Annotated in this window: 46 protein-coding genes (2 of these 46 cut by a window edge); 17 read left to right on the top strand and 29 right to left on the bottom strand. The window is 56.7% G+C overall.

The window, feature by feature from the left end:
- A protein-coding gene (gene yccS / locus LGL98_RS16350; RefSeq protein ID WP_136032087.1) for a YccS family putative transporter crosses the window boundary here: on the top strand, positions 1-2025 show its 3' portion. 111 nt of this gene lie to the left of the window's left edge; the window shows 2025 of its 2136 coding nt (coding positions 112-2136); its start codon lies beyond the left edge, outside the window; the stop codon is at positions 2023-2025.
- Positions 2026-2038: 13 nt separating this feature from the next.
- On the opposite strand, the gene LGL98_RS16355 is transcribed toward yccS, so the two are convergent.
- Positions 2039-2635 (bottom strand): TfoX/Sxy family DNA transformation protein, encoded by a 597-nt coding sequence (locus LGL98_RS16355; RefSeq protein ID WP_136032085.1) that lies wholly within the window; start codon positions 2633-2635, stop codon positions 2039-2041.
- 356 nt (positions 2636-2991) lie between these two features.
- Between LGL98_RS16355 and sulA the strand changes: the two genes are divergently transcribed.
- Both sulA and ompA read left to right on the top strand, forming a co-directional pair.
- Positions 2992-3501: an SOS-induced cell division inhibitor SulA gene (sulA, locus tag LGL98_RS16360; protein ID WP_136032083.1), complete on the top strand. Its 510-nt coding sequence runs from the start codon at positions 2992-2994 to the stop codon at positions 3499-3501.
- A 352-nt stretch (positions 3502-3853) separates the two neighbouring features.
- Positions 3854-4906 carry a porin OmpA gene (gene ompA / locus LGL98_RS16365; RefSeq protein WP_136032081.1) on the top strand — a complete coding sequence of 351 codons (1053 nt, stop codon included), beginning with the start codon at positions 3854-3856 and terminating at the stop codon, positions 4904-4906.
- 108 nt (positions 4907-5014) lie between these two features.
- Here the strand turns inward: ompA and matP are convergent, their stop codons facing one another.
- On the bottom strand, positions 5015-5467 hold the full coding sequence (gene matP, locus LGL98_RS16370) for a macrodomain Ter protein MatP (protein WP_002898404.1): 453 nt from the start codon (positions 5465-5467) through the stop codon (positions 5015-5017).
- 185 nt (positions 5468-5652) lie between these two features.
- Here matP and LGL98_RS16375 point away from each other — a divergent pair, with 185 nt between their 5' ends.
- Together LGL98_RS16375 and fabA are read left to right on the top strand one after the other, a co-directional pair.
- Positions 5653-7410: an AAA family ATPase gene (locus LGL98_RS16375; RefSeq protein ID WP_136032080.1), complete on the top strand. Its 1758-nt coding sequence runs from the start codon at positions 5653-5655 to the stop codon at positions 7408-7410.
- Positions 7411-7479: 69 nt separating this feature from the next.
- Entirely contained in the window at positions 7480-7998 is a 519-nt protein-coding gene (fabA, locus tag LGL98_RS16380) for a bifunctional 3-hydroxydecanoyl-ACP dehydratase/trans-2-decenoyl-ACP isomerase (protein WP_136032078.1), read from the top strand.
- 68 nt (positions 7999-8066) lie between these two features.
- Here the strand turns inward: fabA and rmf are convergent, their stop codons facing one another.
- The 6 genes from rmf to rlmKL form a co-directional block, all read right to left on the bottom strand.
- Positions 8067-8234 (bottom strand): ribosome modulation factor, encoded by a 168-nt coding sequence (rmf, locus tag LGL98_RS16385; protein WP_002898396.1) that lies wholly within the window; start codon positions 8232-8234, stop codon positions 8067-8069.
- A gap of 253 nt (positions 8235-8487) precedes the next feature.
- Complete coding sequence (gene pqiC / locus LGL98_RS16390) at positions 8488-9051, bottom strand: membrane integrity-associated transporter subunit PqiC (protein ID WP_136032076.1); 564 nt, start codon at positions 9049-9051, stop codon at positions 8488-8490.
- Positions 9051-10688: an intermembrane transport protein PqiB gene (gene pqiB, locus LGL98_RS16395; protein ID WP_136032074.1), complete on the bottom strand. Its 1638-nt coding sequence runs from the start codon at positions 10686-10688 to the stop codon at positions 9051-9053. Before pqiB ends, pqiC begins: the two co-directional genes overlap by 1 nt.
- Positions 10678-11946, bottom strand: coding sequence for a membrane integrity-associated transporter subunit PqiA (gene pqiA, locus LGL98_RS16400; protein ID WP_136032072.1), 1269 nt, complete (start codon positions 11944-11946; stop codon positions 10678-10680). The genes pqiB and pqiA overlap by 11 nt, the downstream gene beginning before the upstream one ends.
- A gap of 14 nt (positions 11947-11960) precedes the next feature.
- Positions 11961-13868, bottom strand: coding sequence for an ABC transporter ATP-binding protein (locus LGL98_RS16405; RefSeq protein WP_136032070.1), 1908 nt, complete (start codon positions 13866-13868; stop codon positions 11961-11963).
- 12 nt (positions 13869-13880) lie between these two features.
- A complete protein-coding gene (rlmKL, locus tag LGL98_RS16410; protein ID WP_136032068.1) occupies positions 13881-15986 on the bottom strand; it encodes a bifunctional 23S rRNA (guanine(2069)-N(7))-methyltransferase RlmK/23S rRNA (guanine(2445)-N(2))-methyltransferase RlmL in 2106 nt (701 codons plus the stop codon).
- Between the two features lie 99 nt (positions 15987-16085).
- On the opposite strand from rlmKL, the gene LGL98_RS16415 reads away from it, so the two are divergent.
- The gene (locus tag LGL98_RS16415; protein ID WP_094310266.1) at positions 16086-17195 is read left to right on the top strand and encodes a YcbX family protein; all 1110 of its coding nucleotides are present in this window, start codon (positions 16086-16088) and stop codon (positions 17193-17195) included.
- Here the strand turns inward: LGL98_RS16415 and zapC are convergent.
- Together zapC and pyrD are read right to left on the bottom strand one after the other, a co-directional pair.
- Positions 17192-17734: a cell division protein ZapC gene (gene zapC / locus LGL98_RS16420; protein ID WP_094310265.1), complete on the bottom strand. Its 543-nt coding sequence runs from the start codon at positions 17732-17734 to the stop codon at positions 17192-17194. The two genes, LGL98_RS16415 and zapC, sit on opposite strands and share 4 nt — an antisense overlap.
- Positions 17735-17904: 170 nt before the next feature.
- On the bottom strand, positions 17905-18915 hold the full coding sequence (gene pyrD, locus LGL98_RS16425) for a quinone-dependent dihydroorotate dehydrogenase (protein WP_094310264.1): 1011 nt from the start codon (positions 18913-18915) through the stop codon (positions 17905-17907).
- Between the two features lie 248 nt (positions 18916-19163).
- Here pyrD and ssuE point away from each other — a divergent pair, with 248 nt between their 5' ends.
- From ssuE to ssuB, 5 genes are read left to right on the top strand one after another with little or no spacing between them, the layout of a single operon-like run.
- A complete protein-coding gene (ssuE, locus tag LGL98_RS16430; protein ID WP_094310263.1) occupies positions 19164-19739 on the top strand; it encodes an NADPH-dependent FMN reductase in 576 nt (191 codons plus the stop codon).
- Positions 19732-20694, top strand: coding sequence for a sulfonate ABC transporter substrate-binding protein (locus LGL98_RS16435; protein WP_094310262.1), 963 nt, complete (start codon positions 19732-19734; stop codon positions 20692-20694). The genes ssuE and LGL98_RS16435 overlap by 8 nt, the downstream gene beginning before the upstream one ends.
- A complete protein-coding gene (ssuD, locus tag LGL98_RS16440) occupies positions 20691-21836 on the top strand; it encodes an FMNH2-dependent alkanesulfonate monooxygenase (RefSeq protein ID WP_094310261.1) in 1146 nt (381 codons plus the stop codon). The genes LGL98_RS16435 and ssuD overlap by 4 nt, the downstream gene beginning before the upstream one ends.
- 10 nt (positions 21837-21846) lie before the next feature.
- On the top strand, positions 21847-22638 hold the full coding sequence (gene ssuC / locus LGL98_RS16445; RefSeq protein WP_136032067.1) for an aliphatic sulfonate ABC transporter permease SsuC: 792 nt from the start codon (positions 21847-21849) through the stop codon (positions 22636-22638).
- Complete coding sequence (ssuB, locus tag LGL98_RS16450; RefSeq protein ID WP_136032065.1) at positions 22635-23408, top strand: aliphatic sulfonates ABC transporter ATP-binding protein; 774 nt, start codon at positions 22635-22637, stop codon at positions 23406-23408. The genes ssuC and ssuB overlap by 4 nt, the downstream gene beginning before the upstream one ends.
- 97 nt (positions 23409-23505) lie before the next feature.
- Here ssuB and pepN read toward each other — a convergent pair whose 3' ends face one another.
- Positions 23506-26121: an aminopeptidase N gene (pepN, locus tag LGL98_RS16455; RefSeq protein ID WP_136032063.1), complete on the bottom strand. Its 2616-nt coding sequence runs from the start codon at positions 26119-26121 to the stop codon at positions 23506-23508.
- 326 nt (positions 26122-26447) lie between these two features.
- Between pepN and pncB the strand changes: the two genes are divergently transcribed.
- Complete coding sequence (pncB, locus tag LGL98_RS16460) at positions 26448-27650, top strand: nicotinate phosphoribosyltransferase (RefSeq protein WP_136032061.1); 1203 nt, start codon at positions 26448-26450, stop codon at positions 27648-27650.
- Positions 27651-27692: 42 nt separating this feature from the next.
- Here pncB and LGL98_RS16465 read toward each other — a convergent pair whose 3' ends face one another.
- The 4 genes from LGL98_RS16465 to dpaL all read right to left on the bottom strand — a co-directional run bounded on the left by LGL98_RS16465 (position 27693) and on the right by dpaL (position 32704).
- Positions 27693-28859: a M20 aminoacylase family protein gene (locus LGL98_RS16465; RefSeq protein WP_004147828.1), complete on the bottom strand. Its 1167-nt coding sequence runs from the start codon at positions 28857-28859 to the stop codon at positions 27693-27695.
- 18 nt (positions 28860-28877) lie between these two features.
- Positions 28878-30116, bottom strand: a complete 1239-nt coding sequence (locus tag LGL98_RS16470; RefSeq protein WP_004141764.1) for a Zn-dependent hydrolase — start codon at positions 30114-30116, stop codon at positions 28878-28880.
- Between the two features lie 24 nt (positions 30117-30140).
- On the bottom strand, positions 30141-31430 hold the full coding sequence (locus LGL98_RS16475; protein ID WP_032411945.1) for an aromatic amino acid transport family protein: 1290 nt from the start codon (positions 31428-31430) through the stop codon (positions 30141-30143).
- A 122-nt stretch (positions 31431-31552) separates the two neighbouring features.
- Complete coding sequence (dpaL, locus tag LGL98_RS16480; RefSeq protein WP_244609885.1) at positions 31553-32704, bottom strand: diaminopropionate ammonia-lyase; 1152 nt, start codon at positions 32702-32704, stop codon at positions 31553-31555.
- A 371-nt stretch (positions 32705-33075) separates the two neighbouring features.
- Between dpaL and LGL98_RS16485 the strand changes: the two genes are divergently transcribed.
- From LGL98_RS16485 to LGL98_RS16500, 4 genes are all read left to right on the top strand, one after another.
- Positions 33076-33537: an Lrp/AsnC family transcriptional regulator gene (locus tag LGL98_RS16485; protein WP_002898209.1), complete on the top strand. Its 462-nt coding sequence runs from the start codon at positions 33076-33078 to the stop codon at positions 33535-33537.
- Positions 33538-33712: 175 nt separating this feature from the next.
- Positions 33713-35113 carry an asparagine--tRNA ligase gene (asnS, locus tag LGL98_RS16490; RefSeq protein WP_136032057.1) on the top strand — a complete coding sequence of 467 codons (1401 nt, stop codon included), beginning with the start codon at positions 33713-33715 and terminating at the stop codon, positions 35111-35113.
- Positions 35114-35704: 591 nt separating this feature from the next.
- Positions 35705-36787, top strand: a complete 1083-nt coding sequence (ompK35, locus tag LGL98_RS16495; RefSeq protein ID WP_136032055.1) for a porin OmpK35 — start codon at positions 35705-35707, stop codon at positions 36785-36787.
- A 187-nt stretch (positions 36788-36974) separates the two neighbouring features.
- Complete coding sequence (locus tag LGL98_RS16500; protein WP_136032053.1) at positions 36975-38165, top strand: amino acid aminotransferase; 1191 nt, start codon at positions 36975-36977, stop codon at positions 38163-38165.
- 60 nt (positions 38166-38225) lie between these two features.
- Here LGL98_RS16500 and LGL98_RS16505 read toward each other — a convergent pair whose 3' ends face one another.
- The 7 genes from LGL98_RS16505 to cmoM form a co-directional block, all read right to left on the bottom strand.
- A complete protein-coding gene (locus tag LGL98_RS16505) occupies positions 38226-38873 on the bottom strand; it encodes an MBL fold metallo-hydrolase (protein WP_025712948.1) in 648 nt (215 codons plus the stop codon).
- Between the two features lie 13 nt (positions 38874-38886).
- Positions 38887-39438, bottom strand: a complete 552-nt coding sequence (mepK, locus tag LGL98_RS16510) for a peptidoglycan L,D-endopeptidase MepK (protein ID WP_004201403.1) — start codon at positions 39436-39438, stop codon at positions 38887-38889.
- 302 nt (positions 39439-39740) lie between these two features.
- Positions 39741-41531: a L,D-transpeptidase gene (gene ldtD, locus LGL98_RS16515; RefSeq protein ID WP_136032051.1), complete on the bottom strand. Its 1791-nt coding sequence runs from the start codon at positions 41529-41531 to the stop codon at positions 39741-39743.
- Between the two features lie 199 nt (positions 41532-41730).
- Complete coding sequence (gene mukB, locus LGL98_RS16520; RefSeq protein ID WP_136032050.1) at positions 41731-46179, bottom strand: chromosome partition protein MukB; 4449 nt, start codon at positions 46177-46179, stop codon at positions 41731-41733.
- A complete protein-coding gene (mukE, locus tag LGL98_RS16525; RefSeq protein WP_025712951.1) occupies positions 46179-46883 on the bottom strand; it encodes a chromosome partition protein MukE in 705 nt (234 codons plus the stop codon). The genes mukB and mukE overlap by 1 nt, the downstream gene beginning before the upstream one ends.
- Positions 46864-48186, bottom strand: coding sequence for a chromosome partition protein MukF (gene mukF / locus LGL98_RS16530; protein WP_136032048.1), 1323 nt, complete (start codon positions 48184-48186; stop codon positions 46864-46866). Before mukF ends, mukE begins: the two co-directional genes overlap by 20 nt.
- Complete coding sequence (gene cmoM, locus LGL98_RS16535) at positions 48183-48983, bottom strand: tRNA uridine 5-oxyacetic acid(34) methyltransferase CmoM (RefSeq protein WP_136032046.1); 801 nt, start codon at positions 48981-48983, stop codon at positions 48183-48185. Before cmoM ends, mukF begins: the two co-directional genes overlap by 4 nt.
- A gap of 121 nt (positions 48984-49104) precedes the next feature.
- Here cmoM and elyC point away from each other — a divergent pair, with 121 nt between their 5' ends.
- Complete coding sequence (gene elyC, locus LGL98_RS16540) at positions 49105-49884, top strand: envelope biogenesis factor ElyC (RefSeq protein WP_136032045.1); 780 nt, start codon at positions 49105-49107, stop codon at positions 49882-49884.
- On the opposite strand, the gene LGL98_RS16545 is transcribed toward elyC, so the two are convergent.
- The 7 genes from LGL98_RS16545 to LGL98_RS16575 form a co-directional block, all read right to left on the bottom strand.
- Positions 49861-50754 carry a YcbJ family phosphotransferase gene (locus LGL98_RS16545; protein ID WP_136032043.1) on the bottom strand — a complete coding sequence of 298 codons (894 nt, stop codon included), beginning with the start codon at positions 50752-50754 and terminating at the stop codon, positions 49861-49863. The genes elyC and LGL98_RS16545 overlap by 24 nt on opposite strands.
- Positions 50755-50891: 137 nt before the next feature.
- On the bottom strand, positions 50892-51638 hold the full coding sequence (gene kdsB / locus LGL98_RS16550) for a 3-deoxy-manno-octulosonate cytidylyltransferase (RefSeq protein WP_136032041.1): 747 nt from the start codon (positions 51636-51638) through the stop codon (positions 50892-50894).
- Positions 51635-51817, bottom strand: coding sequence for a protein YcaR (gene ycaR / locus LGL98_RS16555; RefSeq protein ID WP_012542316.1), 183 nt, complete (start codon positions 51815-51817; stop codon positions 51635-51637). Before ycaR ends, kdsB begins: the two co-directional genes overlap by 4 nt.
- A gap of 63 nt (positions 51818-51880) precedes the next feature.
- Entirely contained in the window at positions 51881-53110 is a 1230-nt protein-coding gene (locus LGL98_RS16560) for a winged helix-turn-helix domain-containing protein (protein ID WP_136032040.1), read from the bottom strand.
- Between the two features lie 54 nt (positions 53111-53164).
- A complete protein-coding gene (lpxK, locus tag LGL98_RS16565; protein ID WP_136032038.1) occupies positions 53165-54145 on the bottom strand; it encodes a tetraacyldisaccharide 4'-kinase in 981 nt (326 codons plus the stop codon).
- Positions 54142-55890 (bottom strand): lipid A ABC transporter ATP-binding protein/permease MsbA, encoded by a 1749-nt coding sequence (gene msbA / locus LGL98_RS16570; RefSeq protein ID WP_136032035.1) that lies wholly within the window; start codon positions 55888-55890, stop codon positions 54142-54144. The genes lpxK and msbA overlap by 4 nt, the downstream gene beginning before the upstream one ends.
- Before the next feature lie 36 nt (positions 55891-55926).
- Positions 55927-57671, bottom strand: the 3' portion of a protein-coding gene (locus tag LGL98_RS16575; protein WP_136032034.1) for a ComEC family protein. Its footprint extends 520 nt past the window's final position; the window shows 1745 of its 2265 coding nt (coding positions 521-2265); the start codon falls outside the window, past its right edge; the stop codon is at positions 55927-55929.

Genomic DNA, 57671 nt, shown 5'->3' on the forward strand with positions numbered 1-57671 from the left:
GTCAAACTGACCATCCCTCTGACCCTTGGCGTTGTGGCCGCGGCCCTGACCGACCTTGACGACCGCCTGACCGGTCGCCTGCGTAACCTTGCCATTACCCTGGTCTGCTTTTTTATCGCCTCCGCTTCCGTGGAGCTGCTTTTTCCCTGGCCACCGCTGTTTGCCCTCGGCCTGACGGTCTCTACCATCGGCTTTATTTTGCTAGGCGGGCTTGGCCAGCGCTATGCGACTATCGCCTTCGGCGCGTTACTCATTGCCATCTATACCATGCTCGGCGTTACGCTGTACGACCACTGGTATCTGCAACCGCTGTTTCTGCTGGCGGGCGCCGTGTGGTACAACCTGCTGACGCTTTCCGGACACCTGATCTTTCCTATTCGCCCGTTGCAGGACAATCTGGCGCGCAGCTATGAGCAGCTGGCCCGCTATCTGGAACTCAAATCCCGGCTGTTTGACCCTGACCTGGAGGATGAGAGCCAGGCGCCGTTATACGACCTGGCCCTCGCCAACGGGCAACTGGTGGCTACGCTTAACCAGACCAAAGTATCACTTTTAACCAGACTGCGTGGCGACCGGGGCCAGCGCGGAACTCGCCGCACCCTGCAGTATTACTTTGTGGCCCAGGATATTCATGAACGCGCCAGCTCATCGCATATTCAGTATCAGACCCTGCGCGATCAGTTTCGCTACAGCGACGTGATGTTCCGTTTCCAGCGCATGCTGTCGATGCAGGCGCAGGCCTGCCAGAAACTCTCGCGGGCGATTCTGTTGCGCGAACCCTATCAGCATGACGCTCATTTTGAACGCGCTTTTATGCATCTCGATGCGGCACTCGAGCGCGTGCGCGCCAGCGGCGCATCCGACGAGCAGATCAATGCCCTGGGCTTTTTACTAAATAACCTGCGCGCCATCGATGCGCAACTGGCCACCATTGAATCGGTGCAAACCACCGCCCCTGTCAACAGTAATACCGAGACACTGCTGGCCGATGATCGGCTCGGCGGGTTGAACGATATCTGGCTGCGCCTGCGGCGGAACATGTCGCCAGAATCAGCCCTTTTTCGCCACGCAGTGCGTATGTCGCTGGTGCTCTGCGCCGGCTATGCCTTTATCCAGTTTACCGGGCTCCAGCATGGCTACTGGATCCTGCTGACCAGCCTGTTTGTCTGTCAACCGAACTATAACGCCACCCGCCATCGACTGGCGCTGAGGATTATCGGCACGCTGGTTGGCGTTGCGATCGGCCTGCCCGTCCTGTTGCTGGTTCCCTCTGTTGAGGGGCAACTACTGTTGATTGTCCTGACCGGCGTGCTGTTCTTTGCGTTTCGTAACGTACAGTATGCCCACGCCACCATGTTTATTACCCTGCTGGTACTGCTGTGCTTTAACCTGCTCGGGGAAGGCTTTGAAGTCGCGCTGCCGCGCATCATCGATACCCTTATCGGCTGCGCCATTGCCTGGGCGGCGGTAAGCTTCATCTGGCCGGACTGGAAATTCCGCAACCTGCCGCGGGTGCTGGACCGGGCGATGAACGCCAACTGCCGTTATCTGGACGCGATTCTGGAGCAGTATCATCAGGGACGCGACAACCGCCTGGCTTACCGCGTGGCCCGTCGCGATGCCTACAACCGGGATGCGGAACTGGCCTCCGTCGTCTCGAACTTATCGACGGAACCACGCGCAGACGCCACTCAGCGCGAGACCGCGTTTCGCCTGCTCTGTCTTAATCATACGTTCACCAGCTATATCTCCGCCCTGGGTGCGCATCGGGAAAAATTGTCCACGCCCGATATTCTCGCCCTGCTGGATGATGCGGTTTGCTATGTTGATGACGCCCTGCACCATACCCCCGCCGATGAACATCGGGTGCAAAAGTCTTTGACCAGCCTGCAAAGCCGGATCCAGCATCTGGAACCACGCGCGGACAGTAAAGAGCCGCTGGTATTACAGCAAATCGGCTTGTTGCTCGCGCTGCTGCCTGAAATCTGCCGCCTGCAACAGCGCGTGCATACTCAAGCTGAATAAAGACAGATATCCGCTAGCGATTCTCCGCCCATTCCATCAGCTCCTGACGCCGCGGCGTCGGGAGCGCGGCGACATGGATCCCGACAATCGCGGCTTCCAACCCCAGCAGTACGCTGGGTGACAAAGAAGCATTGTTTTCGCGTAGCTTCAGCCAGGCTTGCTGGGCGCCAATCTCCCGAAGCGTCCTGACATCCGGTATGCCCGCATGAATCAGCTGCAATTCCATATGAAAGCTGATGTTGGGTAAATCCTTCAAACGGCCAGAATCCCGGCGGTGATACTTTTCGCGCTGGGCACTCTGCCACGACAACAGCGACAGGCGAAAGAGCTGTTTCTCATCTCGCCATAAGGCGTCGTCAATCTGATAATATTTCAGCGGCACAATGCGCCCATGCCGACGCAACATCAATAAAGGATTATGGTGTTCAACCCGGTAGGCGGCGCTCTGCTCGCAGGCCTTCAGATAGATATTTCCCTCTGCCACCATCGCAAACACCGTATCATCAATGGCCAGACTGTATCCGCCAAAGAGCGGGCGGGTATGTAATTGACCCAGCGCTGAGACGCAGGCCTGAAATTGCGGAAGCCGCGGACATACGAGTTTTCTCATGATCATTCCTTTGTTAATCATGTAATTAAACTTAAGTTGTTAGCGGATCCACTATGGAAAACATAAGGGACTTCCCCGACAGCAGCAAGGTGATTCGTGTCGACTTTCCCACCAGAATGCGGTTTTGCGAGAAGCTTTCAGAAATTTTCTCGCGTTGCTGCAAGCGACACGGAGAAGAGAAACGATTAGCCCGCATTAAGGATACTTCGGGAAAGGGTGGCGCACGCAGTGGCAGAGTGAAGCGCTGGCGACAGGAAATGATTAAATTTCAGGCAGCAAAATGGCAAATTGCGGTTGATCTTTTCCCCTGGTGGATATACTGTATATGCATACAGTAACTACAGGCGGGATAGACTATGTTTACTTCAGCTCACGCAAATCGTTTAGCACAGGCTTCTGCCCCGGCAGGCCACTACGCTCATCGTTCCGGCGAACAGACCGCCAATGGGCTGATCAGTGAAATTGTCTATCGCGAAGATCAACCTATGATGACACAGTTATTACTGCTACCTTTATTACAGCAGCTGGGTCAACAGTCTCGCTGGCAGCTCTGGCTCACGCCACAACAAAAGCTAAGCCGCGAGTGGGTTCAATCCGCCGGTTTACCGCTGTCTAAAGTCATGCAAATTAGCCAGCTGTCTCCTTGCCATACCGTAGATTCAATGATCCGCGCCCTGCGTACAGGGAACTATAGTGTGGTTATCTGCTGGCTGGCGGAGGAGTTAACCGCTGAAGAACATGAACGTCTCGTTAACGCTGCCCAGGAAGGGTCCGCGATGGGATTCATCATGCGCCCGGTCAGACATCAGGGCACGCTCGGCAGACAACTCAGCGGGCTAAAAATTCACTCAAATTTGTATCATTGAGTGAAATTAGGATTATTCCTGGAATTTTTTTTACCGTTGGCTAAGGCGCGGCGATTTTGAGGGTCTTTTTCGCTGAATGCCTGCCACACGGGGATTTCTGCCTTTTTCCTGCGTACGAAAATCAACCATATTTGTTAAATATTGTGTATACAACCCTTTTTTTTCATATGCCTGACAGAGTTCACACTTGTAAGTTTCGAACTAAGTTGTAGACTTTACATCGCCAGGGGTGATCGGCTTACGCTGCATGTATCAGCATAGTTAACAACAAGTCACGCCCCCGGTGAAGGATTTAACCGTGAGGTCTTTTGTAACTTCATGGCGAATTTTGGATGATAATGAGGCGCAAAAAATGAAAAAGACAGCTATCGCGATTGCAGTGGCACTGGCTGGCTTCGCTACCGTAGCGCAGGCCGCTCCGAAAGATAACACCTGGTATGCAGGTGGTAAACTGGGTTGGTCCCAGTTCCATGACACCGGCTGGTACAACAGCAACCTGAACAACAACGGCCCGACCCACGAAAGCCAGCTGGGCGCTGGTGCGTTCGGTGGTTATCAGGTTAACCCGTACCTCGGTTTCGAAATGGGTTACGACTGGCTGGGCCGTATGCCTTACAAAGGCGACAAAGTTAACGGCGCATTCAAAGCTCAGGGCGTTCAGCTGACCGCTAAACTGGGTTACCCGATCACTGACGATCTGGACATCTACACCCGTCTGGGCGGCATGGTATGGCGCGCTGACTCCAGCAACAGCATCGCTGGCGACAACCACGACACCGGCGTTTCCCCAGTATTCGCTGGCGGCGTTGAGTGGGCTGTGACCCGTGACATCGCTACCCGTCTGGAATACCAGTGGGTTAACAACATCGGCGACGCAGGCACTGTAGGCGTTCGTCCTGACAACGGCATGCTGAGCGTGGGTGTTTCCTACCGTTTCGGTCAGGAAGATGCTGCACCGGTTGTAGCTCCGGCTCCGGCTCCGGCTCCGGAAGTGGCTACCAAGCACTTCACCCTGAAGTCTGACGTTCTGTTCAACTTCAACAAAGCTACCCTGAAACCGGAAGGTCAGCAGGCTCTGGATCAGCTGTACACCCAGCTGAGCAACATGGATCCGAAAGACGGTTCCGCTGTTGTTCTGGGCTACACCGACCGCATCGGTTCCGAAGCTTACAACCAGCAGCTGTCTGAGAAACGTGCTCAGTCCGTTGTTGACTACCTGGTTGCTAAAGGCATCCCTGCTGGCAAAATCTCCGCTCGCGGCATGGGTGAATCCAACCCGGTTACTGGCAACACCTGTGACAACGTGAAAGCTCGCGCTGCCCTGATCGATTGCCTGGCTCCGGATCGTCGTGTAGAGATCGAAGTTAAAGGCTACAAAGAAGTTGTAACTCAGCCAGCGGCTTAAGTTATAACTGATAAAAAAACCCGCTTCGGCGGGTTTTTTTGTGGCGTTAATTCGCCTTCGCGACTGGCGGAGAGTTACGCCTGGATGGCAACAGTCAGGTCGTAATGATTACTCTTTGCCTAACAGCACCTGCAGATCGTGCTTCAGACTCGACATTTTGCTGGCATACTTCTCTTTGTGCTCAGCATCCTCAATCAGCTGGACGATGGTTTCAGACAAGGTTTTACCCCGCCGCTGCGCCAGACCGGCAAGACGCTGCCAGACGACAAACTCAAGGTCGATAGACTTCTTACGCGTATGCTGATGCTCGGCGTTAAAATGGCGTTTTCGCCGCGCACGGATAGTCTGCTTCATGCGGTTCATTAACGCCGGATTCATATGCTGCTCAATCCAGGCATGCACCAGCACAGGTTCATTTTCGAGCGTCAGCAAGTCATCTACCGCAGCTTGCGCAGCGCTGGCCTCAATGTAGCGGGTAATCAGCTCACCTTCCCGGTGCTTCTTTACCAGATATTTCCATTTCCAGCCGCTTTCAAGATTTTCCAGTTGTTGATATTTCATTGCGATCTCAATGTGACCGTGTAACTCATTTCAGGATATCAGTTTTTTCCTGATGTGCTGAACATAAATCATTATTCGTGATGTATATGGCCGGGTAATCACCGGGGTAACCATAATCCTCCGTGTGCTCGGTCGCGGCATCAGGTATAATTGCGCGCTTTACATCTAACTAAAAAACAGCGACTTTGACCATTACGAAACTGACCCGAACTGACCTCGCGCCTGATACGGAACCTTATCAGACGCTGTTTGCACAAGCTGATCTTTCCCATCCGGCCCCTTCTCTTTCGGGCGATCTGCAGCCGCGTTTATTCTACGCGCTTGAGCAGCTGCTGTTCACGCCGGCGGTCTCCTCCTTCATGCTGGTGAAAGCCCCTGAAGAGCCGGAGTATCTGCAATGGCTGGCAACCGAAACCCGGACGCTGCATGAACCTGCCGCACCGCTCTACGGTGTTCGCTATGAGGTTGATGGCGCTCGCGTCACGCTTTCTCCTGCGCAACGTGCTGAGGATAATTTTGCCAGCATTGCGCCAGTCGTGGCAGCCGATTGGGTAGAGGCGGAACAGCTGTTTGGCTGTGTACGCCAGTTTAATGGCGAAATTAGCCTCCAGCCGGGCCTTGTCCACCAGGCCAACGGCGGTGTGCTGGTACTCTCGCTACGCGCACTACTGGCACAACCTCTGCTGTGGGTACGCCTGAAAAATATGGTGACTCGTCAGCGCTTTGACTGGCTTTCCGTCGATGAATCCCGCCCCTTGCCGGTCAGTATCCCCTCCATGCCGCTGAGCCTGAAAGTCATGCTGGTCGGCGAACGCGAATCGCTGGCTGATTTTCAGGAAATGGAGCCGGAGCTGGCGGCGCAGGCCATCTATAGCGAGTATGAAGATACTCTGCAGTTTGCTGACGCCGACACGCTAAAGGCCTGGTGCCAGTGGGTTTGGCAGAATGCGCAGCAGCTGGAACTGCCAGGCCCGGCGGCCGATGCCTGGCCTCTGCTGATCGATGAGGGGACACGCTACACCGGCGATCAGGAGACCCTGCCGCTCAGTCCGCTATGGATAACCCGCCAGCTGCGGGAGGCCGCCGCCTTCTGTGAGGGCGAGGAGATAACAGGTGAAGCGATGCAAACCATGCTGGCTCGCCGGGAGTGGCGTGAAGGCTATCTGGCCGAACGTATGCAAGATGAAATCCTGCAGGAACAGATCCTGATTGAGACTGAAGGTGAATGCATTGGGCAGATCAACGCTCTGTCGGTGATTGAATTCCCTGGTCATCCGCGCGCGTTCGGTGAGCCATCACGCATCAGTTGCGTCGTGCATATTGGTGATGGCGAATTTATCGACGTCGAACGCAAAGCCGAGCTGGGCGGTAACATTCATGCAAAAGGCATGATGATCATGCAGGCTTTTCTTATGTCCGAGCTGGAGCTGGAGCAGCAGCTCCCCTTCACGGCTTCGCTGACGTTCGAACAGTCCTACAGCGAAGTAGACGGTGACAGCGCCTCCATGGCCGAACTCTGCGCCTTAATCAGCGCCCTGGCCAATGTGCCAATTAATCAGAGCATTGCAATTACCGGCTCCGTCGACCAGTTTGGTCGCGTGCAACCGGTCGGCGGGCTGAACGAAAAAATTGAAGGCTTCTTCACAATTTGTCAGCAGCGCGGCTTAACCGGCAAACAAGGGGTCATCATCCCTTCCGCCAACGTTCGCCACCTCAGCCTGAGCCATGAGTTACGTCAAGCTGTTGCCGAGAATCAGTTTGCTATCTGGGCAATTGACGATATTACCGAAGCGCTGCCGATGTTGACCCAGCTAATGTGGGACGGAGAAGGACAGACGCTGCGACAAACCATTCAGGAGCGGATAGCGCAGGCGACCCAGCAAGAGACTCGCCATCGCTTTCCGTGGCCGCTACGCTGGTTAGGTGGGACAAGTTCTAACTGATCGGACTTGTTCAGCTTACACGTGTTAGCTATCCTGCGTCCCGAACTTAAAATAAGGCTTACTGAAAACATGGTAGATAAACGCGAATCCTATACAAAAGAAGATCTTCTTGCCTCTGGTCGTGGCGAACTGTTCGGCGCGAAAGGCCCGCAGTTGCCGGCACCAAACATGCTGATGATGGACCGCGTCATCAAAATGACCGAAGCCGGTGGTAACTATGACAAAGGTTATGTTGAGGCTGAACTCGACATCAACCCGGACCTGTGGTTCTTCGGTTGCCACTTCATTGGCGATCCGGTGATGCCGGGCTGCCTGGGCCTGGATGCGATGTGGCAGCTGGTCGGTTTTTACCTCGGCTGGCTCGGCGGCGAAGGCAAAGGCCGCGCCCTGGGCGTGGGCGAAGTGAAATTCACCGGTCAGGTTCGGCCAACCGCGAAAAAAGTCACCTACCGCATCCACTTCAAGCGCATCGTTAACCGTCGTCTGATTATGGGCCTGGCGGATGGTGAAGTGCTGGTTGACGATCGTCTGATCTATACCGCAAACGATCTGAAAGTGGGCCTGTTCCAGGATACTTCCGCTTTCTGATAAATATCAGTAGCGATTAAAAGGCGAAGCCCCCGCTATGCGGAGGCTTCTTTTTTAAAGAGACAGTGTCAGGCCGTTAGTACCCTGTCTTCCATGGCTTCTCGCCAGCCTCCCAGCCACCAAGAGCGTTGATTCAGGCTCTGGTATGGACACATTTCTTTCGATCTCCCCGCGATACCCGCTTGATATCCACGTTGATGTGCCCGTTCCAGGCGATCTCGTTTTTGTCTCTTCATGCCTCGTTTCCCTCATTCTTTGATCTGGTGGAAAAGAAAACAGTGGTCGCAAATTGTGCGGCCACGGGTTACGAATACCGCGAAATGAAGGCAACGTCAATGCGCAAAATTCACGCCAGTGTCATATTTGTGACCTATATAAGAGTTCATTTTTTGTTCATTCAGCGCCGCGATTGCTAACAAACTGACCTGGCAAAAAAAATGCCGCGCGGCTCAAATGAACCTCGCGGCATATCACTATTATGAATTTTACTTATGGCAGACGCTTAAGCTCGCCGGCAATGGCGACCGCCTCCTGGCTCCATGCCTGGGCCAGAGTCTTCACCATCGCGTCATAGCCATCCTCTTGCTGCTTGAGCACGATGTCGAAAGGACGCTTAATCAGCTGTCCCTGATGCTTAAGCAGCCACTCACCGCTGACGATAACCCGCCCGTCGTAGCGCCCGTGAAAGCCATTGACTGCCACATTGAGCGTATCCTGCTCACTCCCCAGAGGCTGAGATGAGACGACCCAGCCCGGTAGTTGCTGGCTGAGGTTTGCCACCAGCGTTGCACGCAGCTGCTGGTCCAGCGGGCTGGCCCACAGATTATTATTGGCTATCACATACTGCACGTCGGTGGTCTGATAGACCACTCCGTTGCCCGCCAGATAATCCGGGATACTGACCTGCTCAACCCACAGCAGACGCGCCCCCTGGCTGGCGGCGCTTTGCGCGCCGCCCTGCACCACCGGCAGCTGGTAATATGTTTTGCTCTCGCCGCCGCTACTGCACGCCGTCAGGGCGCATACGGCTGCCGCCAGTAACCATTTTTTCATTATTTCGCTCCCTTCGGCTGTGGGTCTTTTTTATCCTTGGCCTCAAATACCAGCGCATTGCTCTTATCATTGAGCGTTTTCAGAACCGGCTGCAGCTCGCGAAGCACCTGATCCAGACGCTGCATATCGGCCACCATCTTATTGTAAGCCGCGGAGCCTGGCTGGAAGCCCTGCATGCTGCGGTTCAGCTCGCGCAGCGTCGTCTGCATATCGGCAGGCAGCTGCTGCATCGACTGGCTGGAGGTAATCTTATTCAGATTATCCAGCGTGGTCTGCACGTGCTGCATAGTCTTCTCGCTCTGCGCCAGGGTGCTGGTCGCCTGCTCCAGCAGCGGATTGATCGGCAGGTTATTAATCTTATCCAGCGCATCCATCAGACGTTGCTGGATCTGCGCCAGGCCACCGCTGATGGTCGGAATGATTGGATAGCCGTTAAACTCCTGGATTTTGCCGCGCGGGGGCGCCTTCGGATAGAAGTCGAGATCGATATACAACGCGCCGGTCACCAGGTTACCGGTTTTCAGCGAGCCACGCAGTCCGCGGTTGATCAGATCGTCAATGTGGGCGCGAATATTCGGATCGCCGCCGAGCTGGTTAATCAGCCGTTGCGGTTCAACCCGCACTTCCACCGGAATGCGATAATCATCGTTCAAACGCTGCTTCAGCCCAGGAATAAAGAACGGCACTTTGCCGACGGTGCCCAGACGGATACCGCGGAACTCAACCGGCGCGCCAGGCTGCAGGCCGCGAACCGAGTCTTTGAAGAACATCACATAGTCAATATGCTCGGTAAAGACCGAATCCTGGATGCTCTTCTGATCGTCAAACAGGTGGTATTCCGTTTTGTTCGCCACTGGCTCACCGAGATCCAGTCCTTCCGGAATATCGAAGCTCACCCCACCACCAAAAAGTGTCGATAGCGAGCCCATCTCAACGCGCATCCCCGCCGCAGTCAAATCAACCGCGATACCGCTGTCTTTCCAGAAGCGAACGTTGGTGGTCACCAGGCGGTCGTTCGGCGCATTGATAAACAACTGATAAGAGATACGACGTTTCTGCGCATCAAAGGTGCTGGTTTCCACCGACCCCACGCGGTAGCCGCGGAACAACACCGGGTCGCCTGGCGAAAGCTGTCCCGCCTTGCTGCTTTCCAGCAGAATACGGATCCCCTTAGCATCCGGTGAGGCCAGCGGCGGAGAATCCAGCAGCGGATACTGCGCCGGCACCGAACCTTTAGTTCCCGGCTGCAGTTCAATATAGGCTCCGGATAATAAAGTCCCAAGGCCACTGATCCCCTCGCGCCCTACCTGCGGTTTCACCACCCAGAACACGGAATCGTTGTGCAGTAATTTCTGCATCCCGGAGTTGAGACGGGCTTTGATTTCGACATGGGTGAGATCGTCGGTCAACGTCGCGCTCTCCACCACCCCAACGTCCACACTGCGGCTCTTGATACGGGTTTTTCCCCCTTCAATCCCTTCCGCATTGGTGGTGATCAGCGTGACCTCAGGCCCCTGATGGCTGTAATGATAAAACAGGATCCACGCCCCGATCAGCGCAGTGACGATAGGGAAGATCCACACCGGTGACCAGTTCTTCACCTTCTGCACTTTCGCTTCTCCGCTCTTATTTTCCATGTTGTTGTATTTCCTCATGGCTTGAATCTGGCTCACGATCCCACAGCAAACGGGGATCAAACGTCATCGCTGAAAACATGGTCATCACTACCACCAGCGCAAACATGACTGCACCGATGGCGGGATAAATATTCATCAGCCCTCCCATGCGCACCAGCGCAGAGAGCACGGCGATGACAAAAACGTCAATCATTGACCAGCGGCCAACAAATTCCACCACTTCATAGATCAGATGCATGCGTTCCGAATCGCGTGCGCCGTTACCGTTGGCATTCCAGCACAGCCAGGCGATAGCAATCATCTTCAGCGTCGGGACCATAATACTGGCGATAAAGATCACCAACGCGACCGGATAGGAGCCTTCACTCCACAGCAAGACTACCCCAGCCATAATGGTTGACGGCATTTTATCGCCCAGCAGATCGGTAATCATGATCGGCATAATGTTGGCAGGGAGATAAAGGATAAATGAAGTTACCAGCAGCGCCAGCGTCCATTGCAGGCTATTTTTGCGCCGCGCCGTTCCTTTACTGTGACAGCGCGGGCAGACGGTCTGGTCGGCCGGCAACACCGCTGTACAGCAGGCACAGGAGCGCAGCCCCTGGCGGATCCCGGCCACGCCGACCTTCAGCGGCTGGGTAATGGCCGGCATGGGGGCAATATCATCCCACAGCCAGCGCCGATCGACGCACTGGAAAGTGCGTAACTGCAGCAGGCAAAACATGCACCAGGGAATAAAGCTCAGGCCAATACCGATATCGCCATAGGCCATCAATTTGACGAAGCTGACCAGCACGCCAGCAAGAAAGATCTCCGCCATCCCCCAGGTTTTCAGTTGAAAGAGAATTCGCGCGAGGAACGCCTTCAGGCCGGCAGGCATCCTGACCCGGTTAACCAGCAGCAGAATGGTGACCAGGCAAAACGCCGGCACTAATTGAACAAAGAGTAAAAAGAAAGTCCCGAGACTGGCGTAATCCTCGCTAAACAGCACATTGGGAATTTCCAGCAGCTCTATTTCGCTGCTGATGCCGCCCACTTTCATATAGATAAAAGGGAACAGGTTGGCCAGCAGCAGCATAAACAGCGCGACCAGCGCATACGCCGTGGGACGCTGGCGAGGCGCGTCCCACGTGGTAGTTAACGTTGTACCGCAGCGCGGGCAGGCGGCTTTCTGGCGATGCTCAAGCTGCGGCAAAGCCACCAGCAAATCACATTGGGGACATAAAATATGTCGCGCAGCATGATGATGATCGCACATGACAACTCCTCGGCTCAGGCGCCGTTCTTTAATCCTTCGAGATATTCCCAGCGTTCAAAGGCGGCTTCCAGCGCCTGCTCCGCTTCTGCCAGCTGCGCCAGCACCTGCTGCGTGCGATCGTGCGGTTGCCCGAAGAAATCAGGATCGGCAACCTGCTCCTGCAGCGTCTGCAGTTCAGCCTCGAGGGCTTCCAGCTTCTGCGGTAGCTGTTCCAGCTCGCGCTGCAGGTTATAGCTTAGTTTGTTCCCGCCGCGTTTGACAGTTTCTGCTTTTGGCTGAGCGACTTCCGTCGTTTTTTTAACGATCGTCTGCTTTTGCGCCAAAGACTGGGCCTGCTGGCCGCGGGCGTCGTGATAGCCGCCGATATACTGGCCAATACGACCGCCGCCTTCGAAGATCCAGCACTCGGTCACGGTGTTGTCAACGAACTGACGATCGTGGCTCACCAGCATCACGGTCCCCTGATAGCCATCTATCAGCTCTTCCAGCAGCTCCAGCGTTTCAACATCGAGGTCGTTTGTCGGTTCATCGAGGATCAGCAGGTTACTGGGTTTCAGGAACAATCGGGCCAGCAGCAGACGGTTACGTTCCCCACCGGAGAGCGCACGCACCGGGGTCATCGCCCGCTTCGGATGGAACAGGAAATCTTGCAGATAGCCCAGCACATGGCGCGGCTTACCGTTAACCATCACCTCCTGTTTGCCTTCCGCCAGGTTGTCCATCACCGTTTTATCCGGGTCCAGCTCGGCGCGGTGCTGGTCGAAGTAGGCGACTTCCAGCTTGGTGCCAACATGGATCCGCCCGCTGTCGGCCTGCAGCTGGCCAAGCATCAGCTTCAGCAGCGTGGTTTTGCCACAGCCGTTGGGGCCGATCAGGGCTATCTTGTCGCCGCGCTGGATCTGCGCGGAGAAATCGTTGACCAACACTTTGCCGTCAACCTGATAGTTGACGTTCTCCATTTCAAATACGATTTTGCCGGAGCGTGCGGCTTCTTCAACCTGCATCTTCGCGCTGCCCATGACTTCCCGGCGTTCACCGCGCTCGCGGCGCATCGCCTTCAGCGCGCGGACGCGGCCTTCGTTACGGGTCCGGCGCGCTTTGATGCCCTGACGGATCCACACCTCTTCCTGGGCCAGCTTGCGGTCAAATTCCGCATTCTGCAGTTCTTCGACCCGCAGGGCTTCTTCTTTATCGAGGAGATACTGATCGTAATTTCCCGGATAGGTCACCAGCTTGCCACGATCGAGGTCGACAATGCGCGTCGCCATATTGCGGATAAAGGAACGGTCATGCGAAATAAAGATAATGGTGCCTTTAAAGGTTTTCAGGAACCCTTCCAGCCAGTCGATGGTTTCGATATCGAGGTGGTTAGTGGGTTCATCGAGCAGCAGCACGCGCGGCCCGCTGACCAGCGCGCGGCCCAGCGCCGCTTTACGCAGCCAGCCGCCGGACAGGGACGCGAGCTGCGCGTTGGCGTCAAGGCCAAGCTGCTCAATCACTTCGTTAATGCGGCTGTCCAGCTGCCACAGCCCCAGGTTATCCAGCTGTTCCTGCAAGCGCGCCAGTTCATTTAAATTTTTGTCGCTTGGATCGGTCATTACCTGATGCGACACGTCATGGTAGGCCTTCAGGTAGGCCGCCTGCTCGGCGATGCCTTCCGCGACAAAATCGTACACCGTACCAGCAACGTTACGCGGCGGATCCTGTTGCAGGCGCGCCACGATCAGATCTTGTTCATAAATAATGCGTCCGTCATCCAGCCCCTGCTCACGGTTGAGGATCTTCATCAGGGTCGATTTACCGGCGCCGTTACGCCCGACGAGGCAGACGCGTTCGTTATCTTCGATATGCAGTTCGGCATTATCAAGCAGCGGCGCATCGCTAAAGGAAAGCCAGGCGCCGTGCATACTAATCAGTGACATTCTTTATTCCTTTCAGGCTGCGGTAATCAGCCAGCAGTTGTGGATCTGACGATTGCGGGCAAAATCCTGCGACAGCGTTTTTTGCGAAATCTCTTGCGCCTTCAGGCCAAGCGCCGCCAGCCCGTCATGATCCATACGGAAACCGCGTTTGTTATTCGAGAACATAATGGTGCCGCCTTTGCGCAGCAGACGTTTCAGATCGGTCATCAGGCGAATGTGATCGCGCTGGACGTCAAACGCATCTTCCATTCGTTTGGAGTTGGAGAAGGTCGGCGGATCGATAAAGATCAGATCGAACTGCTCGGTGCTTTCTCGCAGCCAGCCCAGGACGTCCGCCTGCATCAGACGATGCGCGCGGCCGGTCAGGCCATTGAGACGCAGGTTGCGTTCCGCCCACTCCAGATAGGTACGCGACATATCCACCGTGGTGGTGGAGCGCGCGCCGCCGAGGCCGGCGTGGACGCTGGCGCTGCCGGTATAGGAGAACAGGTTCAGGAAGTCCTTACCTTTACTCATCTGGCCAAGCATGCGACGGGCGATACGGTGGTCGAGGAACAGACCGGTATCCAGGTAGTCGGTAAGGTTAACCCACAGGCGCGCGTTATACTCCTGTACCTCGATAAAGTCGCCCTTCTCCGCCATCTTCTGATATTGGTTTTTGCCCTTTTGCCGCTCGCGGGTCTTCAGCACCAGCTTATTCGGCGCGATTCCTAACACCGCGATAGTCGCGGCGATAATATCGAAAAGACGCTGGCGCGCCTTATGCGCATCGACGGTTTTCGGCGGGGCATACTCCTGGACCACCACCCAGTCGGCATAGCGGTCAATAGCCACGTTGTATTCCGGCAGGTCAGCATCGTACAGGCGATAGCATTCAATGCCTTCCTGACGGGCCCATTTTTCAAACTTCTTCAGGTTCTTACGCAGACGGTTAGCAAAATCTTCCGCCAGCATCGCCGGCTTGCCGCCTTCGCTCTCCGCCAGGTGATAATTCTTCTGCACGCAGTCCAGCGGGCCGTTCTTGGCTTTGAATTGCTTATCGGCACGCAGCTGCAGGCAGCTCAGCAATTCCGGCGAAGCGCTGAACACCGACAGGTTCCAGCCGCCAAACTGACTTTTCATGATCCGGCCCAGCAGGCTGTGCAGAGCGATCAGCGCCGGCTCGCTTTCCAGACGTTCGCCGTACGGCGGGTTACTGATCACCGTCCCGTACGGGCCTTTCGGCAGCGGGTTGTTCAGTTGGGCGACGTCTTTCACGTCAAAATCGATCAGCTCGCCGATGCCGGCGCGGCGGGCGTTGCGGCGCGCGCGTTCGATTACGCGCGCGTCGACGTCGGAGCCGTAGAAGCGCGATTCATATGCGGCCAGTCCGTGACGCGCGCGCGTTTGTGCCTCGGCTTTCACCTCTTTCCAGATAGCGTCATCGTGCTGCGCCCAGCCGCCAAAGCCCCAGTGGCCGCGGTGCAGACCCGGCGCGCGGTCGGTCGCCAGCATCGCCGCTTCAATCAACAGCGTGCCGGAACCGCACATCGGATCGAGCAGCGGGGTACCCGGTACCCAGCCAGAGCGCATGACGATCGCCGCCGCGAGGTTTTCTTTGATCGGCGCCATTCCGGTACCATCGCGATAGCCGCGCAGGTGTAGACCTTCGCCGCTCAGATCAAGAGAAATATGCGCCGTCTCTTTGTTCAGCCAGACATTGATCCGCAGATCGGGCGATTCACGATCGACGTTCGGGCGCGGCAAATTCTTACGGGTGAAGCTGTCGACAATAGCGTCTTTAACCTTCAGCGCACCGTACTGGCTGTTGCGGATCTCCTCATTAAGGCCGCTAAAATGCACCGCGAAGGTGGCGCCAGGGTTGAACATCTCCGTCCACGGAATGGCCTGTACGCCGAGGTACAGATCCAGATCGCTGTATACGCGACACTCGCCCAGCGGCAGCATGATGCGCGAAGCCAGCCGGCTCCACATCAGGCTTTGATACAGCAGGCGCGTATCCCCCTGAAAATGGACCCCGCCCTGGACTACCTGGCAGCCCGTCGCGCCAAGCCCTTCCAGTTCAGTTTTTAACAGCTCTTCCAGACCACGAGCCGTACTGGCAAACAGAGAATTCATATCGTCACTTTTACTTAAAGAAAATTGGTGCGCATTATAGCCAATATGTGCCCTATGTCATAAAGTTATAGGCTTATTTTTGGAACCCGGAGGCAGCGTATGGTAACGCTATCGCGACTTTTTATTCATCCTGTTAAATCCATGCGCGGCATGGGCCTGACCCACGCCTTTGCTGATATCAGCGGCCTGGCCTTCGATCGCCTGTTTATGGTCACCGAAACCGACGGGACCTTTATTACCGCCCGCCAGTTTCCTCAGATGGTGAAATTTATTCCGGCGCCGCTGCATGATGGCCTTCACCTGACCGCGCCGGACGGCAGCAGCGCCGTGGTACGTTTTAGCGATTTCGCCACGCAGGCCGAGCCGACCGAAGTCTGGGGCAACCATTTCACCGCTCTCATCGCGCCCGCCGCCGTTAACCAGTGGCTCAGTGGCTTTTTCAAGCGCGATGTCCAGCTGCGCTGGCTGGGACCGCAGCTAACCCGCCGGGTAAAGCGCCATGATGCGGTGCCGCTCTCCTTCGCCGACGGCTACCCTTACCTGCTGGCTAACGAAGCTTCCCTACGCGACCTGCAGCAGCGCTGCCCGGCCAGCGTAAGCATAGAACAGTTTCGCCCTAATCTCGTGGTCACCGGCGCGGCGGCGTGGGATGAAGATAGCTGGAAAGTGATCCGCATCGGCGAGGTGGTGTTTGACGTCGCCAAACCTTGCAGCCGCTGCATTTTTACCACCGTCAGCCCGGAGCGTGGACAGAAACACCCCACCGGGGAGCCGCTGGAAACCTTAAAGCGTTTTCGTACCGCCCAGGATAATGGCGATGTCGACTTTGGTCAGAACCTGATTGCCCGCAACAGCGGCGTGATCCGGGTGGGAGATGAAGTGGAAATTCTCGCCCGCGGACCGGCGAAAGCTTACGGCGCCGGCGAGAGCGACGATACCCCGGCTCCCGAGGCGCAGCAGCAGGCCACGGTAACCATTGAATGGCAGGGTCAACCGTTTACCGGCAATAACCAGCAGGTGCTGCTGGAACAACTGGAGCAACAGGGCATTCGCGTACCCTACTCGTGTCGGGCGGGGATCTGCGGCAGCTGCCGCATCCGTCTTGAAGAAGGCGAAGTGAGTCCATTAAAGAAAAATGCGGTCGCCGGAGATGGCACCATTCTCGCCTGCAGCTGCGTGCCGAAAACGGCGCTGCGCCTGGCGCCTTAAACCGCCTGCCCCAGGCTGTAGCTCACCGCGCTTTGCGCCGGCTGCAGCCTGTCGTTCATGATCTTAATGACATCGCCTAACTGCATCACGCGGCCGGCAAGGGTAAGCCCCGGCTGAGCCAGCAGACAAAGCGCAGCGTTATCACCCGGCTCCACCACCAGCAAATTTACCTGCTCCCCGGTATCGCTCAGCCAGACGCAGGCCGCGTCGCCGCCGCTCGGCTGCCACTGGTGGGTATGGGCGATAAAGTGCCAGCTTTTCGGCATCTGCGGTTTGAGAAAACGGATCGCGGTTAACGCATTGAGGACTAATTCTGCCCGCTGCTCTTTTGACAGTTCAAAATCACGGCATTTTTCTTCAAAAGAGAAATAGAGCGCGGCGTCATCGACGCAAAATCCCGATGGGTCAAAAGCGTCCGGGGTCAGCATGCGCCGGGCGAAGCGCGAACGAAATAACATGCCATTGGCCAAATCGAGCATCATGCGGTCGTGCTCTTCATCGTAATACCAACGCCAGTTATCGTCAGGTTTAATTCGCATTTTTCCCCCTGTCCCCTTTCATACGCCTCTGCAAAGTTGTTGCGACTTGCCGCAGAATATTTTTCTAAAATTAAGAAAAGTCTAAAATGTTTAAATAAGCAACAATGAGGGAATATAAAGCAACCAGGGCCGGAAATAAAGCCCTGGGTGGGATTCAAAGGAGGAAAAGATTAGATGTGGGTAACAATTTCTTTAATCAGCGGCGGGCCTTTAAAAATAAATCCGGAATAGATCTGCACCAGCGATGCCCCGGCGGCCATCTTTTCCCGTGCGGCAATCACGGAATCAATACCACCCACGCCGATGATAGGTAATCGACCATTCAGCTCAGCGGAAAGCATACGGATAATTTCGGTGCTCTTTAATTGTAATGGACGACCACTCAGTCCGCCGGTTTCATCGCAATGTTTCATTCCCTGGACCAGAGACCGATCGAGGGTGGTATTGGTGGCAATCACGCCATCAATATTATGGCGCACGAGGCTATCGGCAACCTGGATCAATTCCTCAGGCAAAAGATCCGGCGCGATCTTCACGGCGACCGGAACATATTTTTGATGCTTTTGCTGCAGTTCAAGCTGCTTATTTTTAATACCGGAGAGTAAATCATCGAGCGCTTCGCCGTATTGCAGCGTGCGCAGCCCCGGGGTATTCGGCGAGGAGATATTAATAGCGATATACCCGGCGTACGGATAGACTTTTTCCATACAAATCAGGTAATCATCCTTACCGTGCTCTACCGGCGTATCTTTATTTTTGCCGATATTGATGCCCAGCACGCCGTCAAAATGCGCCTTTTTCACGTTCTCAACCAGGTTATCGACACCATGGTTATTAAAGCCCATGCGGTTGATCAACCCCTCGGCATCTACCAGGCGGAAGATCCTTGGCTTATCGTTGCCCGGCTGCGGACGCGGCGTCACGGTGCCGATCTCAATCGAACCAAAACCCATCGCGCCCAGCGCGTCAATGCATTCCCCATTTTTATCCAGCCCGGCCGCCAGGCCCAGCGGATTTTTAAAGGTCAGCCCCATGCAGGTGACAGGCCTGGCCGGCACCTTCTGGCGAACCAGGCATTCCAGCGGCGTGCCGGTGACACGGCGTAATTGTTGAAAGGTAACTTCATGAGCGCGCTCAGGATCGAGCTGGAAAAGGGCTTTACGAACGAAGGGGTAGTACATGAACTCTCCTGGATTCCCGGTGTGCAAACCGGGGGCGTATTATGTGCGATCTGTTGCGGAAAGGGAATTGACCTGCGACAAAAAATCCCCCATCAGCGCAAACGATTACCTCCCCTCGCGCCGTTATGCGCTTTTCGGCTATCTAACGGCGGATAAATCATTTAGGGAAATAATGGCCCTCTGTCACACTCACTATAAATGTTATCAATTATAGATAAATGCAAACATTTAGTTATAAGGAGAGAGAGATGCGCGTCATTACGCTTGCGGGCAGCCCGCGTTACCCTTCCCGTTCCAGCGCCCTGCTGGAATACGCCAGAGAGACGCTCACCGCCGCCGATATCGAAGTCTGCCACTGGCATTTGCAGAACTTTGCCCCGGAAGACCTCCTGTACGCTCGCTTTGACAACCCGGCGCTGCTAACGCTCAATGAGCAACTGGCCGGGGCCGACGGTCTGATTATCGCCACACCAGTGTATAAAGCGTCATTTTCCGGCGCGCTGAAAACGCTGCTCGACCTGCTGCCTGAGCGCGCGCTGGAGGGCAAGATCGTGCTACCGCTGGCCACCGGCGGCACCATAGCTCACATGCTGGCAGTTGACTACGCCCTCAAGCCGGTACTGAATGCCCTGAAGGCGCAGGAGATCCTCCATGGTGTCTTTGCCGATGACAGCCAGGTAACCGATTACCAGCACAAGCCGCAATTTACCCCAAACCTGCAGCGGCGCCTTGATGACGCCCTGGAGACCTTCTGGCAGGCGCTGCATCGCCCCAGCAGCCGCGCCCCTTCATTAACGACTCTGCGCGGGGTGGAGCATGCTTAATCCTCTCCGTGCCCTGACTCTGGGCGGACTGCTGCTATTCTCCGCGCTGGGCCACACCGCCCCGGCAGCGCCTGACGCTCTGCGCATCGGCTACCAGAAAGGCAGCGTCAGCATGGTGCTAGCGAAAAGCCATCAGCTGCTGGAGCAGCGCTATCCGCAAACCCATATTTCGTGGATTGAATTCCCGGCCGGTCCGCAGATGCTGGAGGCGCTAAACGTCGGCAGCATCGATATCGGCAGTACCGGCGATATTCCGCCTATCTTTGCCCAGGCGGCGGGCGCCGATTTGGTCTATATCGGCGCGGAGCCGCCCAAGCCCAAAGCGGAGGTTATCCTGGTGGCGCAGGGTAGCCCGATTCATAACGTTGCTGAGTTAAAAGGGAAAAAGGTCGCTTTTCAGAAAGGTTCCAGCTCCCACAATCTGCTGCTGCGCGCTCTGCAGCTTGCAGGCCTGAAATTTAGCGATATTCAGCCGGTTTACCTTGCCCCTGCCGATGCGCGCGCCGCCTTCCAGCAGGGCAATGTTGACGCCTGGGCCATTTGGGATCCGTACTACTCCGCCGCGCTGCTGCAGGGCGGCGCCCGGGTGCTCACTGACGGAACCGATCTGAAACAGACGGGATCCTTCTATCTCGCTTCCCGGCCCTACGCTGAACGCAATGGCGCGTTTATTGAGGGCGTACTCGACACCTTTACCCAGGCCGATGCCCTGACCCACAGCCAGCGCGCGCAAAGCATTACGCTGCTGGCGAAAACGATGGGCTTACCGGAGGCGGTGATCGCCAGCTATCTGGACCATCGTCCCCCCACCTCGGTTACCCCGGTGAGCGCCGAAACCGCCGCTCGCCAGCAGCAGACGGCAGACCTGTTCTACGAGAACAAGCTGGTGCCAAAAAAAGTTGATATCCGGGCCCGCATCTGGCAGCCCACCGCCACACAAGGAGCGAAATCATGAGTCTGAATATGTTCTGGTTTTTACCGACCCATGGTGATGGTCGTTATCTGGGTACCGAAGAGGGTGCCCGTCCGGTCGATTACGGCTATCTGCAGCAAATCGCGCAGACAGCGGATCGGCTGGGGTTCACCGGCGTGCTGATCCCGACCGGGCGCTCATGTGAAGATGCCTGGCTGGTTGCGGCCTCAATGATCCCGGTGACGCAGCGGCTGAAATTTCTTGTCGCCCTCAGGCCAAGCGTGGTGTCGCCGACGGTGGCCGCCCGCCAGGCGGCGACCCTGGACCGACTGTCAAACGGCCGGGCGCTGTTCAATCTGGTCACCGGCAGCGATCCCGCCGAGCTGGCTGGCGACGGTGTCTTCCTCGACCACACCGAGCGCTATGAAGCCTCAGCTGAATTTACCCACATCTGGCGCAAGCTGATGGAGGGAGAAACCGTCACCTTTAACGGCAAGCATCAGCGCGTTCGCGACGCAAAGCTACTGTTCCCGCCGCTCCAGCAGCCGCGTCCGCCGCTTTATTTTGGCGGATCGTCTGAGGTGGCACAGGATCTGGCCGCTGAGCAGGTCGATCTCTATCTCACCTGGGGTGAACCGCCTGCCCAGGTAGCAGAGAAGATTGCTCAGGTGCGGGAAAAAGCCGCCCGGCACGGCCGCCAGGTGCGTTTTGGCATCCGTCTGCACGTGATCGTACGGGAAACCAACGAGGAAGCCTGGCAGGCCGCGGACAGCCTTATCTCCCATCTTGACGATGAGACTATCGCCCGCGCCCAGGCGGCCTTCGCCAGAACCGACTCCGTTGGTCAGCAGCGAATGGCGGCCCTGCATAACGGGCGACGCGATAAGCTCGAGATCAGCCCCAACCTGTGGGCCGGCGTCGGTTTAGCGCGCGGCGGCGCCGGTACTGCGCTGGTGGGCGATGCCGCCACCGTTGCCGAACGAATCAATGAATACGCTGCGCTGGGTATTGATAGCTTTATCTTCTCCGGCTATCCGCATCTGGAAGAGGCGTATCGGGTCGGTGAGCTGTTGTTCCCCCTGCTCGACGTCGCGGTGCCAACTATCCCGCAGCCGCAAAACCTGCGCCTGCAGGGGGAAGCGGTCGCCAACGAGTTTATCCCACGTAAAGTGGCGCAAAGCTGAGGAGGCACTGATGGCAAAAGCAACCCATCCCCTGTTGTTACGCCTCGCCCCCTGGCTGCTGCCGGTGGGAACCGTCATTGTCTGGCAGCTGGCCTCATCCGTCGGCTGGCTGTCGACGCGGGTGCTGCCTTCGCCAGAGGGAGTATTGAAAGCGTTCTGGACGCTCTCGGCCAGCGGTGAGCTGTGGCAGCATCTGGCCATCAGTTCGTGGCGAGCGCTGGTCGGCTTCGCCATCGGCGGTTCCATCGGGCTGGTGCTCGGCCTGATCAGCGGCCTGTCACGCTGGGGCGAGCGTCTGCTGGACACGTCGATCCAGATGTTGCGCAATGTGCCGCATCTGGCGCTGATCCCGCTGGTTATTTTGTGGTTCGGCATCGACGAGACCGCCAAGATCTTCCTTGTGTCGCTGGGCACCCTGTTCCCGATCTATATCAACACCTGGCATGGGATCCGCAATATCGACCGTGGGCTGGTGGAGATGGCGCGCAGCTATGGTTTATCCGGCTTCGCCCTGTTCCGTCACGTGATTTTACCCGGCGCCCTGCCCTCGATTATGGTCGGCGTGCGTTTTGCCCTCGGTCTAATGTGGCTGACGCTTATTGTCGCCGAAACCATCTCGGCGAATGCTGGCATCGGTTATCTGGCGATGAACGCGCGTGAATTTCTGCAAACCGACGTGGTGGTGGTCGCCATCATTCTTTACGCCATCCTTGGCAAACTGGCCGACGTCAGCGCCCAGCTGCTGGAGCGCCTCTGGCTGCGCTGGAATCCGGCATATCATCTTCAGGAGGCTAACGCATGAACACTGCCCGTCTCAACCAAGGTATCCCGCTGCTGCTGAACGGGGTGACTAAACGCTATGGCGATAACACCATTCTTAACGAGCTGGATCTGCATATTCCCAGCGGCCAGTTTGTGGCGGTGGTGGGCCGCAGCGGCGGCGGCAAAAGTACCCTGCTGCGCCTGCTGGCGGGACTGGAAAAACCGAACGCCGGCGAACTGCTGGCGGGCGTGACGCCGCTGGCGGCGATCCAGGACGACACCCGGATGATGTTTCAGGATGCGCGCCTGCTGCCATGGAAAACGGTGATTGATAACGTAGGGTTGGGGTTAAAAGGGGCCTGGCGCGACGCCGCCCTGCAGGCACTGGCCAGCGTCGGGCTCGAGAACCGCGCGCAGGAGTGGCCGGCGGCGCTGTCGGGCGGGCAAAAGCAGCGCGTTGCGCTGGCCCGCGCCCTGATCCATCGCCCGCGCCTGCTGCTGCTGGACGAGCCGCTGGGGGCACTGGATGCCCTCACCCGTTTGGAGATGCAGGAGCTGATCGTCTCCCTGTGGCAGGAACATGGCTTTACGGTCCTGCTGGTCACCCACGACGTCAGTGAAGCGGTGGCCATGGCCGACCGGGTGCTGTTAATTGAAGAGAAGAAGATTGGACTCGATTTAAGCGTGGATATCCCACGACCGCGACGCACCGGTTCGGCGAAGCTGGCCGAGCTGGAGGCGGAGGTACTGGATCGGGTGATGAAACGCGGCAAGAGCGAAAGCGCGCCGCGTTTATTTAGTCATGGCTAACTAACGTCCCCGGCCCACGCTTCGCTCGGCCGGGCTACCAAATCGCACAGCGCTGTAGCCCCGGTAAGCGAGAGCGCAACCGGGGATTTTGCGGCCGTTACGCCAGCGCCTTACTGATTTTCTCGAACAGATCGCCGGAGAGATTCTCCAGCCCCTTCAACTGCTCCAGCGCGGCGCGCATCAGCGCCTGCCGCTTCTCATCATAACGTTTCAGACGAATCAACGGCTCAATCAGGCGCGACGCCACCTGCGGGTTGCGCTGGTTCAGCTCAGTCAGCATCTCCACCAGGAACTGGTAACCGCTGCCATCTTCAGCATGGAATGCCGCCGGGTTGCTGCTGGCGAAAGCGCCAATTAACGAGCGCACACGGTTTGGGTTGCTCATGCTGAACGAACGGTGGTTCAGCAAACCACGTACCGTTTCCACTACGTTGGCCGCCGGGCTGGTGGACTGCAGGATAAACCACTTATCCATCACCAGACCGTCCTGATGCCATTTGTCATCGTACTCCTGCATCAGCGCATCGCGGCACGGCAGTTCAGCCGCAACCGCTGCCGACAGTGCAGCCAGCGCGTCGGTCATGTTATCCGCCTGGTGATATTGTGCCGCCACCAGCTTATCGCCCAGCGTCGGCTCCGCAAACGCCAGATAGCGCAGACAGGTATTGCGCAGGGCGCGCTTACCGATATCGGCGTGCTCCACCCGGTAGCTGTCGAGCTTATTGGCGTTATATACCGCGAGGAATTCGTCCGCCAGTTCGTTCGCCAGGGTACGGGTGAGCGCTTCGCGCACGGTGGCGATAGCGATCGGATCGATAATCGCGAACATCTCGGCGATTTCGTTGGCCGACGGCAGGGTTAAGATCTCAGCGGCCAGCGCCGGGTCAATTTTCTCATCCAGCAGGATGGCGCGGAAGGCATCGGCTACGTGCACCGGCAGCGACAGCGGCTGGCCCTGCTGATGGCGGTTGACGTTCAACTTGATGTAGGTCGCTAGCAGGCTCTGCGCCGCATCCCAGCGCGAGAAATCATTCCGCGCGTGACGCATCAGGAAGGTCAGCTGCTGATCGCTCCACTTATATTCCAGTTTGACGGGTGCTGAAAATTCGCACAGCAACGCCGGCACCGGCTGGAAATAGACGTTATCGAAGACGAAAGTCTGCTCGGCCTGGGTCACATTGAGCACAGGGTGTACTGGATGGCCACCCTTCTGCAGGGGGATCACCTTGCCTTCGTTATCGTACAGCTCAATGGCAAACGGAATATGCAGCGGCTGCTTCTCGGCCTGCTCGGCGGTCGGCGGCGTACGCTGGCTGATAGTCAATGTGTACTGCTCGGTTTCCGGGTTGTAGTCATCATGCACGGTAACGATTGGCGTACCGGACTGGCTGTACCAGAGGCGGAAGTGCGACAGATCAACGTTAGAGGCATCTTCCATCGCCTGCACGAAATCGTCGCAGGTGGCGGCGCTGCCGTCATGGCGTTCAAAGTACAGCTGCATCCCTTTCTGGAAGTTTTCTTCACCCAGCAAGGTATGCAGCATGCGGATCACTTCGGCACCCTTTTCATAGACTGTCAGGGTGTAGAAGTTGTTCATCTCGATCACCATATCCGGGCGGATCGGGTGCGCCATCGGGCTGGCGTCTTCGGCAAACTGCAACCCGCGCATGGTGCGCACGTTGTTGATGCGGTTCACCGCACGTGAGCCAAGGTCAGAGCTGAACTCCTGATCGCGGAAGACGGTCAGTCCCTCTTTCAGGCTGAGCTGGAACCAGTCGCGGCAAGTGACGCGGTTGCCGGTCCAGTTATGAAAATATTCATGACCAATCACCCGCTCAATATCGAGGTAGTCTTTATCGGTGGCGGTATCGGTGCGTGCCAGGACATATTTGGAGTTAAAGACGTTCAGCCCTTTATTCTCCATCGCCCCCATATTGAAGAAGTCGACGGCGACAATCATATAGATATCAAGGTCGTACTCGAGGCCAAAGCGCTCCTCATCCCACTTCATAGAGTTTTTCAGCGAGGTCATCGCCCACGGCGCGCGATCGAGGTTGCCGCGATCGACGTACAGCTCCAGCGCCACTTCGCGGCCAGAGCGGGTGCGGAATGAATCGCGCAGGACGTCAAAATCACCGGCCACCAGCGCAAACAGGTAGCACGGCTTCGGGAACGGATCCTGCCACTGTACCCAGTGACGACCGTTCTCCAGCTCTCCTTCCGCCATACGGTTGCCGTTGGAGAGTAAGAACGGGTATTTCGCTTTGTCGGCGATAATTTTGGTAGTAAAGCGCGCCAGCACATCCGGACGATCCAGATACCAGGTAATATGGCGGAAACCTTCCGCTTCGCACTGGGTGCACAACGCTTCGCCTGACTGATACAGGCCTTCCAGCGCGGTGTTCGCTGCCGGGCTGATCTCATTGACGATGGTCAGGGTGAAATGCTCCGGCAGGCCGCCGATCACCAGCTGATTGTTTTCTTCTTTATAGTCACTCCACGGCTGGCCGTTCACCTGCAGAGCGATCAGGGTCAGATCTTCGCCGTCCAGGCGCAATGGCACATCAGACGCAGCCGCGTGGCGGGAGACCTTGCTCTCGGCCGTAACAACGGTTTTTGCGGCATCCAGGTCAAAGGTCAAATCGATATCGCTAATCAGATACTCCGGCGCACGATAGTCGTGGCGGTATTTGGCTTGGGGCTGTTGTGTCATAAAAAACCTTTAGCATCTTCGGTAAAGTGTCGTCCCAGTCTATTCCTGTTGTGTCAAACGCGCTATGCAGAATCTTCATCTTTTCAACGTGAAACACGGAAATCGCTACATTTTGTTAACACTCGCGGCACGAAATGCCCTCGACCCGACGCAAAGCTTGTGGTGTGATCCATGTTCAATATATTAAACTAGGCCTCGCAAATGACCGTCAGCGTCGCCGTCGCTCGCCATCGCGGGACAGAGTCGGGTAATAAAGGTATACTCCGCCTCCTTTTTCCGCGTTGGTTTGGATGGAACGCTCCAGTGAGAGGATGCTACTGCGCACCATGACACAATTCACTTCTCCTGTACTGCACTCGCTGCTTGATACGGATGCCTACAAGCTGCACATGCAGCAGGCTGTCTTCCACCACTACGGTGATGTACATGTGGCGGCGGAGTTTCGCTGCCGTGGAGACGACCTGCTCGGCATCTATGCCGACGCGATCCGCGAGCAGGTGGAGTCCATGCGCGACCTGAGGCTGCGGGATGATGAATATCACTGGCTGTCCACTCTTCCCTTTTTCCGCCAGGATTATCTCGACTGGCTGCGCGATTTTCGCTATGACCCGCGCCAGGTCACGGTCAGCAATGACAATGGCAAGCTGAACATTCGCCTTACCGGCCCGTGGCGGGAAGCTATCATGTGGGAAGTCCCGCTGCTGGCAGTGATAAGCGAGCTGGTCCATCGCTATCGTTCACCGGAGATGGGCATCGATCAGGCGCTAAACACGCTGGAACATAAGCTAGGCGACTTCGCCAGCATGACCGCGGACCTCGACATGAGCGCCTTCCGTCTGATGGACTTCGGCACCCGCCGCCGTTTTTCACGCGAGGTGCAGGAAGGTATTGTGCGGCGTCTACAGCAGGAGCCATGGTTTGTCGGCACCAGTAATTACGATCTGGCGCGCCGTCTGAATTTAACCCCGATGGGCACCCAGGCCCATGAGTGGTTCCAGGCCCACCAGCAGATCAGCCCCAGCCTTGCCAGCAGCCAGCGAGCGGCCCTTGCCGCCTGGCTGGAAGAGTACCCCGACCAGCTGGGCATCGCGCTGACCGACTGCATCACTATGGATGCGTTCCTGCGTGATTTCGGTCCGGAATTCGCCACCCGCTATCAGGGGTTGCGCCACGATTCCGGCGACCCGGTGGAATGGGGAGAAAAAGCTATCGCCCATTATCAGAAGCTCGGTATCGATCCGCTGAGCAAAGTGCTGGTCTTCTCCGATAATCTCGACCTGGCGAAAGCCGTCGATCTGTATCGCCACTTCGCCTCACGGGTGAAGCTCAGCTTTGGTATCGGCACCCGTTTAACCTGCGATCTGCCGCAGGTTAAACCGCTCAATATCGTGATTAAGCTGGTGGAATGTAACGGCAAGCCGGTGGCGAAACTCTCCGACAGCCCGGGGAAAACCATTTGCCACGATAAGGCCTTCGTCCGCGCCCTGCGCGAGGCGTTCGACCTGCCGCCGATTAAAAAGGCAAGCTAAAAAACATGGCCCGACGGCATTCTGCTATCGGGCCAATCAATATCACTCCTGCGGCAGACGGGCTCTGACGACCTCGGCAAAATACTCCGCGCCAGTTAGCAATATCTCATCATTAAAGTCGTAGCAGGCATTATGCAACGGTGTATTGCCCTGAGCATCTGAACTATCGCCGTTGCCTAAAAAGATGAAACAGCCGGGGATTTTTTGCAGAAAAGCGCCAAAATCCTCCGAAATCATCATCTGTGCGACGTTGCCGTCCACCTTCTCAGCCCCTACCACGTTAATCGCAGCGGTGACCGCTACATCAACGCATTGCTGCCAGTTCACCGTTGGCGCAAATTCATGGGTATAGCTGAACTGGCACGTCGCACCGTGCATCGCGCAAATCGCTTCGCTAATGGTACGCATTCGTTCTTCGAGCAGCATCTGCACCTCCGGTGCAAAGCTGCGCGTATCCCCTTTGATTTCGACGTGCGTCGGAATCGCATTGCGGATGCCATCGGTGTGCAGTTCAGTACAGGAAATGACCGCTGGCACGTTCGGATCAACATTTCGCGAAACAATTGTCTGCAAAGCCAGGATGATTTCCGCCGCAATGACCAGCGGATCTTTCGCCATATGAGGCCGCGCCGCATGCGCTCCCTGCCCTTTAATACGAATAATAAAGTTATCTTCACTGGCCATAATGCCACCGACTCGCGTGGCGATAGTCCCGGCTTTCATACCCGGCATATTATGCAGACCGTAGATTTCCTCTATGCCAAAGCGTTCAATAACGCCATCGTCCATCATCGCTCTGGCGCCATAGCCAGGTTCCTCAGCAGGCTGAAAAACAAAGCAGACCGTGCCGTTAAAATTCTGCCGCTGCAATAGCAACTGTGCCGCGCCCAGCGCAATGCAGGTATGACCATCATGTCCGCAGCCGTGCATCCGCTCGGCGGTCATGGAGCGGTAAGACCAGTCTCCCTGTTCGGTCAATTGAATGGCATCGATATCGGCACGAATAGCGATAACGCCCTTCCCGTCGCCGCATTTCAATCTCCCCACCACCCCGGTTTTGCCAATATCGCGGTGCACCTCAATGCCCATAGCTTCGAGCTTTTCGGCAATAAACCGTGAAGTATTCTGCTCCTCGAAGGCGCTTTCCGGATGGGCATGCAAATAGTGACGCCAGGCGATAAGCTGCTGCTTTAGCTGTTGCTGATTCATTCTCTGCTCCTGTAAACATTAGTCCATACGCTGGGCGCGCTGTAAAACCACCTGCAGCAGCACATTGGCGCCAGCAATCAGATCTTTGGCTGCGCTATGTTCTTTGACGTTATGGCTAATGCCATCGACGCAGGGGACAAAAATCATCCCGGCGGGACATACCGACGCCATAAATTGTGCATCGTGTCCGGCGCCGCTTGGCAAACGTCGGTAACTGAGCGCCTGACGCTCCGCCTCGGCTTCCACCGCATTGACGATCTCATCGGCAAAAATGACCGGATTAAAGCGCACCAGTGAGCGGCTGGTTATCTCCACGCCCTCTTCCTGCGACGTTTTCGCGACAAATTCGGCCAATTGCTGCTCTGCCAGACATAAGATCGCATTATCGGTATTGCGGAGATCCACTGACATGACGACATGGTTGGGAATGACGTTGATTAGATTAGGCTTCACGCTGAAATGTCCAACGGTAGCTACCTGATTACCACCAAGGCTTAGCGCCAGCTCACGGGCAAAAACAGCGATTTTCGCAGCCGCCAGCCCGGCATCACGTCTCATGGACATTGGGGTAGTACCCGCATGATTCGATACGCCTCTTAGGGTAAATTCCTGCCACGAAATACCCTGTACGCCGGTAACCACGCCAATATCAATCTGCTCTTTATCAAGAATTGGTCCCTGCTCGATATGCAGCTCAACGTAGCTATCTACCGCCATATCTCCCGGCTGACGTTCGCCTTTATAACCAATGTTACGCAGCGCTTCATCGAGCGTGATACCGTCGAGATCTTTTGCCGCGAGCGCCTGCGCCAACGGATACTCGCCGGCAAACACCACGCTGCCCATCATATCGGGCTGAAATCGCACCCCCTCCTCGTTAGTAAAGAAGGTTACCGCCAACGGTCGTCGGGTGCGGATCCCGGCATCCTGGAGGGTGGCAATCACCTCAAGGCCGGCCATAACGCCGTAGTTGCCATCGTATAACCCACCGGTGGCGACGGTATCGATATGTGACCCCATCATCACCATCGGCAACGTCTCCTCGCCGTGATAAACGCCGGTGACATTGCCGATAGCATCAATTGACACGCTCAGGCCCAGCGCCTTCATGCGGGCTACAACAAAGTCCCTGCCGGCTTTATCTTCGGCAGTCGCTGCCAGGCGGCATACGCCGCCACCTGGCAGCGCACCATGTTCGCCAAGTGCATACAGGGAATCGATAAGCCGTTGGCCGTTAATCTGCAGATAATGACTCATATAACATCTCGCTAATAATGGTGGTTATTGGAACATGCCGTAAAAAATGGCAGATACGGTGATAAGACCGATCAGGGTGACGAAAACGTTGCTCGCTTTACCGCGCCAGGGGGCAAGCACCGGTAATTTATGAATGGCGTACATAGGCAACAGCAGCAGAATTGCCGCCCCAGTGGGACCGCTGATGCATTCGATAATACCGAGGATACTGGGATTCTTGTACGCGGCGAACCAGCAGGTAAGCACCATAAACACCAGGATGACCGCGTCGACGAGGCGAATACCTGGTTTTTTACCGCGTGCGGCGGCGGCCTCCAGAATCAGGTCGCGCAGCGATTCATAGGCGCCGATGTAGTGGCCAAGAAATGATTTAGTAATAGCGACAAAGGCGATAATCGGCGATAGCCAGGCAATAATCGGTGTATCGTACTGATTGGCCAGATAGGACAAAATCGACAGATTCTGGGCTTTGGCTTCCGCCAGTTGCTGCGGCGACAGGCTTAACACGCAGCTGAGAACAAAAAACAGCACCACCACCGTCATGAGCAGGATACCGTAGCGCTGGATCTGCGCACATTTACCCTCAGCGAGCGCCAGACCGTAACGCTGCTTCTGGCGCACCACCATCGGCGAAATGATGGGATAGTGGTTAAACGACATCACCAGTACCGGGAAGGTCATCCACAGGGATAACATGATCCCCTGCCCATCGCCCGTGGCGCTGAAGCTTACAGTTTGCAAAATTGCGCCGTTCCAGTGCGGAATCAGAAAAAGTGCCATAAAAATAAGCGAGATGATGAAGGGATAAACCAGAGTGCTCATCACCCGCATTATCAAACGCTGTCCGAAACGGACGATAAACATCAACCCGAGGATCAGAACGATGGCCACCAGCGACCGGGGAGGCTCGGCCATTGCCAACTGGTGGGTGATAAAGCTCTGCGCGGTGTTGGTAATAGCCACCGCATACATAATCAGAATGGTATAGACGGCGAAGAAATAGATGACGGTAAATACTTTTCCCGCCAGCGCGCCAAAATGCTCGCCAATAACATCGGTAATACTGCTTTCCGGCGTATTGGAAGAGTAAATGAATCTCGCCAGACCGCGGTGAGCCAGATAAGTAATAGGAAAAGCGAGGACAAAAACAATCAGCAGCGGCCAGAAGCCGCCAATTCCGGCATTAATCGGCAGAAACAGCACCCCGGCGCCAATGGCGGTACCGAACAGGCCAAGGACCCAAACGGTATCTTCGCTATGCCACTTTGCGGGATCGGAACATCCTTTATTGATAATTATATTTTCAGTATTCATCGGTCAGGTTCTCTCTATGCATGACGCGAAAGCGCGTATGTTTTCGTTATGAGTCAGAACGCTTGTCATACCGAGGGCTTGTAGGGTAGGTAAGATGGCCCCCTTGTTATTGTCGATAGCGCTCAACCATTACGGCCAAACCAGACGATGTCTTCATAGACATCGGGTGATGTATCTCCTTCCGTGCTGATTAACAGAACCTGTGCATCGGCATTCAGGCGCAGCGATTCGGCAAGCTCGCGATACTCCGGTTGAGTCATCAGCGCATAAAGCACTCCTGTGCCGATAGCGCCGGATTCCCCGGAGACAAAAGGTTCGTCAGTACCTGGTCGCGGAGCGGCCAACAGGCGCATGCCATTGGCGGCCAGACAATCGTCGGCGGAAATAAAACAGGTGGCATGGTCGCGGAGCATTGGCCAGCTGGTGATATTAGGTTCACCACAGGCAAGCCCGGCCATCAGGGTTGACATATCCCCGCCGACGCTGTGCGGCAGTCCGTCATTAATGATTGCCGAGCGATACAGGCAGTTCGCCTTGTGCGGCTCAACGATGATGATGGTGGGAGCCTGCTGCTGCATCTTTTCGATGAAATATCCCATGATGCTGCCAGCAAACGACCCGACCCCAGCTTGTAGAAACAGATGCGTCGGCATCGGCGCTCCGCTTTCAGCCAGCTGCTGCCAGATTTCAACAGCGAGGGTCATATAGCCTTGCATGATCCATGTGGGGATCTGCTCGTAGCCCTGCCAGGCGGTATCCTGGAGTAGAACCCATCCCTGCTCGCGCGCGGTTTTGGCCGCCAGCCGAACGGTGTCGTCGTAGTTCAGTTCAGTAATCGTGCATTCGGCGCCATGCCGGCGAATATTCTGCGCGCGTACCGGTGACGAGCCCTTTGGCATATACACCACCGCACGCAGCCCAAGCTGCTCAGCCGCCCACGCCACGCCACGTCCGTGGTTACCGTCGGTAGCAGTCACAAATACGATGTCCTTGATACGCGCCTTAATCACTGGTGAATTAAGCTCGGCAAAGCTCAACGTATTAATATCTCGCTCGAGCAGAGCGGCGAGATATTTCCCCATCGCATAGGATCCGCCTAATCCTTTAAACGCATTCAAACCGAATCGCTGCGCTTCATCTTTTATATGGATTGATCCCAGCCCCAGCCGCTGGCTTAAAAATTCCAGCTTACGCAGCGGCGTGACCCGGTAATCAGGAAATTTTTGATGGAATGCCAGCACTTCGTTCCCCACGCTTTCATTCAGCAGACTCAAGTCTGCTCCCTGGCCATAGGGCTGCCGCCGGGCGTTAAGTTGATATTTAATTGTGTCCACTATTCAGGCACCTCTATTTTCATATCGTCCTGCGACGATAACGTTATTTGCGACCATTCCGCCTAAACGACGGGTGCACGGAGCCGTGCGGCCTGAGACAGGACGGTCGCTTTAAATTGGTTAAGTCAGAATGTGAGAGGCTTTTTGTCGCGATATACCGCTTCCCCACTGCCTGTGATGGTACACTGCGCCCGGCGGTTAATTGGCGCAAAGTTGCCCATCGCGCCGCAATTTTCACTCTGTTTTATCATTCTCACGCAACAACGTTGCATTAGTGAGGTTGATCACAGGCTTGCAGGACGAGATATATGATGAAACTTGACGCATGGGATAAAAAAATTCTTACGCTCTTGCAGCGTAATAATCGCTTGTCGCAACGGGAGATCGCCGATCGGATCAGCCTGTCTCCTTCGGCAGTCAATCGGCGTATCGCTGCACTGGAGGATGCAGGGGTGATTAAAGGCAGTGTTAGCTTAGTGGACGCCAGTAAAGTAGGAAGACCAATCACCATTATGGTGCAGGTGACCATTGAGAATGAACGTCTCGATCTGCTTGAGGAGGATAAACAGCGTTTCGTAACCTGTCCGCAAGTGCAGCAGGTCTACTATGTCACTGGCGACTTCGATTTTCTGCTCGTGATCAACGTCCGTGATATGGCGGAATACGAAGCGCTAACCCGTGAACTCTTTTTTGCCTCGGGAAATATCAAGTCTTTCCGGACCATCGTGTCGATGCAAAATGCGAAGCAGGAAATGACGGTCATTATCGAGTAAGTCGTGTAAAAGTCGAAATGGTGAGCCAAAGAACGCCCCGGAGGTGTATTTATTTCCGAAATCCACCCTTCCCTGTGCGAAATCTACTTGTCTGATGGAAGATGACAGGTAACATAGATATCCCCCCGCTGTTGGGGGAAGAGACTTTTTTATTGGACTACATAGAGAGATTATTATGAGCGTTGTGCCTGTAGCCGACGTACTCCAGGGCCGCGTTGCCGTTGACAGCGAAGTCACGGTCCGCGGATGGGTGCGTACCCGCCGAGATTCTAAAGCTGGCTTTTCTTTCCTCGCCGTCTATGACGGTTCCTGCTTTGATCCTGTACAGGCCGTTATTAATAATTCTCTGCCCAATTACAATCAGGAAGTGCTGCGTCTAACCACAGGTTGCTCGGTGATTGTCACCGGTAAAGTCGTGGCTTCCCAGGGTCAGGGTCAAAGCTTTGAGATCCAGGCGACCAGCGTGGAAGTGACCGGCTGGGTGGAAGACCCGGACACCTACCCGATGGCGGCCAAGCGCCACAGCATCGAGTATCTGCGTGAAGTGGCGCACCTGCGTCCGCGCACCAACCTGATCGGCGCAGTTGCCCGCGTGCGTCACACCCTGGCGCAGGCGCTGCATCGCTTCTTTGATGAGCAGGGCTTCTTCTGGGTCTCCACCCCGCTGATCACGGCCTCCGATACCGAAGGCGCTGGCGAAATGTTCCGCGTGTCGACGCTGGATCTGGAAAACCTGCCGCGTAACGATCAGGGCAAAGTCGATTTCGACAAGGACTTCTTCGGTAAAGAGGCATTCCTGACCGTTTCCGGCCAGCTGAACGGCGAGACCTACGCCTGTGCGCTGTCGAAGATTTATACCTTCGGCCCGACCTTCCGCGCCGAGAACTCCAACACCAGCCGCCACCTGGCGGAATTCTGGATGCTGGAGCCGGAAGTGGCCTTCGCTAACCTGAACGACGTTGCCGGTCTGGCGGAAGCGATGCTCAAGTACGTCTTCAAAGCGGTACTGGAAGAGCGTGCGGACGACATGCAGTTCTTCGCCGAGCGCGTGGATAAAGACGCTATCGACCGTCTGCAGCGCTTTATCACCGCTGATTTTGCCCAGGTAGATTACACCGACGCCGTCACCATTCTGGAAAACTGCGGCAAGCAGTTCGAGAACCCGGTGTACTGGGGCGTGGATCTCTCCTCCGAGCACGAACGTTACCTGGCCGAAGAGCACTTCAAAGCGCCGGTGGTGGTGAAAAACTACCCGAAAGACATTAAGGCGTTCTACATGCGCCTTAACGAAGACGGTAAAACCGTCGCGGCAATGGACGTCCTGGCGCCGGGCATCGGCGAGATCATCGGCGGTTCCCAGCGTGAAGAGCGTCTCGACGTGCTCGACGCGCGTATGGCCGAGATGGGGCTGAATAAAGAAGACTACTGGTGGTATCGCGACCTGCGCCGCTACGGCACTGTGCCGCATTCCGGCTTTGGTCTGGGCTTCGAACGCCTTATCGCTTACGTAACCGGCGTGCAGAACGTCCGCGATGTCATTCCGTTCCCGCGTACTCCGCGCAACGCGACATTCTAAATTTTTCTGCCATAAACCTGAAAGGCCAGCGCAAGCTGGCCTTTTTTTATGTCAATTACTGTTAGCAAAATTCAACAAACTTAAACATCAAGGCCTGGAAATCACATTTATGTTACGCACTATTTCGGTGCATACCGGTGATGCAGATCGCACTTTATGTTCATAACAGAGCAAAACCTCTGATAAATTTGCTCATTTTTTAACCTTCCACCGCACATCTTGCAAAGACAAGGTCTGAATAAAAAGAGGGCGAATTTAATACATAAAATGAGCAAATTTACGCTTATCCAAATTAATCATAAATATTTCATATAGATAGATATGGATAGGCGAATTACCTCACCACGTGGAACGGAATTTTGATTAAGTTCACAAAGTTCCCAAAAATACATACTTAGTTACATGTTTTTTCTTTTTGTTACTCATATGAGATATTAGTAGCATTTTCCGGCTAGCGAAACGTTGTCGCGGATGGAAAGATGCCTTCAGACACCAAACTCTCATCAATGGTTCTGTAAGTTTTTATTGACAGAACTTATTGACGGCAGTGGCACGTGTTCATATAAAAAATATTAATGAGGGTAATAAATAATGATGAAGCGCAATATTCTGGCAGTGGTGATCCCTGCCCTGCTGGTAGCCGGTGCAGCCAACGCTGCAGAAATCTATAACAAAAACGGCAACAAACTGGACTTCTACGGAAAAATGGTCGGCGAGCACGTCTGGACCACCAATGGCGACACCAGCAGCGACGATACCACCTATGCCCGTATCGGCCTGAAAGGCGAAACCCAGATCAACGATCAGTTGACCGGTTATGGCCAGTGGGAATACAACATGGATGCGTCCAACGTTGAAGGTTCCCAGCCAACGAAAACCCGTCTGGCGTTCGCGGGCCTGAAAGCAGGCGAATACGGCTCATTCGACTACGGCCGTAACTACGGTGCAATCTACGACGTCGAAGCGGCAACCGATATGCTGGTTGAATGGGGCGGCGACGGCTGGAACTACACCGACAACTACATGACCGGTCGTACCAACGGCGTGGCAACCTACCGTAACTCTGACTTCTTCGGTCTGGTTGACGGCCTGAGTTTCGCGCTGCAGTACCAGGGTAAAAATGACCACGACCGCTCGATCCACAAACAGAATGGCGACGGCTTCAGCACCGCGGCTACTTACGCGTTCGACAACGGTATCGCGCTGTCTGCAGGCTATGCTAACTCTAACCGTAGCGTCGATCAGAAAGCTGACGGCAATGGCGACAAAGCTGAAGCTTGGGCAACCTCTGCAAAATATGACGCCAACAACGTCTATGCGGCCGTCATGTACTCCCAGACTTACAACATGACTCCGGAAAACCAGGGTAACTACTTCGCTGGTAAAACCCAGAACTTCGAAGCCGTTGTACAGTATCAGTTCGACTTCGGCCTGCGTCCGTCCATCGGCTACGTACAGACCAAAGGTAAAGACCTGCAGGCGCGCGGCGGCTTCTCCGGCGGCGATGCAGATCTGGTTAAATACGTCGAAGTGGGTACCTGGTACTACTTCAACAAGAACATGAACGTCTATGCGGCGTACAAGTTCAACCAACTGGACGACAACGCCTATACGCGTGAAGCTGGCGTAGCGACCGACGACCAGGCGGCCGTGGGTATCGTTTACCAGTTCTAATTTGCAGTACACCCCTTCGTGATATGCCTTCAGAGCAGGACTTCGGTCCTGCTTTTCTGTATTCGTGAGGTAAAGATCGTCTCTTTTGAAAACCTTCGCGCTTTTTGTCGCAAACGGTTGGCAATTCGTTATTCTCCCGTTAACCTGATAGCGGATTTCCCTTCAGTAATCACAATGGAACCTCGTCATGTTTGAGAACATTACCGCCGCCCCAGCCGACCCGATTTTAGGTCTGGCCGATCTGTTTCGTGCTGATGACCGCCCTGAAAAAATTAACCTCGGAATTGGTGTTTACAAGGATGAAACCGGTAAAACACCCGTTCTGACCAGCGTCAAAAAAGCAGAACAGTACCTGCTGGAAAATGAAACGACTAAAAACTATCTGGGCATCGATGGTATTCCTGAATTTGGTCGCTGCACCCAGGAACTGCTGTTCGGTAAAGGCAATGCGATTATCGCCGATAAACGCGCCCGCACCGCGCAGACCCCGGGCGGTACCGGTGCGCTGCGCGTCGCCGCAGACTTCCTCGCGAAAAACACTGACGTAAAACGTGTGTGGGTGAGCAACCCAAGCTGGCCGAACCATAAAAGCGTGTTTACCTCTGCCGGGCTGGAAGTGCGTGAGTACGCTTACTACGACGCGGCTAACCACGCGCTGGACTTTGATGGTCTGCTGGCCAGCCTGAACGAAGCCCAGGCTGGCGACGTGGTGCTATTCCACGGCTGCTGCCACAACCCAACCGGTATCGATCCGACGCTCGACCAGTGGCAACAGCTGGCGCAACTGTCGGTCGAAAAAGGCTGGCTGCCGCTGTTTGATTTCGCTTACCAGGGCTTCGCCCGTGGTCTGGAAGAAGATGCTGAAGGGCTGCGCGCCTTTGCTGCGCTGCACAAAGAGCTGCTGGTCGCCAGCTCTTACTCGAAAAACTTTGGCCTGTACAACGAGCGCGTCGGCGCCTGCACCCTGGTCGCCGCCGATCAGGAGACCGTGGACCGCGCATTCAGTCAGATGAAATCGGTGATCCGCGCCAACTACTCCAACCCGCCTGCGCATGGCGCATCCGTGGTCGCCACCATTCTGAGCAACGATGCGCTGCGAGCTATCTGGGAGCAGGAGCTGACCGATATGCGCCAGCGCATCCAGCGTATGCGCCTGCTGTTCGTCAATACCCTGCAGGAGAAAGGCGCGAGCCGCGACTTTAGCTTTATCAGCAAACAGAATGGCATGTTCTCGTTCAGCGGGCTGAGTAAAGAGCAGGTCCTGCGTCTGCGCGAAGAATTCGCTATCTATGCCGTTGCTTCCGGGCGTATCAACGTAGCCGGGATGACGCCTGACAACATGGCGCCGCTGTGCGAAGCCATCGTCGCCGTGCTGTAAGCGCTGTATAAAGAAAAAGGCCGCGAATGCGGCCTTTTTTATATGTTCACGTCATGTCTGTTACCAGACCGGCATCTCGTCCTGCAGGAATGGGTTGTTACGACGTTCCTCACCCAGCGTCGACAGCGGACCATGGCCGGGAATAAAGGTCACATCATCGCCCAGCGGCAATAGCTTATCCTTAATAGCCGCAATCAGCTGCCCATGGTCGCCGCGCGGAAAATCGCTGCGCCCTACTCCGCCTTTAAAAATCACATCTCCGGAGATCAGCAGCCGGGAGGCGTTATCAAAAAAGACCACGTGACCCGGCGTATGGCCCGGGCAATGCAGGACCTGCAGCGCCACATTCCCCACATTGACCACATCGCCTTCATTGAGCCAGCGATCCGGACGCAGCGGCTGGCAATCCTCCAGGCCGAACATCCGGCTTTGCGCCGGTAATCCTTCCAGCCAGAACTCATCTTCTTTTTCCGGGCCAATAACCGGTACGCCATAATGCTGCGCCAGTTCCGCCGCAGCGCCAACGTGATCGAGGTGGCCATGCGTCAGCAGGATCTGCATTAGCGTGACGCCAGCTTCGGCGACCACCGCTTTGATACGTTCAGCATCGCCGCCAGGATCGACCAGCGCCGCCAGCCGGGTTTGTTCGCACCAGATAAGAGAACAGTTCTGCGCGAACGCGGTAACCGGAATAATACGATAGTTCATGACGCTCCTTTCGTTACCAGTGCCTTACGGGACCGGTATCAATATGCACAAAGTTACTACGTGGGTAATATCCTACACCACCTGCGCGCATAGATAACGCCGCTTTGCGAATATTGCTTAACGAAATACCTTCAATATGGAAATCCATCGCCTGCCCCTTGGTGTGATAGCTGTGTTTCGCTACACCACGGCTTCGTGCGCGGAGCTCATCATTGGTATCGAGGGAACGATAGCCAGAGATAAGTTGGACAGGTTTGTTGGTGCCAAGTAGGCCCTGCAACCGATAAAGATGATCGAACAGATTTGGATCGATGGACTTAATTTTATTCGCACGATAATCGCGGAAAAAATGGTTAAGTCTTGCTAATTCATCCTGAATATAGCCTCTGCCATCGAAAAACTCCGCCTTGAGCGATTCACCGGTATGCAGGTTATTCAGCGTCAAAATACGCGGACGGGGGGTCGAGAGGGTGGCAAATGCCGGCGCAGGGAGAATGGCGGCAGCACCCAGCGCAGCGCCACCCAACGCCAGCAATCTGCGGCGATTAGCGTCAAATTTGTCCATGATAATCAGGTCTACAGTCAATGAATCGTTATATACTTTTTCCGCCTTGCGCGATGCCAGGATCAGCTCGCTATCGCTCGCCACGACCGTGATGCTGCCCGGCAAAGGAGAGCGTTCGCGCTGATCGCGCTACGCATTGAGCGGAATGATATGTATATGCACTTCTGGCGCACGAAAGGCACCTTACCGGGCATTATTGCCAACGTCAAGGCAGCCTCACCCCAGGAAAATCGGGCGCTGCGGAGGAGCCGCGCCCTTTTTTACCCAGTGCTAGGACAACAAAATCCATTGAACTACTTCATTTACCTGATTAATTGTTCAGCTTTCGTCAGAATTTGTGCGCTGGATCGCGCGGTGAGATCGTAATTGTAAATATCTGTTCGATATTGTGTACGTCCATCAGCGTCCACAAACGCCGTTAAGTAATATAAATTCACCGGTATATTTTGCCGAATATTGACATAACGCGTGTCTCCCTGCTTCAGGGCGTCGGAAATACGCGTGTCATTCCAGCCCGCATCCTGCAGCAGCATATTGGCCAGCTCCGAGGCTTTATTCACCCTGACGCAGCCGGAACTGAGCGCGCGGACATCCTTCTGAAACAGATTATGGTTTGGCGTATCATGCAGATAGATAGCATCCGAACTCGGCATATTAAACTTGTAGCGCCCCAGTGAATTACGTGCCCCAGGCGCCTGCTGAAAACGGAACGGTAAATTGTTCTCGGTGATGGTTGACCAGTCAACCCGGTAAGGATCGATAGTCTCTTTACTGTTCCAGCCGCGCATCACGGTGTAGCCATGCTGCTCCAGATAGCCAGGATTATTACGCACCTTCGGCAGAATATCTTTGCGCGCCAGGGTCGGCGGTACGTTCCACGGCGGATTGACCACCACGTTATTCAGCGCACTGCTCATCATTGGGGTTTTGCGGTCCGGACGCCCCACGATCACCCGAGAAGCCAGCACCTGACTGCCGTCCTGGTAATAGACCAGCGAGAAAGCGGGGATATTCACCATGATGCCGGTGGACAGTTTGCCCGGCAGCAGACGTAGCCGCTGAATGTTTAGCGCCAGCACCCCGGCACGCTGCGCCGAGGAGACATTAAGCCAGTCGCGGGTGGACTGGCCGATAACGCCATCTGCACCCAGCCCCTGCATGGCCTGGAAGCGCTTAACGCCCTCCACCAGCTGGCGATCGTACACACCGCGCGCCGCAGGTTTACTCTTCTTCTTCGCCGACGGGCTCACCACGTCGCCAGGCAGGACGATATTAGCAGTATTCTCCAGCATGCCGGTACGCTGGAGGATCTCGCGCAAGGCGCCGATATCATTGCTCCATTCCCCGGGGCGCAGCGAGCCGCTGCCGGTCATTTGCGGCCACGGGCGTGAATCAGCCACCAGCGCCAGCAGCGACTGGTGCATGGCCTCATACTGCGGATGATGCGGCGCCAGGCCGGCGATAAACGCCGGCAGGGAGCCATTGTCCAGCGCCAGTTGCCACTGGTTAATCACCGACAGCGGCGGGGTCGCCATCTTGTACGGTGTCGAGCTATATAACCAGCGAGTCCCCTGGGTGGGGATGCCGCTGATAAAGTGCAGATAGCCCATCATAGCATCCGACAACACCACATCGCGCGCCATGCCGCTGACGGCAGGATCGGTCAGCAGGCTGACCCAGGTGGTAAACTGCGGCTGAAAACCGGCAATAGCAATTTCCGCCAGCTGCTGCTGGAACGCCTGCACCGCCTCGCGGTTTTCCCACATCGGTTTCATATCCCTGGCGGCGTATAGCGACACCAGCGGATTCATAAAGACGGGTTTGTAGCCAGCCGGCAACAGCGCTTCGATCTGGGCGCGACTGTTCGCCGCGGCTTCCATCGACAGCGGCTGCTCACCGGCCAGTTTAGCTACCGCCGGCGATTGCCCATCGCTTTGCGTCAGCGCGACGGAAAGCTCGCCAGGCGTTGCGGAACTATCACCTGGTACGACTTCAGGCTCTGCGGCCTGGACATTGAACAGCGGAGCAAATGCCAGTGCCAGGCTCAGACTGAGCGCTGACAATGGACGACCATACCGTTTCTTTAGCAACATCCCTTGCCCCCTGTTGTCACACATTGCTGCCCACAAAATTGGGGCTCTTTTTCAGTATATAAAGACGAAAAGGCTTTTGCCTTACCTAATGTAAAGAAGCTTAAAGATTATACCACCCTGGCATACCGAACTGGATAGCAAAAAGGGCAACTTAACGTTGCCCTTTTCACCGCTTCCCCGCCAGAATTTGGCCGCAGCCTCAGGAGGCGTCGGCCGTCCCCGGTACGGTTTCCGGCAGCGGCGCGGCAAACCCGCGCAGCCCCACCACATGGACGTGTTCATGGTTGTTAACCACTTTACGTACCAGCTTATAGGTGGTGCCTTTCTCCGGACTGATATTTTCCGGCGCTGCGATAATCAGCTGCATCTCCAGACGTTCGCACAGCTCGAACAGAGTGGCGATGGAGCGGGCGTCAAGACGCGCCGCTTCATCGAGGAACAGCAGACGGCAAGGCGAGATATCCTTGCCGCGCAGACGACGAGACTCATCCTCCCAGCTCTGGACCACCATTACCAGAATCGACATCCCGGTACCGATCGCTTCCCCGGTAGACAACGCGCCGGACTCCGCGCGCAGCCAGCCATCGGAGCCACGGTTAACCTCCACTTCCATCTCCAGATAGTTGCGGTAGTCGAGCAGCTCTTCGCCGATGGTTTGCGGCGTACGCTGCCCCATGTCGATCTGCGGGTTCAGACGTTGATAAAGCTTAGCCAGCGCCTCCGAGAAGGTCAGGCGGTTGCTGTTGAACAGATCCTGGTGCTGCTCATGCTGCTCGGAGAGCACGTCGAGCAGCATCGAGTGGGTCTCACGCACATTGACGTTCAGCCGCACGCTATTGACCTGGCCGAAGGAGACGCTCTGCAGACCCTGGTTGAGCATCCGGATACGGTTCTGCTCGCGTTGAATAGTCTTGCGAATAATGTTGGCCACGCTGCGGGAACTGATCGCCAGCTTCTGTTCGCGGTTAGTCAGCTCTTCGGTCAGCCGGCTGAGCTCGATCTCCATCTGCTCGATCGCTTCCACCGGATCATCGGTGCGAATAATATCCTGACGAATACGCTCGCGCAGATGCTGGTAAACGGCAACGAAGAACTGAATTTTGCGCTCCGGACGCTTCGGATCTTCCGAAATACGCAACACATCACGCAGGTGTTCGTTATCGGCCACGGCCAGACGCAGCGCACCCAGCGCCTTATCCGACATCGAACGTAGATCGTCGGCGGAGAGATAGGCCAGCTCGCGGCGATGCAGACGACGTTCCACGCCGTTGTCTTTCACCAGACGCATCACCGCGCACCAACCCGCCTTGGCGGTCACCACCTGCTCACGCATTTCGCAGTAATCGCGCTCCAGCTTGCGCAGTTTACGGGTCAGGTTATCCATTTCCGCTTCGCAGAAGGTCAACGCTTTCTCCAGCTGATTGCGACGGGAGCGGTTGTTGCTAAGCTGCATGTGCAGTTCGTCACGACGTTGGCGCGCGCGCTCTTCCGCGCCGGCATCGGCGCGCACGCCAATGTCCTGCAGCTCTTTATACAGATCGTTGAGCAGCTCTTTCTTGGTGTCATACGAGCTCTTCAGCGAGGCCAGTACCTGATTGTATTGACTAAGCTGCGCCGCATGGGTTCGCATTGCGTCGCGCGCGCGACTGCGTTCGGATTCCGCCTGCTCAAGACGCTGGCGCAGCTTCTCGTTGAGATCGCTGTTGCCGCTGAGCATTTCCGCCGAATCGGAGTAGCTAAAGTGGGCCCGGCGCTGCACAACTTCCGCCAGGGCAAAAGCCTGCTGGCGCGCTTCGCGCTGGGTTTGCTGCGCATAGGCGTAATCTTCTTTCAGCTGTTCAAATTGCTCAGGATCGCTCTGCAGCACCGAAACAATAGGCTCCAGCTTCGCCAGCTGATTGCCGTGCTGCTGAATAAAGCGTGCCGCCTCCTGGGCTTCATCCAGACGTTCCTGGATCTCGTCCACACGATCGGCCAGCGTATCGTCTGCCAGCAGGTTCAGGCGCGGCAGCAGACGGTTGAGGGCCGACACGCCCTCTTTCGCCTGCTCGTATTGCACGCGGTTCTGCTGGTTATCGTTTTCATGGGCGCTCAGCGCACGCTCCAGCTCGCCGCGGCGGCTGTTAAGCTTGCGGATCTCTTCTTCCGGATCGTCCTCGAAAGCCACCCCCAGGTGGCTGCCGATGAAGCGGCTAAAGGCCTGGTGCAGGCGCTGGGTTTTCTGCACGTCGAACGACAGGGTTGCGAAACGCTCAGACAGCGATTCACGCTCGGCATGCAGTGTTTCGATGCGGTTTTCACGCGCCGCGCGACCAAACAGCGGCAGCGACGGAAAACGCGAATAACGCCACTGGCGATCGGCAATCTTCACTACCACCGCTTTTTCCAGCTCGTCGACGCTGAATACGCTGTCGTCAAAGGATTGCGGATCGCCTTCGATCAGATAGAGATCTTCCGGGCAATCTTCCAGTCCTTCGAGCTGCTCGGCAACCTGCGACAGATCCGGCACCACGATGGCATGACGCGACGGACCGTACAGCGCGGAGAAGTACGGCGCATCGTCCAGGCTGACGTCGTCGTAGATCTCAGACAGCAGAACGCCGCCAAAGCGTTCCGCCAGCGCGTTGAGGCGCGGATCTTCCGAACCGCCCGGCTGGCTGAGACGCTCGATCTCTTCGTCGATGGCGCGCTTGCGGGCGCCGACTTCATCACGTTCAACGATAGCCTCGCGCTCACGCTCCAGCAGCTGCTGCAGGTATTCAGTGACCTCCTGGCCGGACTCAAACTGCTCGCCGCTCTGCTCGCACAGCTGGTTAAGGCTGTTCTGCGCCGCCAGCCAGATCGGCGCCCGGCGCATCAGCGTTTGGGTACGCGACTGCAGCTGTTCCAGCTCCTGGCGCAGCGCCATACGCTGCTCCTGGGCGTTGGAGACGCTGTCGGCCAGTGACGCGATGCGCGCTTCCAGCTCCTGATGCAGCGTTTCCAGATCGTCGATATCGTAGCGTTTGCCCTGGCGTTTGCAGAACTCGGCCAGCTGGCGCTCGGCCTCCTGCTGCTCGCGCAAACGCTGCTCCAGCTCGTTGAGGCGGCTGCGCAGCCCCTGCGCTTGCTCGGCCTGGTGGCGCTGGTTAACGCCGTCGCGCAGCAATTCGCGCGCCACGTCCCAGGCTTCATTGCGCGCCAGCGGGCCGTTAATCGCCGCCACCAACTGGTAAGCCTGTTCAAACTGGCTGTGCGCGGTTTGCGCCACGCTCATTTTCTGTTCCAGCGACAGCATTTTCTCCGTCGCTTCCTGCTCTTTCGCCTGGAAGGTTTCCAGCCACTCGTCGGCGCTCTCCGGGGTCAGATCCGGCAGATGGCACAGCGCCTTCGCGCGCTCCAGCGCCTGCAGCGCCTGGTTATACTGAATGGCGCGAGTCTGCTGAACGTCGAGCGCCTGCTGATAGTCAGCGAGCTGGTTTTTCAGCTCATCTACCTCCAGCTCGGCGGCCTCGGCGCGGGCTTCATTCTCTTCCTGGCGATCGACGGCTTCCGCCACCACTTCATTCTGCTCTTCCAGGCGGATCTGCAGCTCGTCGAGATCCGCTTCGTAGCGCTCGATTTTTTCCTGCTGACGCAGCGCAGTCTGCACCAGGTTCAGGTGATCGCTGGCGGCCTGGTAATCCGCTTCCAGATCGCCCTCCGCGCCGTTATGCTCCTGCAGCTCGCGCGCCATGTCGACGTGCTTGTACTGCTCGGCCGCCAGCTGCGAACGCGAGGTAAAGAGATCGCGGCGATACTCCAGCGCCTTATCCAGATGAATGCGCCGCTCGTTGGCGTGACGCATATAGTCCGCCGCCACGTAGTTGGTGGCTTCGCTGATCAGGTGTTTGAACAGATCGCGGTCGGACTGGGTAACGCGGATCGCCTCAAGGGTCATGCGGTTTTCCCGCAGCGCCGCTTCCATATCCTGGAACGCTTTACGCACGCCGCTGTTTTCCGGCAGCAGGTAGTCGCGCAGCGAGCGGGTAATGGTGCTGGAGATCCCGCCGTACAGCGAAGCCTCAATCAGGCGGTAGTATTTGCTACGATCGGAGGCGGAACGCAGACGACGCGCCACCACGCCCAGATCGAACATCAGCGAGTGGTACTCGGTTATCGAGTTAAATTGTTTGAACTGGACCCCTTCCATCGTTTCCAGCTTGTCTTTCAGCTCGTTGAGACTGACGACGCGCGCCTGGCGATCGTTGAGCGTCTCGGTCAACAGCTGGGTCGGCAGAATGGAAGTTGGCAAACCCTGAATGGCAAAAGGCTTGATATCAACTTTGCGATCGCGTCCGGCAACCTGCTGTAGACGCACGCCGACCACCACACGCTGGTGGCGGGAGTTGATCACGTCGAGTACCGAGTAACAGACCCCGGCGCGCAGCTTACCGTGCAGACCTTTATCGCGTGAGCCGCTGGTGGCTCCCGCTTCGGTGGTATTGCGGAAGTGCAGCAAGGTTAAATCGGGGATTAGCGCCGTGACGAAGGCTGCCATGGTCGTGGACTTACCGGCGCCGTTCCCCCCGGAGAGAGTCGTGACCAGTTCGTCAAGATCAAAGGTCCGGGCAAAGAAGCCGTTCCAGTTAACCAGCGTCAGCGAGCGAAATTTACCGCGTTCAATCATTACTCTTCCTCCCCGCTATCCGGCTGGTTTTCTTCGTTCTCATCATTGAGCTGCAGGTGATTTTCCAGAGCCATCGCTTCCCCGTCGCGGATCAAGCGGCGCTGCGCTTCGCGCGGGTCGTCGCCGGCGCGCACGTCAGCGCCAAAGCGGAATACCGATTCGGTGATGCGGAACTTGCTGCTGTCGTGGCCCATAAACCACACCATCCCCAGACGGCGCAGGCGGTTAAGCGACGCACGCATCTTTTCCTGCAGCTTCTGGCGGTCAAGATCGGAGCCGGTGGAACGGTTGTTCACCAGCTTCAGCAGTTTGGCCTCATCCGCCAGCGTCAGCAGCTCGTCATAGAGCTCCTGCTGGGTAAAAATCCCTTCGTTTGCCAGACGCTCCGGGCTGAGATAGAGATAGCAAAGAATTTTGCCCACCATCATATCCAGCTCCGACAGCACCGAGCGCGAAATCAGGGTAGTGGAGCGCGGGCGCAGGTAGAAGAACCCCTCCGGCGCACGGATCAACTCGACGTTATAGCGAGCGTAAAACTCTTCCAGGTAATCCTGGAAATCCATCAAAAATGCGTGATTATCCAGCTCGTCGAGACCGATATGACGGCCCGCGCGCAAGGCGCTGTCCAGCGCCGGAAATAACGGATTGGCCAACGCCTGCGCCAGCTTAACCGGCATCACTTGTTCAATATTTGTCGATGACATGCGCCTGTACCTTGGCTCCGTAATCATTAATCGGCTGCCATTTTGCCGGCAGTCCGGTGAAATCTGCCTGGGCCACGCCCAGCTGTACCGCCTGATCCACGACGATCCGCGCCACGTCGAAATGACGCCCGCGCGGATACTGCGCCAGGAACTCCCGCGCCACCAGGCCGAGATCCAGCGGTATTCCTTTCTCTTTATAACCCGCCAACTGCGCTTCAATCAGCGCCGCCAGCTGCTCGCGAATTTCGTTAAATTCTTCAAATTCGAGATCCGCTGGCAACTCGCCGGTGACCTCTTCATCACGCAGGGCCATCTCTTCATCGCGCATATCCAGCAGACGATCGGCGTTGGCGTAAGTCAGCGCCCACGGCTCATCAAAATAGGTCTGTACCGACTGGCGCAGACGCTGGGCGAAGACGCGGTTTTTATCCATATCGATAGCGGTACGGATAAACTTATGCACATGGCGGTCGTAGCCAATCCACAGGTCGATGGCCTGCTGGCCCCAGCTAACGATGCGGTCGAGTTTACTTTGCAGATCGAACACCAGCCGATCGACAAAATGCAAATCGTCGCGCGCCAGGGTCGAATCCTGAATGCGCAGCAGATTCGCCTGCAGTTTATCCCCCGCCGCATCCAGCGTATCCTGCAGTTCGCGCAGGGTGCCGGAGGTTTCCGACAGCAGCAGTTCACAACTGGAAATCGCCGCGCGCCAGTCTTTATTCAACAACTGCGCGATATCGTCTTTCACCAGCTGCTGCTGCTCATCCATAATGCGCTGCGTCAGGTCAATGCTGTCAAAAATTTCCGCCACGGAATATTTCAGCGGGGCGAACACGTTGCGATGCCAGTGGAACTCATCGCCGCCCTCTTCCGCCGCGTCCGCCGCGCGCTTTAGCTCACCGGCGACGATCGACAGCTGCATCGAAAGCCGTAGCGTCGAGAATTCGCGCTGACGAATATAGTAATCGGTGATCCCGATCCCCAACGGCGTCAGGCGATAGATCGCATTGCCTTCAGTTACTTCGCTGGTAAAGCGGTTCAGCAGACGCTGGCGCACCAAATCGTTAATCGCGTTATTGGCGCGCTGGCTGATGGTTTCGCTGGTCTGCTCAAACGCATCACTGACGTGGCGGAACGCATCCACCAGTTCTCCCTCGCTCATTTCCCCTTCCAGTCGTTCGCCATTCAGGGTGGCGATCGCCAGCAAAAAAGAGAGTCTGTCGACCGGCAGCGAGATAGAAAAATCATTTTTCCTGGCCCAGGCAACCAGTTCGGGGACTGTCTGGGAAAATTCACTCATACTTTATCCTTGCATCTGCGGCTATGCGCCTGGCTCTTAAGCGCGGTGACATGAATATAACGGCCCAGGCTGAGATACGGCTCCTGACGACAGTAGCGCGTCTCCAGCGCCAGCAGCGCCGCATAGCTGTCATGCTGTTGGCGTTTTTCACGCAGATAATCATGAAACACCCGCACGCCGGTTTTGCTGACAATCTGCCAGCCAATCTCTTCCAGCCAGTGATAAACCTGCTGCGGTTCACGCGGATAATCCGGCGATAGCGTGCGTTTTTTCTTTTTTGGCATGCCCAGTTGTACGTAATCGAAATTACCGGCCACCATATTGTGCATCAACAGGCCGTTAGCATTGTAGAACATCAACGACAGTCCACCGCCAGGACGCAGCGTCGACCATAGCGTACGCAACACCGCCTGGGGCTCCGCCACCCACTCCAGCACCGCATGAAACAGTATCAGATCGACCGGGCTTTCCAAATGCTGCGCAATATCCTGAGCCGCGCATTGTACAAAATGCATGTTGTCGATCACACCTTTATCGGCAGCTGCCTGGCGGGCACGCGCTACCATTTCAGCAGAGAGATCGCACAGCGTCACGTGATGGCCCAGTTGCGCGACTTTGATGGCCGTTTGCCCTTCACCGCCACCGGCATCCAGCACCTTCAGCGGTCCCGGCCCCAGCTGCGCCAGTAAAGGTTCCAGATCCTGCCAGAGGATCGCCTGGCGCAACTGGCCTTTTGTGGTGCCGTAAATATTGCGCGAAAACTTTTCAGCAATGTCATCGAAATTGCGATCCTGCACGGGCGACTCCACAAGCCAACACAAAACCGCTATTTTGTCATACCCACGGAGAGAATGAAGCGATCTGTTATAAGATCCGAACATAACTTTGGTTATATGGTTAAAAAAGGAACCATCTGGCATGCTTTTCACGCTAAAAAAGATCGTCGGCGGTCTGCTGCTGCCGCTACCCGCCCTATTGTTGCTGATCGGTATCGGGATCGCGCTGCTATGGTTCAGCCGCTTTCAGCGTACCGGGAAGCTATGCGTGAGCCTCGGTTGGCTGCTGCTGACGCTACTGAGCCTGCAGCCCGTGGCCGACAGCCTGCTGAAACCGATAGAAGATAGCTATCCCACCTGGCGCGGCGAGCAGCCGGTGAGCTATGTGGTGGTACTGGGCGGTGGCTATACCTGGAACCCGGAGTGGGCGCCAAGCTCTAATCTTATCAATAACAGCCTACCGCGCCTGACGGAGGGCATCCGCCTGTGGCAGGCAAATCCCGGGGCGAAAATGATCTTTACCGGCGCGGCGGCAAAAACGAATCCCGTGAGTACGGCAGAAGCTGGCGCGAGAGTGGCGGAGAGCCTCGGCGTACCGCGCAGCGATATCATTGTGCTCGATCGGCCAAAAGATACGGAAGAAGAAGCGCTGGCGGTAAAGCACGCCATCGGCGATGCGCCCTTCCTGTTGGTCACCTCGGCGTCACACCTTCCGCGAGCGATGATTTTCTTTCGCCATGCCGGGCTGGATCCGCTACCCGCGCCGGCCAATCAGTTAGCGGTGACCTCAGCGCTTAATCCATGGGAGCGGGCCATCCCTTCTCCGGTGTGGTTGATGCACAGCGACCGGGTCGGCTATGAAACGCTCGGTCGCATCTGGCAATGGCTGAAAGGCAGCTCAGACGAGCCAGGGCAGGAGTGATTTGCCGGCAAGGTCGAAACGGGCGCGGTCAAAGCGCCCGGTATTGACCAGTCTATCCACCTCATCCCACAGCAGATAGAGCCAGCGCCGCCAGATAAAGGCCTCGGAAACCGGCGCCTGCTGCAGGTAGCGCCATAGCAACTGCTCGGCCTGCCCCCCCTCGGCCAGGCGGAAAAGTTCATACTCGCGCGGCGCCCACAGCATCATTCCCGGACCAACCATCGCCAGCAGCTGGTCGCTGCGCGGGTCTTTCAGCATGCTGCGCAGGGTGAAGTTACCATGCACCAACACAGCATTGTCATTGAAATCACGGAACAGCTCCGGAAGGCACTCACGGGAGCGGAACAAAAGGCGCTTATCCTGCATCGTCAGACCGGTGTCCTGATACAGGTTCAGGGTGCTCCACAATATCTCTACCCGCTGGCGGTACCAGTTCGGCCACAGGTTGTCCTGGGTATTGTCGACCATTCCCACGCAGCCGCCGCTGTCCTGACGATGCCAGGCCAACAGCGCCTCGACGATTTGCTCCTGCAACTGCTCCCAGCGCGCCGGGGTACGCGTCGGCGCCTCCACCGGTACGCCGCGCAGGCGCTCAAGCAGCAGCACATCTGGTCCGGGATGCTCTTCGTGCGTCATGACGCCATAAACCACCGGCATACGTACCGTACCATTGCGCGCGAGGGTGGAGAACTTCCATGCCAGTTGCCGCGCCACACCGGGCGTGGTGAAACTTCGCGCCAGCAGCGGCATCGGGTTTCCCTGCGCATCATATAGCGACCACAGCGCCGTAGCGGCTTGTTCACTGACACACTCCACCCGGCTTAACTTTTCGCCAAGCAGATGACTGAGTTCGGTTCGCAACTGTTCCATTGTCGATTACCCCTATGAACACTACTGGTTTCATAATGAGCGCCCACACCGGGGTTGTCATCGGATAAGATCAAAAAGGGGTAAAAAAAGCGAAAAACCGACGGGAATGTCCCCTCCCGCCGGGAGGGGACAGAGGACTAACGTAGTTCAGCGCGGACGCGCTCCAGATCTTCCGGGGTATCCACGCCGGTGCCGGGCACTTCGGCCGCCACGGCGACATGGATTTTCTCGCCATACCACAGCACGCGCAGCTGCTCGAGCATTTCAATCTGCTCCAGCGGACTCGGCGCCCAGCTGACATAGCGACGAATAAAGCCGGCGCGGTAGCCATAGATGCCGATGTGACGCAGCAGGGAATCACCGATAGTCTCGCGGGAATGAGCAAAGCGATCGCGATCCCAGGGTATGGTGGCGCGGGAGAAATAAAGCGCATAACCTTGCGCATCCATCACCACTTTCACCGCATTCGGATTAAACGCCTCTTCCGCATCGTGGATCGGTACCGCCAGCGTCGCCATTCCGCTGCTGCTGGCAGCCAGATTCTCCGCCACCTGACGGACAATTGCCGGAGGGATCATCGGCTCATCGCCTTGAATATTGACGATAATGGTGTCATCGCTGAACGCGCATTTTTCCACCACTTCCGCCAACCGTTCGGTGCCGGACTGATGGTCGGCGCGAGTCATACAGACCTCGCCGCCGGCGGCTTCAACCGCCCGGGCGACATCTTCGTGATCGGTGGCGACAATAATGCGATCCGCGCCGGATTCGCGCGCACGCTCCAGCACATGGACAATCATCGGTTTGCCATTAATATCCTGCAGTGGTTTTCCCGGCAGGCGCGTAGAGGCGAAACGCGCAGGAATAATAACCACGAAACTCATGAGTGACTCTCTTCTACCGTCAGCGCTCGGGCTTCAGTCTCCAGCAGCACAGGAATACCATCGCGCAGCGGAAACGCCAGACTATCAAGTTTGCAAATAAGTTCTTGCTTATCCTGACTGTAATACAGCTTACCGTTACAGACCGGGCAGGCGATGATTTCAAGTAAACGGTGATCCATGTTTCCTCCTGATGGACCGGATAGATTTCTCAGCAGCATATCACAGGAAGGTTGACGTCGGGATCAATCGGCGTCGATTTCCCACCCCTGCTCCTGGCCGACAAACAGCCCTTCCGGCAGGCGTCGGCACAGAACACGTTCCGCCGATTGCCAGCGCGCGAAGTCGGTAATCGCCCGGCGAAGCCCCTGTTCAAGGTCACGGGTGATCTTCACCCCCTCCTCCAGCCACAGAGAGAAGATCTCCAGTTCCCGGCTTTTGCGATGTATTTTACTGTCCATTCGCCCAACCAGCTTGCCCTGGTGCAGCAGGGGCAATACGAAATAGCCATACTGCCGCTTCGGCGCTGGGGTATAGCACTCCAGGCGATAGCTGAAGTTGAACAGTTGCTCCGCGCGTTTCCGATCCCAAACCACCGGGTCGAAGGGAGAGAGCACGGCGCTATGGCTGGGAGTGAGCTTTCCGCCCGGGGAGGACTCCAGCTGCGCCAGCGCGTCGCGATGCAGCCACATCTCGCCAAGGGCTTCGACATTAACCGGCACCACGAGGCCCTCTTCCTGCCAGGCCGCCAGCAGACCCGGTAGCGCCGGCTGACGTAAGCGATAGTAATCGGCCAGCCACTGAGGGCGAAAGATGCCGAGGCTGCGGGCGCTGTTGCGCAACATAATGGCCTCTGCTTCATCGCGGGAAAGCGCGTCGCGTTCGTCGTCCCAGTCCGGCATCACCCGCCGGGTTAAATCATAGACACGGTGGAAGTTACGCCGCTCCACCACCATCACTTCGCCGGCAGTAAACAATCCTTCGAGGTGGCGCTTATGCGGTTTCCACTCCCACCAGCCGCTGGCACCTTTGCGTGGGTGGGAAAAATCCGCCGAGCGAACCGGGCCGTTTTGCCCGATATGCGCCAGCAGCTCGGCAATACTCCCGGCATGCTCCTCCATCCACGCGCGATGGTATTTCCAGCCCATATTGTCGGGATTCAACATGCGATGGCGCACCAGGGCGAAATCGCTGCGCGGTAGAAAGCAGGCTTCATGCGCCCAGTATTCCATTAGCTCGCCGCTGCGCAACGAGTCATCCAGCCAGTGCTGCGGATAGCTGCCGAGGCGGCTGAACAGCACCAGATAGGGGCTGCGGGCCACCACATTGATAGTATCGATTTGCAGCAGCGACATCTGCTGAATGGTAGAAAGGATGTCATTCGGGCGAGCGCGACGCCGGGGCTTTTTTAACAACCCCTGCGCCGCGAGATGAAGATGGCGCGCCTCGTTAAGCGATAATTGCAATACCGACATGCAGGTTCTCCGTCAGGAATTCCAGCACAGCGGCGGGCAAAGCCGGCGCCTCGGTTAACGTTGCGCCAACGTCGCTAAGTCCGCGAGCAACCGCTGTGCGCGTTCATCGGCCATTATGGCGTCGACCGGTAAATACCACCAGTTCGCGGCGGCGAAATCGCGACATTTCACCGCGTCTTTCTCGGTCATCAGCAGCGTCTGATCGGCGGTTACCAGAGCGGCGACATCGGCCTGGCTCAGCGCCTGATGGTCCGCCAGGGCTACGGTTTTAACCGGCTGGACGCCGCAGTTTTCAAGGGTGGCGAAAAAGCGCGGCGGATGGCCGATGCCGGCCATCGCCACTACGTTCGTGAAAGTCGAGACATCGCGACGTTCGCCGGTAAGCAGGTTAACCGCCATCCCGGGACGCAGTTGCATCGGGATCTCCCCCGGACGCGACACGCCACCGTTAACGATAACCGCATCAACGCTTTGCAAGCGCGACGCCCGCTCGCGCATCGGCCCGGCCGGTAACCACCAGCCGTTACCAAAGCGGCGCACGCCGTCGATGACGACAATTTCTCTATCCCGCGCCAGCTTATAGTGCTGTAAACCATCGTCGGTCACAATCATCTGCAGATCGTGCGCACTGAGCAACGCTTTTACCGCGTCGCTGCGCTGCGGAGCGACAGCGACCGGCGCGCCGGTACGCTGATGGATTAACACCGGCTCATCACCGGCCTGCGCCGTACTGGTCCTGTCGTCCAACACCAGCGGATAGCGATCGGCTTTACCGCCGTAGCCGCGAGACACGACGCCAACGCGAATACCGCGCTGCTGCAGCTGCTCCACCAGCCAGATCACCACCGGGGTTTTGCCATTGCCACCGGCGGTCAGGTTACCAACCACCACCACTGGCACCGTCGCGCGCCAGGCTTTTTTCCACCCCAGCTGATAGCTAAGGCGAATAACCGCGCTCACCAGGCCATACAGCCAGGAAAGCGGCAGCAGCAGTCGCCACAGCGGCGATTCCCCGGACCAGATGCGCGCGATCATTCGCCGAATTGCATCTTATGCAGCTGGGCGTACACGCCTTTATGCTCCAGCAGGTCGTGGTGCGTTCCGCGCTCCACGATCCGACCATCTTCAACCACTACGATTTCGTCAGCCTGCTCAATGGTCGATAGACGGTGGGCGATAACCAGCGAGGTACGGTTTTTCTGCAGCTCATCCAGCGCCGCCTGAATGGCACGCTCGGACTCGGTATCCAGAGCCGAGGTGGCTTCATCAAGGATCAGGATCGGGCTGTTACGCAGCAGCGCGCGGGCAATAGCAATACGCTGGCGCTGACCGCCGGACAGCATCACGCCATTCTCGCCGATGATGGTATCCAGACCATTGTCCATCTTGTTGATGAAGTCCATGGCGTAAGCCATCCGCGCGGCCTCTTCAACCTGCTCGCGGCTGTACTCTTCGGTACGGGCATAGGCGATGTTATTGGCGACAGTATCATTGAACAAGTGCACGTTTTGTGAAACCAGCGCCACCTGATCGCGCAGCGAGCTCAGCTTGTACTCGCGCAGGTCGTGGCCATCCAGCAGGATCTGCCCGTCATCAACATCGTAGAAGCGCGTGATCAGGCTGGCGATGGTCGATTTACCCGACCCGGAGCGTCCCACCAGCGCCACGGTTTTCCCTTCCGGGATATCGAGATTGATATTGCGCAGCGCGGCCACTTCGCGACCCGGATAGGTAAAGGTCACGTTCTCGAACTTGAGATTACCTTTCGCCCGCTCAATGACCCGCGTACCTTCGTCTTTTTCCTGCTCGGAATCGAGGATCGCAAACAGCGTCTGGCATGCCGCCATCCCGCGCTGGAACTGGGCATTGACGTTGGTCAGCGACTTCAGCGGGCGCATCAGCGCAATCATTGAGGAGAAGACCACGGTAATGGTCCCGGCGGTCAGGGTGTCCATCACGCTCGGGAAGCTGGCGGCATACAGGACAAAGGCCAGCGCCAGGGAGGCGATAAGCTGAATGATCGGGTCGGAGATTGACGAGGCAGAGACCATCTTCATCCCCTGAAGGCGCATTTTATTGCTGACCTTATCAAAACGTTTGGTTTCCACTTCCTGGCCGCCAAACATCAGCACCTCTTTGTGCCCTTTCAGCATCTGCTCGGCGCTGGTGGTGACCTGCCCCATCGTGTTCTGCATATTCTTACTGATATTGCGAAAACGTTTGGAGACCACGCGGATCGCCACTGACACAATCGGCGCCAGGACGATCAGGATCAGCGACAGCTGCCAGCTGTAATAGAACATCATCACGAACAGGCCGATAATCGATGCCCCTTCGCGGACCACGGTGATCAGCGCGCTGGAAGAGGAGGAGGCGACCTGCTCAGAATCATAGGTGATGCGTGACAGCAGCGTCCCGGTAGACTGCTTATCAAAGAAAGCCACCGGCATGCCCATCATGTGGCCGAACAGGCGACGGCGCATGGTCATCACCACTTTGCCGGAAACCCAGGAGATACAATAGCTCGAGATGTAGCTGGTGATCCCACGCAGCACCATCAGGCCGATAACCACCAGCGGCATCCATAGCAGCACTGAGCGATCCGTTTTACCAAAACCATCATCCAATAACGGTTTAAGAAGCGATAACATGAAGGTGTCACTGCCCGCGTTAAGCACTAACGCTACCGCCGCTACGATTAGCCCGGCTTTAAACGGTGCGATAATCGGCCAAAGTCGGCGGAAGGTCTGCCACGTGGAGAGATCTTTATCGTTCTGCATTCAATAAACCAGCTTGTGTTGAAATAGCCGCATATTCTACCCGTTATCGGCGGGCGCGCCAAACCACTGATGATACCAACGCGGTAAAACTTGATCCCGTAAGCTATGGATTTGCCACCCTTCTGTGGAAAAAATCACCGTTATTTGCCCCTGCTGCGGCGTGGCGAACCAGCGATACCCCCGCTGGCGGTAGCGCTGAACCACCTTGTACGAGGGCATCCGCCACGCATTGTAGCGCGAAGCGGAGGCCAGCGCGGCCGCGCCATCCACCCGGCGGACCAGCAGCGCGCTGGAGGAGGTGTTGCTGCCGTGGTGGGGAACCTGAATAAGTGTAGACCTCAGATGCTGCCAGTAACGGCTGATCATCGCCTGCTCCGCCTGACGTTCTATATCGCCGGTGAGCAGGATGCTGGAGCGACCATCATCGATCCGCACCACACAAGAATGGTTGTTACCCTTTGCCGTGCTGCCCGGTAGCGGCCACAGGGCCTGGAAGTTGAGTCCCTGCCATTGCCAGCGCTCGCCGCGATGACATGGCAGATGATGCGCCCAGCCTAACGGGCTGCGCACCCAGGCCTGCGGCCATGCCTGCAGCACTGAATCAAGGCCACCGCGATGGTCAAGATGTTCATGGCTCAGCATAATCCCTTGCAGCTGCAGATGGTGCCAGCGCAGCCACGGGATAATCACCTGTTGACCGCTGTCACCCTGCGGCCATGCCGGCCCGGTATCGTAAAGCAATGCCTTACCGTGACGCTCGATTACCATCGCCAGCCCCTGCCCGACATCCAGCATCGTCACCCGCCATTCGTCCGCAGGCGGTTGTCGGCCGAATGGCCGCGTCAGCAAAAACAGCACGCTGAGACACAGCGCCGGTGAATGCCGCCAGCTCTGAAAACGCCAGCCCATCACCAACAGCCACGGCAGGATACTGATCCACAGCCAGCGAGCATCCAGCGTCAACCAGCCGTCCGGTAAACGTCTTAATTCCCAGAACAATACCGCCACCACGCGATCGGCCGCCAGCCAGAGTAGCGACTCCACTATCTCCGGCCCCGTGAGATGCACCAGCATCGCGGTCAGAATAAGCGGCACCGCCAGCAGGGTCACTAAGGGTACCGCCAGCAAATTAGCGGCCATGGACGTCAGGCTGACTCCATGGAAGAGCAGGAGCTGGAGCGGCATCAGCAGCAGCGTTACGCCAGCCTGCAAATGAACAAGAGCCATTAAGGCCTTCCACGGCCAGCGCCAGCGGCCGGCAGGAGGCGGTAGCCACTGGAACCAGAAGATCAGCCCCGCCACGGCAAAAGCGGACAGCCACAGGCTTTGCGACAGGACCGCCAGCGGGTCGGCAACCAATATCGCCCCCAGACAACTGAGCCACACCTGCCACGCCGTCCAGCGCTGGCCCGATAAACGCAAAGCGCTGCAGACCGCAAGCCCTACGCAGGTTCGCAGGGCCGGCGGCTGCATACCGGTCAACCAGGCGTAGCCGATGGCGCCGAACAGCCCGGCCAGCAGCGGCATTCGCCAGCCGATCCAGCTGCCCGGGAAAAGAGCCTGCATACCGCGCAGCAGCAGCATGATAAGAGATGCTGCCAGGGCGATATGCAGACCTGAGATGGCCATAAGATGGGAGGTGCCCGTATTTTGCATCAGGGCTTTTATCTCCGTCGGCAGGGCCAGCCGCTCCCCCATCCCTAATCCCAGTATCACCGCACGCCAGGGATAAGGCTCCAGACGCCGGGTCAGCGATGCCAGATAGCGGGCGCGCAGACTGC

The organism is Klebsiella africana, assembly GCF_020526085.1.
GTDB classification, from domain to species: domain Bacteria; phylum Pseudomonadota; class Gammaproteobacteria; order Enterobacterales; family Enterobacteriaceae; genus Klebsiella; species Klebsiella africana.

Excerpts from the sequence above, each read along its gene's own strand:
- LGL98_RS16355 (WP_136032085.1), bottom strand. The coding sequence starts at position 2,635 with ATGAGAAAACTCGTATGTCCGCGGCTTCCGCAATTTCAGGCCTGCGTC.
- sulA (WP_136032083.1), top strand. The coding sequence starts at position 2,992 with ATGTTTACTTCAGCTCACGCAAATCGTTTAGCACAGGCTTCTGCCCCG.
- ompA (WP_136032081.1), top strand. The coding sequence starts at position 3,854 with ATGAAAAAGACAGCTATCGCGATTGCAGTGGCACTGGCTGGCTTCGCT.
- matP (WP_002898404.1), bottom strand. The coding sequence starts at position 5,467 with ATGAAATATCAACAACTGGAAAATCTTGAAAGCGGCTGGAAATGGAAA.
- fabA (WP_136032078.1), top strand. The coding sequence starts at position 7,480 with ATGGTAGATAAACGCGAATCCTATACAAAAGAAGATCTTCTTGCCTCT.
- rmf (WP_002898396.1), bottom strand. The coding sequence starts at position 8,234 with ATGAAGAGACAAAAACGAGATCGCCTGGAACGGGCACATCAACGTGGA.
- pqiC (WP_136032076.1), bottom strand. The coding sequence starts at position 9,051 with ATGAAAAAATGGTTACTGGCGGCAGCCGTATGCGCCCTGACGGCGTGC.
- pqiB (WP_136032074.1), bottom strand. The coding sequence starts at position 10,688 with ATGGAAAATAAGAGCGGAGAAGCGAAAGTGCAGAAGGTGAAGAACTGG.
- pqiA (WP_136032072.1), bottom strand. The coding sequence starts at position 11,946 with ATGTGCGATCATCATCATGCTGCGCGACATATTTTATGTCCCCAATGT.
- LGL98_RS16405 (WP_136032070.1), bottom strand. The coding sequence starts at position 13,868 with ATGTCACTGATTAGTATGCACGGCGCCTGGCTTTCCTTTAGCGATGCG.
- rlmKL (WP_136032068.1), bottom strand. The coding sequence starts at position 15,986 with ATGAATTCTCTGTTTGCCAGTACGGCTCGTGGTCTGGAAGAGCTGTTA.
- LGL98_RS16415 (WP_094310266.1), top strand. The coding sequence starts at position 16,086 with ATGGTAACGCTATCGCGACTTTTTATTCATCCTGTTAAATCCATGCGC.
- zapC (WP_094310265.1), bottom strand. The coding sequence starts at position 17,734 with ATGCGAATTAAACCTGACGATAACTGGCGTTGGTATTACGATGAAGAG.
- pyrD (WP_094310264.1), bottom strand. The coding sequence starts at position 18,915 with ATGTACTACCCCTTCGTTCGTAAAGCCCTTTTCCAGCTCGATCCTGAG.
- ssuE (WP_094310263.1), top strand. The coding sequence starts at position 19,164 with ATGCGCGTCATTACGCTTGCGGGCAGCCCGCGTTACCCTTCCCGTTCC.
- LGL98_RS16435 (WP_094310262.1), top strand. The coding sequence starts at position 19,732 with ATGCTTAATCCTCTCCGTGCCCTGACTCTGGGCGGACTGCTGCTATTC.
- ssuD (WP_094310261.1), top strand. The coding sequence starts at position 20,691 with ATGAGTCTGAATATGTTCTGGTTTTTACCGACCCATGGTGATGGTCGT.
- ssuC (WP_136032067.1), top strand. The coding sequence starts at position 21,847 with ATGGCAAAAGCAACCCATCCCCTGTTGTTACGCCTCGCCCCCTGGCTG.
- ssuB (WP_136032065.1), top strand. The coding sequence starts at position 22,635 with ATGAACACTGCCCGTCTCAACCAAGGTATCCCGCTGCTGCTGAACGGG.
- pepN (WP_136032063.1), bottom strand. The coding sequence starts at position 26,121 with ATGACACAACAGCCCCAAGCCAAATACCGCCACGACTATCGTGCGCCG.
- pncB (WP_136032061.1), top strand. The coding sequence starts at position 26,448 with ATGACACAATTCACTTCTCCTGTACTGCACTCGCTGCTTGATACGGAT.
- LGL98_RS16465 (WP_004147828.1), bottom strand. The coding sequence starts at position 28,859 with ATGAATCAGCAACAGCTAAAGCAGCAGCTTATCGCCTGGCGTCACTAT.
- LGL98_RS16470 (WP_004141764.1), bottom strand. The coding sequence starts at position 30,116 with ATGAGTCATTATCTGCAGATTAACGGCCAACGGCTTATCGATTCCCTG.
- LGL98_RS16475 (WP_032411945.1), bottom strand. The coding sequence starts at position 31,430 with ATGAATACTGAAAATATAATTATCAATAAAGGATGTTCCGATCCCGCA.
- LGL98_RS16485 (WP_002898209.1), top strand. The coding sequence starts at position 33,076 with ATGAAACTTGACGCATGGGATAAAAAAATTCTTACGCTCTTGCAGCGT.
- asnS (WP_136032057.1), top strand. The coding sequence starts at position 33,713 with ATGAGCGTTGTGCCTGTAGCCGACGTACTCCAGGGCCGCGTTGCCGTT.
- ompK35 (WP_136032055.1), top strand. The coding sequence starts at position 35,705 with ATGATGAAGCGCAATATTCTGGCAGTGGTGATCCCTGCCCTGCTGGTA.
- LGL98_RS16500 (WP_136032053.1), top strand. The coding sequence starts at position 36,975 with ATGTTTGAGAACATTACCGCCGCCCCAGCCGACCCGATTTTAGGTCTG.
- LGL98_RS16505 (WP_025712948.1), bottom strand. The coding sequence starts at position 38,873 with ATGAACTATCGTATTATTCCGGTTACCGCGTTCGCGCAGAACTGTTCT.
- mepK (WP_004201403.1), bottom strand. The coding sequence starts at position 39,438 with ATGGACAAATTTGACGCTAATCGCCGCAGATTGCTGGCGTTGGGTGGC.
- ldtD (WP_136032051.1), bottom strand. The coding sequence starts at position 41,531 with ATGTTGCTAAAGAAACGGTATGGTCGTCCATTGTCAGCGCTCAGTCTG.
- mukB (WP_136032050.1), bottom strand. The coding sequence starts at position 46,179 with ATGATTGAACGCGGTAAATTTCGCTCGCTGACGCTGGTTAACTGGAAC.
- mukE (WP_025712951.1), bottom strand. The coding sequence starts at position 46,883 with ATGTCATCGACAAATATTGAACAAGTGATGCCGGTTAAGCTGGCGCAG.
- mukF (WP_136032048.1), bottom strand. The coding sequence starts at position 48,186 with ATGAGTGAATTTTCCCAGACAGTCCCCGAACTGGTTGCCTGGGCCAGG.
- elyC (WP_136032045.1), top strand. The coding sequence starts at position 49,105 with ATGCTTTTCACGCTAAAAAAGATCGTCGGCGGTCTGCTGCTGCCGCTA.
- LGL98_RS16545 (WP_136032043.1), bottom strand. The coding sequence starts at position 50,754 with ATGGAACAGTTGCGAACCGAACTCAGTCATCTGCTTGGCGAAAAGTTA.
- kdsB (WP_136032041.1), bottom strand. The coding sequence starts at position 51,638 with ATGAGTTTCGTGGTTATTATTCCTGCGCGTTTCGCCTCTACGCGCCTG.
- ycaR (WP_012542316.1), bottom strand. The coding sequence starts at position 51,817 with ATGGATCACCGTTTACTTGAAATCATCGCCTGCCCGGTCTGTAACGGT.
- LGL98_RS16560 (WP_136032040.1), bottom strand. The coding sequence starts at position 53,110 with ATGTCGGTATTGCAATTATCGCTTAACGAGGCGCGCCATCTTCATCTC.
- lpxK (WP_136032038.1), bottom strand. The coding sequence starts at position 54,145 with ATGATCGCGCGCATCTGGTCCGGGGAATCGCCGCTGTGGCGACTGCTG.
- msbA (WP_136032035.1), bottom strand. The coding sequence starts at position 55,890 with ATGCAGAACGATAAAGATCTCTCCACGTGGCAGACCTTCCGCCGACTT.